The organism is Rhizobium sp. 57MFTsu3.2 (assembly GCF_012932765.1).
Taxonomy (GTDB): Bacteria; Pseudomonadota; Alphaproteobacteria; order Rhizobiales; family Rhizobiaceae; genus Rhizobium; species Rhizobium altiplani.
Genome location: NZ_JDWI01000042.1, coordinates 1 through 41,036 on the forward strand (window position 1 = coordinate 1; position 41,036 = coordinate 41,036).

A 41,036-nucleotide genomic window follows, 5' to 3' on the forward strand; every position below is an offset into this window, starting at 1 on the left:
ACATAGCCGAGGTAGAGCAGCGGCGGGTGGATCGCCAGACCGACGTCCTGCAGCACCGGGTTGAGGTCCTTCCCCTCGGCCGGGGCCGGATCCAGCCGCATGAAGGGATTGGAGGTCAGCAGGATGAACAGGATGAAGGCGACCGATATCCAGGCCTGCACGGCGAGCACGTTTGCCCGCAGCGTATCGGGCAAATTCCGTCCGAAGACCGCGACCAGGGCGCTGAACAGCACCAGGATCAGCAGCCAGAGCATCATCGAGCCCTCGTGATTGCCCCAGACGCCTGACAACTTGAACAGCAGCGGCACNAGCGANTGGGAGTTCTCCCAGACGTTGGCGACAGAGAAGTCGGAGACGACATGGGCGTAGGTCAGAACTCCGAAGGAAAACGCCACCAGCGCGAACATCGCCAGCGACCCGACGGAGGCCAGATCCATCATCGCACGGTCGAGGCGCCTTGCACCGATCACCGGAACAACGGAAACCACGAGCGCCGTCGCCAGCGCCAGGATCAGGGCATAGTGGCCGATCTCGATGATCATTGCGNTTCTCCCGCGTGTTGCCACAGCCCCTGCTCTTTCAACTTGTCGGCAACTTCCTTCGGCATGTATTTCTCGTCGTGCTTGGCCAGCACCGTATCGGCGACGAATTCATGGCTCGCCCCTTCGAACCGGCCTTCGGTCACCACGCCCTGCCCCTCACGGAACAGATCTGGGAGAATGCCGGCGTACCTGACGCTCACGCTCTCTCCGCTGGGGTCGGTGACCGCGAATAGAACTGTTGATCCTTTCCCGCGCACGATACTGCCTTCGCCGACGAGGCCACCGAGACGTATGCGGGTTTCCGGTGCCACCGGCGTTTTCGCCAGATCGGAAGGCATGTAGAAATAGGCCACCGACTGGCTGAAGGCGAACATGACGAGCAGCACGGCGGCAATGATGAAGCTCATGCCGCCGCCGATCACCGCCAGGCGCTTTTGCTTGCGTGTCATTCCGTCATTCCCTCTCAATGCCAAGTTCGCGCGCCAGTGCGACCAGTTGCTTTCCTTGTTCGCCCGTCGCAGGGAAGACCGCGAGCCCGCGCTGCAACGCGTCGACCGCGCGTGTTCTTTCGTTCAGCACGGCATAAGAACGCACAAGCCGCATGAAGCCGTCGAAATTGTTGGGCTCAGCCCGAAGCCTGCTATCAAGGCTTTCGACCATCGCCTGTATCTTGTACTGCGGCTCTGCCGCATCAGGGTTCTGTGTGGTCGAAAGGCCGCGTTCGCCTTTTGGTCGGTCCGACCCCTTTCTCCCTGTGGCGGCAATAGGGCCTCCATTCTTGGCAATGTGCTCGTTGACGAGCGGCAGCCAGGGGGCATCTGCCGGAGAACTCCTGGCTATCGCCTCGAAAGCACTCCTCGCTTCAGCCTGACTGCCAGCCTGCTCCTGGCCGAGTGCCAGATAGAATTTTGCGCGTGGGTTGTCAGGTTCAATAGCCAGTATCTGCGAGAGGACCACATGAAGGTTCTCGGCAACCGCCCCGCCAGACTGCGTTATCAACGCCGCCGCCAGTCCCTCGAGCCTCGAAACCTGTGGTCCGAGGAGACGAAGCGCGTTCCGGTAAGCTCGCTCCGCATCGGCTGCACGGCCCATTCGGAGATAGACAGGTGCTATAACGTCCCATCCGCGGCCGTCATTCGGGCTGCGAGAAAGATGGTCTTCGGTCTTCCTTACAAGAATTGCAAAATCCTGTCCCGGATCTGCCAGCCTTGCTTGCAGGGGGCGTGAGGGCATGTCAGGTGATCCAAGGGAGACGTACAGTCCGACACTCAGCAAGGGAAGAAATGCGACGACGACAGGACGGAGCCAGTAACCGGGCCGTTTTACCGATAAACGGCGTTCTGCCGCTTCGCTCTCCTTGAAAAGGCGCCGCGCTGTCTCTGCCCGGGCCAACTCGTATTCAGTTGGCAGAATGTCGCCGGATGCAAGCTCGTTTTCGAGTTCCAGAAGCTGCTTTCGGTAGAGCTTGTCGGCTCCCCTTGCTTGTATCGGCCGAGCACGCCCCGAAGAAAATGGATGCAGCAGTATGGCTGTTGTTGCGGTCGTCATCACCGCGAAGAGGATCCAGATAGTCATTTTTCCTGACGCCGTTGCTGGTCGGAAAATAGCCAAACCCGCAAGGCGCACATTGACGAAGATCAAATACTGGAAGAGTAGCTTCGCCGCCCCGTAAACACATAACCCACGCCGCGTACGGATTGTATGAGCTCCGGGCTCTTGGGATCTGTCTCGATCTTCTTGCGAAGCCGGACGATCTGGGCGTCGATCGCCCGGTCGAAGGCCTCGAGATTCCGGTTTCGTGTCAGGTCCATGAGCTTGTCACGCGACAGCACACGACCCCGGTTTCGGACAAACACGAGCAACATGTCGAACTCGCCGGTGGTCAGGGACACGTCGGCGCCAAGGGGCGAGGTGAGCCGCCTTCGCGAGACGTCGAGCCTCCAGCCTTCGAACTCCAGGCTTTCCTCGTCGAGGGCGCCGGACTTGGAAGGCAGGCCCGAGGAGGTGCGTCTTCTCAGCACGGTCCTAAGCCTCGCAAGAAGCTCTCTGAGATGGAAGGGCTTGGCAATGTAATCGTCGGCGCCGACCTCAAGGCCAACCACCTTGTCGGTGACATCGTCCTGCCCGGTCAGCATCAGGACCGGCACGTCGGAGGTGCCACGAAGCTCACGCAGCAATTCGAGACCGTTCTCTCCGTTCGGCAGTACCAGGTCGAGGAATATGGCCGCGTAGGATTCCCTTGCCAATTCGGAGCGCATGGCTGTGCCGTTACCGACGGCCGTCACTCGGAATCCGTTGTCCTCAAAATAGCGAACTAGCATCTGTCTTATGCGCGCGTCATCGTCGACGACCAGAATACGGTCAGCGTCCATCTGTGCCTTGTGCCCTGCTGTCATCCTTCCATCCAGATAACGTAGGATGAGGGACAATGCCACCGGTTCGCAGGCAGTTGATGCCGGTTGCGCTTTCCTGTCCGCAAAAACATCTGGCTATACGCCTCATCGAAATCAGATAGCCCGAAAAGGGTCGACCTGGATGATTTGCGTAGATGGAGCCCTCTCGCAACAGCGCCCCGGGAACCGCAACCAAAAGTCCCTTGGATATCGAATGGGCGGGGAGCGTCTGGGTAGAATTTGGTCCAAGCAGTTTCGAGTATAATTTCGTCCGTTACTCCCTCAATGAACAGGACTGGTCCGGTCGTATTCTTTAATACATGGGTGATGTCGAGCTGAGCTTTTCCTCTGTGAACGTTATCAGCCCGGCAGATAGTGACCTTATCAGTTCGCCTCTGTCTTTTCCCCGTTGAACTCGAGCATGCGGATGTTGCTCGCCACCTTCGTCTCGACCGTAGGCGCGTTATGGCATGTGATAAGGATGTGCTTGGTGCGAGTGCCATCATCAGAGATGGCGTGCGTCTGTCCGAGAAAATCGGATTGCCACTCAGGATGAAGGAAGGCGTCTGGCTCATCCATGAGCGTGATGCAATTGCGGCTCCTGAAGAGCTCGGAGATTGCAAACGGATAGACGGACTGAAATTGGCCATCACTGAAAGCCCGCGATGATACTCATGTGTTCGCCGCCAGTCAGAGTAGGATCGAAATGTCCTCAATCATTCCCAACGCCCACAGGGCATTGAAAAGGCAGAAAACCTCATCCTGAGTGTCCGCGGAGAATGTGTTCCTGAACTTCGCTATATCGATCTCGATGCGATAAGTATCGCTGTCCCGTCTGTGATGGGAGCTAGGTGGAGGCCCGTTCTTCGAAGCCAGCTTCTCGGCAGGCCGTATCACCTGCCCGCTTTGCGGCCGCCCATTCCGGCACTCAAGCAAGTATGGCCGCCACTGGAACTGCTCTCATAGTAGAACGGCTCCTCGACGATGAAGCGCGATGTCCGAGCCTGGATATCGCCGGCCGAGAAAGCGCGGCTCCTGCTGAAGCGACGCGTGACGAGAGTCACCTCCCGAGGATACGAACCGCTGATTGCCGCAGCATGCGATCCATCTACAGGAGAACGTTAACGATACTCTCATTGGTAGTTCTACGGATATGAAACCTGGAACTCCTTCGACACTATTCAAATGGTAAGGACGCGACGTGAGCAAGTGGTGACGTCGGTAAAGAATATCATCAGAATAAGCCTCTACGTCCTCGCATTCCATTTGCAACGCAGTTTGGAGTGAAAAGATGTACGTCAGAATTGTAAGTCTCGCGCTACAAGTTTTCTGGACTGTCTCATTCACGGTCCTTGCTTGTATTGCGCTGCAATACATCGGAATGAACGTCAACGTGATCGCAATATCAATCGTAGTCGCACTTGCTGTCCTGCTCTATGGCCCCGTCGCGAGATTCTTCAATCAGTAGAAAAATGAGAGGAAGAGACAATGCAGCATGCGCTTTCGACAGACATCACTGTAGATGACGACTTCCAGCCGCTTTCGGATGAGATGCTTGATGTCGTTTACGGCGGAGGCAGAATTGGCGATGCCGCCAAAGGCGCCGCTATCGGCGGCTTTTCCGGCGCGATCGGGGGAGCGGCTGGCGCTGCGTCCGTCGGGGGAAGTATCAGCCACGGGGCGATAGCTGGTGGTGTCGGAGGCGCCATTGCGGGTGGAATACGGGGTGGGCTGAGTGGCGGTGGCGGCAAAAAATAGCGCCGCTCCCAAAATAGCTGACGCTGAGCACTGGGGGGACGCGTCCCCTCCCAGTGCAAACTAGCGTTAGTGGGACTGGTTCTTTTCCTAGGCCGCCGGAAGCGCGATTGCAGAAGAACGATTCAGAGCAAAGCCCAGTGGATCGTGACCCACCCAATGTGTTCCGCGATGAGGTGTTTGTCAGCCAGCGCGACGGCCTTAAAGGCGAGGTACAATTAGCAATCCCGCTTTCTTTCACGCTGTTGGGCGCTGTGCTGTTTTCGACCATTCTAACGGCGGCAGTGTTTGTTACCATGGCGACCTATTCACGGATCGAGGTTGTTGAAGGGTGGGTTGTGCCTCAAGCGGGCCTGATCCGGATACAGGCGCGGCATGGAGGAATTGTCGAAAGCCTCAGCGTCGACGATGGGACCGATGTCGATGCCGGTTCAAAGGTTGCGATGATGAAGGTGACGTCATCTTTTCAGTCAAACGATGTTGGCCGAATGCTTTGGCGCAGCGCGGGCGTTGAAATCGACTCTAACCGAGAGCAAGAGAGACTTTCACTTGAAAAGCTCAGAACAGAACAGTCCCGTCTATTGGGACAGATTGGGGTTCTGGAGTCAGCACTGCAGGTGGCAGAACAACACGAGCAGTCGATAATGCGGCGGGTTGCCCTTCTCGAAACCCGAGCAGCTAGAACCGCTCAACTTGTCCTGAAGGGCGCGATAACAGCGACAGATGGAGAAAAGGCGCAGCTCGAACTCCTGATCGCTCAGCAGGATCTCTCCGAAGCCCAAGGAACCACTTTGGATCTCGAAAGTCGGATAACGGACGTCAGAGCGAATTTGGACGGCCTGCCATTCGAGATAAAGGCGTCAGAGGCGAAAGCGCGCGCGATCGACGCCGAATTGGAGCAAAAGCAACTTAAGACGGCGTTGTTGAATTCTTACGAAGTCACCGCGCCTGTTAGCGGCCAAGTTGTCGCCGTCCCGGTGATGGTTGGGCAGGACGTGGCAGCCGGAGCGACGCTTGCTGTCATCGTCCCCGCAGGTAGCGCGCTGGAAGTTGAATTATATTTTCCATCCCGCGCCGCGGGTTTTGTGGTGGCCGGGCAGGAAGTTCGCGTACGATACCAGGCGTTTCCCTATCAAAAATTTGGGACAGCCAAGGCAACGGTCCGATCCGTATCGCGAACGATACTCGCACCCGGCGAAATTTCTACACCCGGCGTCACGCCGAAGGAGCCGGCCTTTCGAGTAAGAGCCACCTTGGCCGGCACCCAAATCCGGGCTTATGGGCGTCAGATTCAGATCCGTCCAGGAATGCTTCTGTCCGCGGACCTCGTCATTGAGCGACGCACTCTTTTCGAGTGGCTGCTCGATCCCATATATGCCGTGAGACGGCTGCAATGAACCGTCTATTGCCTCGACTTCCCGACCGCTTGCCGATCGTTCAGACCGCAGAACAAGCTGAGTGTGGTTTGGCATGTGTCGCGATGATCTGCCGGTATTACGGTCACGGCATGGATCTAAACGGCTTTCGTCAGCGGTTCGAGGTTTCTCAGAACGGGATGACCCTAAGGACCTTGATGCACATCACCAGCCAGATGCATCTCGCCCCAAGGGCGTTCCGGACAGAAATCCACACCCTGTCCAAGGTCAAATTGCCCGCGATCCTCCATTGGGACCTCAATCACTTTGTTGTCCTGAAACGGATCGGCCGAAGAAGAGCGGTCGTCCACGATCCCGCTTTCGGGATACGGACATTGTCGAGAGACGCCCTCTCTGACCATTTCACTGGCGTTGTGCTTGAGCTCACCCCAAGCGCCGATTTCTCCAGGATAGCCGCACTTTCCCCTCTCAAGCCATCGCATCTCTGGTCCAAGATAACGGGCGTTTGGCCTGTCGCCCTACAGGTGTTGGCGCTTTCTGCCACTCTCCAGGTGGCAGCGTTCGCTATCCCTTTTCAGATCCAATTGGTCATCGACCAAGCAGTAGAGCAAGGTGACCTCGATTTCCTCGCCGTTGTGGCAGTGGGTTTCGCCCTTCTGGTCGTCGTTTACGCTCTGACCGAGGCCCTACGCAATTGGAGCCTGCACGTATTAGCAGCCACTGTTCTCTATCAGATCGTCGGTAACATATTTCGGCACCTCCTCCGCTTACCTGCCTCGTTCTTCGAGAAGCGTCATATCGGAGATATCTTGTCCCGAATGGGCTCGACCAAGTCTATACAGGAAGCCTTGACACACGGAATGGTCGGCGTGGCGATCGATGGCACGATGGCGATTGTTGCCGCCATACTATTGCTTGCCTATTCAACGCAACTCGCTGTTGTAGTGTTGTTTTCACTGTTGATTTATCTGTTTGTCACAGCTTTTTTCTATCCCCTTATGAAAGAGAGATCTAACGAGCAACTCATTAGTTCCGCGGTAGAACAGTCCTATCTGATGGAGACTGTGCGCGGCGCCACTACCATCAAGGTCCTTGGCGGTGAGATAGATCGCGAGGCCAACTGGCGGAACCGTTACGCCGAAGCGATCAATACCGCATTGCGATTTGACCGCCTCGAGGTCGTCCTCAAAGCAATTCAATCAGCCATTATCGGCCTGCAGAGCGTCGCTGTTGTCTATATCGGCGCTCGGCTAATACTCACCGGTAGTGGCTTCTCGATCGGCATGCTAATGGCCTTTCTCTCATTCCGGCAAACCTTCAGCGACAGGATTGCCTCGCTCGTCGGTGAGATCGTTCAGTTCAGGCTTCTGAAAGTGCATCTGGACCGCTTGGCTGACATCGTAACAACCCCTACGGAAGTGGCAGACGAGCTGGGAGTTTCCTACGACAAGACGATTGGCACACTTGAAATGGTGAACGTGTCCTTTCGTTATGCCTCGGCTGAACCACTTATTCTGGACAGCGTAAACTTCAAAATCGAGCCCGGAGAATTCGTGGCGATCACGGGTCCGTCAGGGGGCGGCAAAACCACCCTGTTCAAAGTTCTCCTGGGCTTGCACTATCCCGTCTCCGGCAAAGTGCTCGTCAATGGAAGTCCAGTATCTCCGCAACATTGGCAATTATACCGGCGCCAGATTGGCGCAGTCATGCAAGACGATCGCCTTTTGTCCGGCTCTATTGCCGACAACATCGCGTTCTTTCAAGCTGATCTTAGTATGGATCGTGTTATCGAAGCAGCTAGGGCGGCGAGAGTTCATGACGATATAATTCGCATGCCTATGCAATATCGATCACTTATAGGGGATATGGGGTCCTCGCTCTCGGGAGGACAACGTCAACGCGTGCTGTTGGCGCGGGCTTTGTACCGGCAGCCGCAGCTTCTTCTGTTGGACGAAGGTACGGCAAATCTGGATGAACGAGCAGAAGAAGCCATAGCGGATATTTTGTCGGAGATGACCATCACCCGCATTGTGATTGCGCATAGGCCAGCACTGATGAATCGCGCTACAACGCTGATCGAAGTCAATAATGGCCAGATAACGGTAGTGCCCAGGGACATCAAAAAATCCTGCAAAAGATTTGACTGAGCGATAGAATTTGGAGTTGCCATGAATATTGACTACTCCTGCCTTGCAAACGGCCTTCAAGTTGTCTCGATCGCGTTCAGGGATTTTGAAAGCGCCGTGGTCGCAATTATGATCCGGGCTGGTTCCAGGGTGGATGGAGCCGCTCACGGAACCGCCCATTTTCTCGAACACATGGCATTCAAGGGCACGCGGCACCACGCGTCCGATGAGATTACACAGCGGATTGAAAGCCTCGGGGCGACAATCAACGCGGTTACGGGCAAGGACTACACGCTCTACTATGTTGAGGGGCTGAAGGAAATGCTTCCTGAAGCGGTCGCGATCCTGACAGAGGTAGTGATATCCCCTCGACTCGACCCCGAGGATATGGATGTCGAGAGACAGATCATTCTACAAGAAATTCTGCAAGCCCAGGATGATGCCGCGGTCAGCGCGCTGGCGGGGTTGGCACAAAGGGCCTATCCCGATCAGAGCCTCGGAAAATCAGTTCTGGGCACCCCAGAGACAGTGGCACGGCTAAGCCGAGCAGATCTGATGGACTTCGTCATCGAGAACTATCAGCCTGAAAACATGATATTGATAGCGGCTGGCGGCATATCCCACCATGATTTGGTTGTGCTGGCCAACCGGTTTCTGGATCCTATGCAGGTCTCCAGCCGAACGCGCAAAGCACCCAAAGCGGCCTACTCAGGCGGACTTTTTTTGCAGACCCGATCGGAGCTAAGTCAGTCTATCGTAGCCTGCGCGTTCCCAACGGCATGGGCAGGTGACCGTCATCGCTACGCGGTTCAAGTCCTTGCGGAGGCATTGGGAACGGGAATGTCGTCCCCCTTGTTCAGATCAATCCGGCGGGACCATGGTCTGGCGTATGAGGTCGGAGCGTGGTCAGAACACGGTTCCGACTACGGTTTATTCGGCATGTATGCGGCGACATCGGCAACTCATGTTGAAGATGCCCTCCGGCTGATGGGCATTGAACTTTCGAAGATGGCAGCGGCGGACAATGACGAGGCCGTACATCGTGGAAGAAACAAATGCCTCGTCAACCTCGTCCGCGCCCGGGAAACACCGTTTGACGCGGCCCGCATGGTAGGCACGGCTATGCTGTCATTTGGCACGATCGTATCCCCGGAAGATGAGATCAATCGAATCCGAAGCGTCACGACGCGAGATGTGAGGGAGGCCGCATCGACACTGATTGATATGGCGAAACCCACAATCGCTGTTGTCGGTCAACCAGAACCCATTGATTACGAAGAGGTGATGCTGACCGCAATCAGGTCGGTGCTCGGGAGCACGTCCTCCGATCGGTAAATTGTTTATGGGGTGACAGTTGGCGACCACAGGTCGGTCGGATTGATGTCGCGTGCCTTGCGGGTCAGCAGGGGCCGGAGTTTGCGACTGACTGGAAAGGAAGGTTTGAACAAGAGCGTTCAAGTCCACAATATCAGACCTTAGTCCGAAACAGATCGGACTCGGGTCTGATGGCTTCAGGACCTTTGTCCACTATCCAAGCCCGCCCTGTCCCGCATAACTTGTGCCGTCCAAACCCACCGGACACCGGGATGCTCCGGCACGCCCCCTCGCGTGTAAACCCCTCGGAGCTTCCGGAACCGGCGCAATTTTCTACGCCGCCCGCGAGATTGTTAATTGGATATGCAGCATGACCATTCGCAGATTAAGCGCATTCGCAGCACTCGCTGTAAGTCCATGGCCGTTGAGTCTTCAAGCAAACATCGGTCGAGAGCAAGTGAACACGCCTTTTGATGAAACCTCACTCGGAAGGGAGTTCGATCTTTTCGCAACTGAATTGACCAAGCTGCCAAAGTCACCGGAGATCACCGCATTGGAGCTTCGCTTTGCTCTCCTGCGAGAAGCGGTGGCAATCCGCCTCGCGGGACCGAGCCGATACCGTTGAGTTACCGTCGTCGCTATTCGACGCCTAGGATCGAAACCGGATCGCGTTCTGTGTACGGATGAATATCGCCCTAAAAAAGCCCCGCTCGTAAGTGGCGGGCCAATTGGGCGGCCTTTGGAAAGGTGGACAACGAACTAAGGCGGCTGGGCTGCGGTGGTGGAGGCGATCTCCTGCCAGGCACTCAAGCGCTGCATGGCGATGCCGCGCCATAAAGCGCATCAGGTTGCGCTTGAGTTGCGGGCTCCTCTCGGCAAGCGCCCGAATTCCCGGCAAGTCGATCATCGCGATCTCCGTGAAGTCTGCCGCCCGGGCGCCTTGAGCGTAACAACGTCCCTCGGCAACCTGGTGTTCGCCAAAGATGTCTCCGGGTTCGCAAAGGGAGATGTCGGTCTCACGGCGCGAGCTTTCCGAGCGCGTCACGCGCATCAAGCCGCTTGGTACCATAAGGACATGGGTTGCGATCTCTCCTTCCGCGACGATCTGCTCACCCGGGGCAAAACTGCGCAGTTCGACCAGGGCCAGAAGACCGTCGGCTTCCCCCTTGTCGAAACAGCTCCGACCCCAAGTGCGTCGGATTCGTGACAGGCATCTGTTCCCTCCTTCACGGTTTCGAGCTATCGGCCTCGTCGTCGGCGAGCACTCGCCATGCTGCACCTTGTAAATCGTCATACTGGCCGCTCTTCAGCGACCAGAGGAAAGCCGCGAGCCCTATGCCCCCCATGAAGAGGGCAATTGGTATGAGGTAAATGAGCATGTTCATGCCGTCTTTATCTCCTTGGCGAGCGCAACTGGCTCCCTTGAAAGCCGCGGTAACGGACGGGTTCCGAAGGCAGTGAGACGGAGAGCGTTTGTCACGACGATGATGGAAGAGGTGGACATGGCAACCGCGGCAATCAGGGGCGTGGCGAGACCAGCTATGGCAATTGGAACCGCCAACACGTTATAGCCGATCGCCAGGGCGAAATTCTGCCTGATCAATGCCGCCGATTGTCGTGCGATCTGGATAGCCTCGGTAACTGCATCGAGGCGTTCGGTAAAGAACACGAGATCAGCGGCTTGGCGCCCGATATCAGAGGCCGAGGCCGGCGCCATGGAAACATGCGCAGCGGCAAGCGCCGGCGCGTCGTTGATACCATCCCCGACCATAAAGACCCGTCGTCCACTTTCGTTCAGGGTCTCGCATTCGTCGACTTTTTGCTTTGGCGACAAGGCGCCGACCGCACGACGAACGCCAAGCTTGGCCGCCGTAGCATCGACGACAGACTGACGATCACCCGAGAAGATGAATGTTTCAAAACGTCCTGCATCAAGTCTGGCGATCGTCTCTTCCGCGCCCGGCCGCACCACGTCTTCGAAGAAGAAGCGAGCTTTCACGACCCCGTCGCTCGTAAGGACAACCTCCGAAAGGGGACTATCGGGCGAGGCCGAGTTTGAGGTTTGCGCACAGGCGAAGGCAGCACTACCCAGACGGTAGTGCGCGTCTCCGTGACGTGCTTCGAGACCGCCGCCCGGGATCTCGCTCACGCGGTCGAACGGCATGGGAGCTATCGGGGTGCCGCGGGCAAGGGCTTGAGAGAGCGGGTGCCTGGAGTGGAGTGCCATCCCCGCCGCGAGCGCGACGTCGGCGTCGCCGTCCGCCACGGTTTTCACAAGGCGCGGGGTTCCGAGCGTCAGTGTTCCCGTCTTGTCGAATGCGACCGTGTCAATCTCGGCCAGACGTTCCAGCGCCGAGCCATCCTTCACCATTATTCCCTTCCGGAACAATTCTCCTGCGGCAACAACCTGTACGACAGGAACAGCAAGGCCGAGTGCGCAGGGGCACGTGATGATAAGAACGGCCACCGCCACAAGCATGGCCTGCTTCCAGTCTCCGCCCAGGAACCCCCAGGCGAGAAATGAGACGAGGGCAAGCAGATGCACTACAGGCGAGTACAAGGCCGCAGCACGATCAGCGATGCGTCGGTAACGCGCGCGTCCTCCTTCGGCAGCTTCCATCAGGTTGATGATCTCAGCAAGCAACGAATCCCTGGCGAGCTTCGTTGCCCGAACCACCAGCGAGCCGGTCAGGTTCATCGCTCCCGAACTTACGGCTGCGCCTTCTGAAACCGCTACCGGGTTGCTTTCGCCGGTGACGATCGAAAGATCCAGGTCGCTCTCCCCCATGGAGACGAGACCATCGACCGGAATACGGTCGCCGGCAGCAACGGCGACTTCGTCGCCAACTGAAATGTCTTCGATCGCGACGTAGCGACGCGAGCCGTCGGGGGACACCACGAGAGCGCCACGCGGAGAGATTCTCGCGAGGCCGTTGATCGCGGCCCTCGCCTTCTCTCGCATGATGTGATCAAGCGTCCTGCCGATAAGAAGGAAAAAGAGTAGCGAGACTGTCGCGTCGAACCAGGCGTGCTCGCCGTGGTGCATCGTCTCCCATAGAGAGACGGCATAAGACAGCGTCACCGCGAGCGAGATCGGAACGTCCATGTTCGTGCGGCCGTGCCGCAGTGCGTTCCATGCCGACTGGAAGAAGAAGCGACCTGCGTATACCAGCGCCGGTGCTGCGATCATCGCGGAAATCCAATGGAACATGTCGCGGGTGGCGGCATCTGCTCCTGACCAAACCGACACCGAAAGCAGCATGATGTTTGCGGCCGCGAATCCTGCGACGCCAACCGCCAGAAGAAGCTGGTTCCTGGTCTTGTCGTTTTCCGCTGCAACGGGCGCGAACAGATGAGCCCGGTAGCCCACCGAATTTACAGCGTTGATGATTTCCGCAGGGTCCGTCGGGCGCCCCTCAACCTGGTCGGCATATACGCAACTGACGCGACGGGATGTTAGATTTACTCTCGCCTTGCGAACGAAGGGCAGTTTTGCAAGTGCCCTTTCAATCGTCACGATGCAGGCTCCGCAGTGAGCATCCGGGACGCTGAGATCGAGCTGGAAGAGACCGGAACCGAGTGGGTGACTGGCAAGGGTAACTTCCTCGGAACTGAAGGATGTCGCACTCATTGCCAGCACGCCGTCGGCGTCCATTGTGCAGCAAGTCATTGGCCGAACCCCGCAGTATCAAAACGAACGGCCTCGTGCATGACGACGGCATCGCCTCGGCGCGAAATCAGTTCGACGATCCAGTCGCCAGAAGGCACGTGACGGCTTGTCGTGAAGCTGCCTTCGCCAGCCTTTTCGAGCGAGATATTGAAATCCTCGTGATCGCCCACGGGGCGCTTGAAGTTGGCGACAACTATATCCGCCGCAACCGGCGACCCGTCGCGGTTCTTGAGGTTGTAGTGGAACACTCCATGCGACATCGAGATGCTGCCGGAGATCCCGGTAGCCGCCAGCGCCTTTATTGCGGCCGCCTTCTTGTTGAATTCCTGGCTGGCCACATAGGTGTTTTCCACGACGAGACCGCTCCAGCTGGACGAGGCCAACCACGCCATGGTCACGTTCACCCCGATCACGACGGCGAAGAATGCAGACGTGACGAACAACATGTGGCGGCCAGTGAAGCCATGGGTGCGAGCAGTCATCTGTTCTCTCCTGGTGCGTTGAACGCCGCGCGGTAGGTCGCGCGATCGGAATGGCCTTCGTCCTCGATCGAGAACAGAAACTCGTTGATTGCGGCGCCGGTCTGCTTTCGGGTTACGAAGACCTTGAGCGCGGTGACCGCGTCAGGCGCAGCATCTATGGTGAAGTTGCGGGCCTCCGTTTTGCTCAGTTCCGGAATGCGCATCGTCGCACCTTCCAGACCCGAGATGGAGAGGTCGATCTTCCTCGGAGCGGGAACCATGTTGAGGATTCGAAGCGTGTAGCCGTTGCGAATGGAGCCGTCGCTCTCGAGGACATACTGCGGATTGCGATCGTGGACGACGTTGAGCTCGAGGCGTTCACGCATCGACAAGTGGATCAGCATGGCCAGGCCGATCGAGGCCCAGACGACGGCGTAGAATAGCACCCGGGGCCGAGCGATGGCCCGCCAGTTGAAGTGGCGGATCCCGGCGATGAAGGTTCCATCAACATTGCGCACCTTCGCAGGCTGGACGGGCGCCCTGCCACCATCAGTGGCGATGGCCATGTTGCTCGAATATTCACTGAGCGTCGCATAGGCGATCAGCCCGCGCGGCTTTCCAATCTTGTCCATGACGTTGTCGCAGGCATCGATACAAAGCGCGCAGGTGATACACTCCATCTGCTGCCCATCGCGGATGTCTATTCCCATCGGGCATACGGCCACACAGGCGTTGCAATCGACACAGTCGCCAACCGCCTGACCCGCCGCCTGTGCCTTCTTGGCGTGGCGCGACCGTTGTTCGCCGCGCCAGTCATTGTAGGTGACGACAAGGGAATTCTCGTCCAGCATGGCCCCTTGGATACGCGGCCACGGGCACATGTAGGTACAGACCTGCTCTCGCATGAGCCCGCCGAGAACATACGTCGTGAAGGTGAGTGTGGCGACAGTGGCATATGCGACGATGGGCGCCGTGCCGGAAAACAGTGAGACGGCGAGCGACGGAGCATCAGCAAAATAGAAAATCCAGGCGCCGCCTGTCGCAATGCCGATCAAGAGCCAGACCGTGTGTTTCAGGATGCGCTTGCGCATCTTGCCGAGCGTCCAGGGACCGGCGTCCAGCTTCATTCGCGCGTTGCGATCGCCTTCGATCGCGCGCTCGACAACAAGGAAAAGGTCTACCCAGACGGTTTGGGGACAGGCGTATCCACACCAGGCGCGGCCGATGGCAGACGTAACCAGGAACAATCCAAAACCTGCCATCACCAGCAGACCTGCGACGTAGTAGAATTCCTGTGGCCAGATCTCGATGAAGAAAAAGAAGAAACGTCGCGACGAGAGGTCAATCAGGATGGCCTGATCGGGCGCGTAAGGGCCACGGTCCCACCTGATCCAGGGAGACACATAGTAGATGCCGAGGGTAACCAGCATCACGAGCCATTTGAACCTGCGGAAGCGACCTTCCGCCCGCTTGGGAAATATCTTCTTTCGCGGAGCATAAAGCGGCTGGCGATTGCGGCGTGCATTGACCGGCTCGGCATTGACGCGTTCGACGTTGTCTGGATCTGGCGCGGTGTAGAGGTTCATTGGGCTCGTCCGAATTTCACCCGGCCGTTTTCCCATCTTGCCGTTCCCGCTTCCTTGACGCAGATCAATAATCCGGGCGCTTCCCGAAAAAGGGAGGGCCACGCCCTGAAGAGATGGCGTGGCCCGGAGGGATCGCGGAAGGAGGTCCGCGATGTGACCTCCACTAGACACAGCAAACATAGCAGAGCTCGGCCCTGCTCTGTTTGAGCCAGGTCAAACGATCCGCGATCTTGCTGCCTTTAGGGGCCACCGCCACCAGGCAAGCCTCAGCCGCGAGACAAAAAAAGAGGCCGCACCTTCAAAGGTACGGCCGGAGTTTACTGGGGCGGGATGTGCGCATTTACATCCCGCTGGACAGTCATGCTTCTAACGGCTGGTTGGCTTCTGGTCCTTGAGGCAGATCAAACTGACGATCGAATTGCCAATTTTTTGCGCGTCCTCCTGTTCGCTTGCAGGATTCGTCGTCTTGCTGGTCCGTGCGGAGACACGGGAATGGATCACCGCGCGAGGGGTACCGTAAAGGCCAAGCAATGGATTGTGGTCGTGCGTCGTCATTGTGATCTCCTCTATTGACCGCCGCCCAGCGAATGGACGAATACCGTGAGTTCCTTGACGGCAGTGTCACCCAGTCGGCCCGCCCATGCCGGCATCACGCCGTGCCTGGGTGCCATAACCTGACGGACAATGGCATCTTCGCCGCTTCCTTTGAGCCAGATCGCGTCCGCGAGATTCGGGGCTCCCATCTCAAGTTTGCCCTTGGCATCTTCCCCGTGACATGCAGCACAATTATCGAGGAAGATCTGCTTGCCAGCCTCCGCGCCGGACGCGTCGGAAGGCGTGTTCGTCAGGCTCCATACATAGGCCGCAACCTGCTTGGTCTGTACAGGATCCAGCATATCACGGAATGCCGGCATTTCGGACACGTGGGTGTCGGCGTCCGCTTCGTAGCGCACGCCATGGGCGATGGTTGCATGAATTGAATCGAGGTCTCCGCCCCAGAGCCAGTCGTCGTCGTTGAGGTTGGGAAATCCCGGTCCGCCGCTTGCGCCGGATCCATGGCAGGGAGCACAGTTGACCTTGAATGCCGAGGCGCCGCCCGCGATCGCGAATTCGCGAAGCGAAGGATCGGCATCGATCTCCTGAACCGTCTTTGCCGCGATCATGTCGTGGAACTTCGTCTGCGCGACCTTTGCCTGATCAAGATCCTGCTGAAGCTCCGCGCGGCTGGAAAATCCCAGATAGCCTTTCGTCGCCGAGGTGATCATCGGAATGGCAGGATAGGCGACAGCGTATGCGACCGCCCAAAGGATCGTGACATAGAATGTCCACACCCACCATCTCGGCATCGGATTGTTGAGTTCGCGGATGCCGTCCCATTCGTGTCCGGTCGTTTCGACGCCACTGATTTCATCAATATGTTTTTCCGACATCTCAATCGTCCTTTAGGGGAATGCTGGCAGCATCCTTCGCAGTCCGGCCGCTGCCAGGACGAAGGGTGAAGATCACGGCCCCAACGAAGAACGCTGCCATCGCCAGGAGGCCCCAACTGTCGGCGAAGTGCCGCATAGCGGTATAGGTTTCCATCAGTTCACCTCATCGATAACCGGTGGCGTCGTCGTAGGTCGAGAAGTCGACGAGCGTGCCAAGCATCTGCAGATAAGCCACAAGGGCGTCCATTTCGGTCAGCTTCGACGGATCGCCGTCGAAGTCGCCAACCTTCGCCTTCGGATATCTTTCGAGGAGTGCCGTGGTATCGCCGTTCGGGTCGGCCTGGACTTTCATGTCGGCTTCGGCGTTGGCGAGCATGTCCTGCGTGTAGGGTACGCCGACATCCTCGTTTGCCTTGAGGTCCATGCCGACGTCCTTCACCGTGACCTCCTGCTCCTTCAGGAAGGAGTAGCTCGGCATGATCGATTCCGGCACGACCGCTCGCGGATTTGCGAGGTGCTGGACGTGCCATTCGTTCGAATAGCGGCCGCCAACGCGGGCAAGGTCCGGACCGGTGCGCTTCGAGCCCCACTGGAACGGGTGGTCGTACATGGATTCCGCAGCGAGCGAATAGTGGCCATATCGTTCGACTTCGTCGCGGAATGGCCGGATCATCTGGCTGTGGCAAAGGTAGCAGCCTTCGCGGATGTAGATGTTGCGACCCGCAAGCTCGAGCGGTGTGTAGGGGCGCATCCCTTCAACCTTCTCGATTGTGTTCTGCAGGTAAAACAGTGGTGCGATCTCGACGATGCCGCCGATGCTGACCACGAGGAGCGAGCCGACGAGAAGAAGCGTCGCGTTCTTCTCGAGGATCTGATGTTTGTCCAGTATCGATGCCATGTTTCACCTCACTCGGCAGGCTGTGCCTGGGGCACGTAGGCGGTGGGAATTGCTGCTTCGTTTCGCAGGTGGCCGCGGATGGTCATGTAGATATTCCAGGCCATCACCAGACCGCCAGCCAGATAGAGAGCACCTCCGGCGACACGCAGGACATAGTAGGGGAACATTGCTGCGACGGTTTCGGCGAACGAATACACCAGGAAGCCCTGCGAATTGTACTCACGCCACATCAGACCCTGCTGGATGCCGGCGACCCAAAGGACGGCCGCGTAGACGACAATGCCAAGGGTCGCGAGCCAGAAGTGCCAGTTGACCATGCGCAGGCTGTAAAGCCGCTCGCGGCCCCAGAGCTTTGGCGTCAGATAGTAGACCGCGCCGAACGTGATCATCCCAACCCATCCAAGCGCGCCCGAATGGACGTGACCGATGGTCCATTCCGTGTAGTGGCTGAGCGAATTGACTGTCTTCACCGACATCATCGGCCCCTCGAAGGTCGACATGCCATAGAAGGCGATTGCAACGATCATCATGCGGATGATCGGATCTGTCCGGATCTTGTCCCAAGCGCCCGACAGGGTCATGAGGCCGTTGATCATGCCACCCCAGGAAGGCATCCAGAGCATGACCGAAAACACCATGCCGAGTGTCTGTGCCCAGTCGGGAAGTGCCGTGTAGTGCAGGTGATGCGGTCCAGCCCAGATGTACATGAAGATCAGGGCCCAGAAGTGGATGATCGACAAGCGATACGAATAGATCGGACGGTTTGCCTGCTTTGGAACAAAGTAATACATCATCCCGAGGAAGCCGGCGGTAAGGAAGAAGCCCACGGCGTTGTGTCCGTACCACCACTGGGTCAGTGCGTCCTGCACGCCTGAGAACGCGGAATAGCTCTTCGAGCCGAGGAACGACGCCGGAACAGCGAGGTTGTTCACGACGTGGAGCATCGCGATCGTCACGATAAAGCCGAGATAGAACCAGTTCGCCACATAGATATGTGGTTCCTTGCGCCTCAGGATCGTCCCCAGGTAAACCACGAGATACGCCACCCAGACGATCGTCAGCCAGATGTCCACATACCATTCCGGTTCTGCGTATTCGCGTGCCTGGGTGATGCCCAGGACGTATCCGGTCGCGGCCATGACGATGAAGAGCTGGTAGCCCCAGAAGACGAACCAGGGCAGGCTTCCTCCGAAGAGCCGCGCCTGACAGGTGCGCTGAACAACATAGAACGACGTCATGATGAGGGCGTTACCGCCGAACGCGAAAATGACCGCCGAGGTGTGTACAGGACGAAGCCGCCCGAAGTTCAGATACGGCGCGATGTTCAGATCCGGGAACGCCAATTGCGCGGCGACAACGACGCCGACGAGAAAACCGACCACTCCCCAGAAGACAGTGGCGATAAGCCCATACCGGATGACCTCGTCGAAATAGCCCGAGGTGTCCGGCTTGGCAATTCGTGCCGCAGGAGAGAAGTCGATCCTCCTGATCAGGAGCACGGTGCCCGCCAATAAGCAGAAGGACAGGATGCTCATATGGACAGCAAAAAGATGGTCATGCGCGAATGCGGCGGCCAGCAGTGCCAGAAATGCTGCAACCGCGACCGCCATCGTTTCCGTAGAGTAGTTCATGGTGTCGTCCCCAGTGCGCAGACGACCGCTCCGCGACCGCCTTTCTCGTACTTTCGGGAACGACTGTCATGGCGGGGACCCATGCTCCTTGATCTATGTCAACGAAGCACGACTTTGCTGCCGACCAGGCGCTGCTGTTACAGACTGTTACAAAGTCGCACCAACTCTCACAGTCCGATCATTTCCGTGTGACAGGACCAACGTCTTATGCCCTCACATCAACGAGGGGCACGAACATGCTGATGCAGGGCAACACCGCTTTCGAAAACGTAGAGGCCACAAGCAAGTTGAGCTGTGACCAGCCGCTGGCATCGGTATTTCAGATGTCGGCCACCGAGACGGTCGAGGCAGGCGAGGCGATCTGCTGGGAGGGAGATGCCGCCAAGCACCTCTTCCAGATTGTGGAAGGCGTCGTCCGGCTCCACCGCATTATCGGTGAAGGCCGCCGGGTCATTACAGCATTCCAGTTCGCTGGCGACGTGGTCGGCGCTTTCCTGCAAGGCGACCTCCTGTTCACCGCCGAGGCTGTTACAGACTGTAAGATCCGTCGGGTTTCGCGCAAAACCTTCCACGATGAGGTTTCGCGCTCGGACGCCTTGAGACCAGCCTACATCAACCTGCTCTGCAAGGAGACGGCTGCCGCCCACGACCAGATGGTGCTTCTCTCCAAGAAGAACGCCGAGGAACGCCTTTGCAGCTTCATCTTGAAGCTGGCGTTACGCAGCGAGTCGCAACTCAAGAAGGGTCTCCTGCGCCTCCCCATGAACCGGCAGGACATCGCCGACTATCTCGGTCTCACGATCGAAACCGTCTCGCGGACCATCTCGAAGCTCGCCGCCAAGAATATCGTCATCCCGGAAGGCAGGCATGACCTCAGGATCGTCAGTCAATCCCGCCTCGCCCAGCTGTCCGGCAATTCTGATGATTTTTCGGAGAAGACCTGTCATAGGGGTAGCGTTCATTGATGTCTTGAAAGAGCCGACATGCCCCATCGATTGATAGCGCCACGCACCGCATCGCCCCACGAGCTGGATGCGCTCGTGCACGTGCTGGACGGGGCCGACATCATCGTGCATCGCCTTGAAGGTACGATCACCCACTGGTCGATCGGTTGCGAAAGCATGTACGGATGGGCGCGGGAGGAAGCCGTCGGAGAAAGTGTCGACGAGCTGCTCGACACCCGGTTCCCTGAACCCGTGGAAGATATAAGGACGCATCTCAAGTCGCGCGGTTTCTGGCAAGGCGAGGTCGTTCACCGCCACAAGAGCGGCTATTACATCAACGTCGCGACCCGCTGCGTCCTGGTCAACCTTCCCGACGGCGATCCGGCGGTCATCCAGGCCAACAGCGACGTGAGCGCGCTGCGCAAGGCCGAAGAGGTCGTGCGATCGCGAGAGGCCCACCTGACTTCGATCCTGGATACCGTTCCCGATGCAATGATCGTCATCGACCAGAAGGGTATCGTTCTTTCATTCAGCAAGGCCGCTGAGACGCTGTTCGGAATGGCCGCGGAGGATATCTGCGGTCGCAATGTCAGCAATCTCATGCCAAACCCCTACCGTGACGCACATGACGGCTACATCGACCGATATCTCCACACCGGCGAGAAGCGCATCATTGGTTACGGACGGGTCGTCACCGGCCGGCGCGCCGACGGCTCGCAGTTTCCCATGGAGCTTCATGTCGGGGAAGCGACCGCCGATGGCGAGCGCATCTTCACAGGTTTCGTGCGCGATCTGACCAGCCGCTTCAAGATCGAGGAAGATCTGCGCCAGGCGCAGAAGATGGAAGCCGTTGGCCAGTTGACCGGAGGTCTCGCACACGACTTCAACAACCTTCTGACCGTCATCAGTGGAAATCTGGAAATGATCGAGGACAAGCTGCCGCCAGGGCCGCTACGCGACATTCTGCGGGAGGCGCAGGATGCGGCGGCCGACGGCGCCAAGCTGACCGGGCAGTTGCTGGCGTTTGGCAGACGCCAGCCCCTCAGCCCCAAACAGGCAGACCTCGGCCAACTCGTCACCGGCTTCTCTGATCTCCTTCGCAGAACGTTGGGCGAAAACATCAAGCTGTCCACGGTCCTCTCCGGGTCCGACTTCAATGTGCTGGTCGACAGCTCCCAGCTTCAGAACGCCATCCTCAACATCGCCCTCAATGCGCGGGACGCAATGCCCAAGGGCGGAAGCCTGACAACAGAAATCTCGCGCACTCACCTGGATGCCGACTATGCGAAGATGTATCCGGAGGTGCGAAGCGGCAATTTCGTGCTCATTGCCATGACCGACACGGGTGACGGCATGACGGATGACGTGAAGAAACGGGCCATCGAACCGTTCTTCACCACCAAGGAGGTGGGCTCCGGAACAGGCCTTGGACTGAGCATGGTCTACGGCTTTGTCAAACAGTCCGGCGGGCATCTTCAGATTTACAGCGAGGTCGGACGGGGCACCACGATCCGGATCTACCTGCCCGCAATAAGCGGCGCCAGGCCGGACGCCGGAAGCCAGGATCGGGGCACGGTCGAAAGCGCCCTGCCGCGCGGAACCGAGCGGATCCTGGTCGTCGAAGACGATTCGCGGGTGAGACGGGTGGCGTTGGCGAGGCTTGCCGACATGGGGTACCAGGTGCTCGAAGCCGAGAACGGACGCCGCGCGCTTGAACTGCTCTATGAGAACGATGACGTCGCGCTGCTGTTCACGGACATCGTGATGCCAGGCGGGATGACCGGAGACGAGCTCGCCAGAGAGGTTCGCGACCTCAGGCCCGACATCGCCATTCTTTTCACATCCGGGTACTCGGAGCCGGCACTGGCGACGAACGAAGTCATTCCCGGCGCTGAATGGCTGCGCAAACCGTACACGGCCCGCGATCTCGCCTTCAAGGTTCGAGACATGCTGGATAAGGCTCAGCAGCAGAGCCTATCGTAGCCGGTTTTCACACTATTAGCCGAATCTGTCGTCTTGCCTCGAGAGGGCTGGAAGACTGGCCTTCCTCAGGCGTCGAGCCGGCGGGTTGGCCGACGGGCTGGCGAGTGATGTGGCCTCAATGAATTGCTCCGATATCGTGATCTCGAACGAAGTGAACGCGGCCAAGGCGGTCGTCGAGCACGAGACCCGCCCTTCCAGTCTCTTCGTCTTATCACCGGTCGACTGCGCGGTTCATCATCGGTGCGAATATGCAACCGATGTTGCCCAAATTTGACGAGCGTCAAAGAAGACAGCAACCGCATGCCCTAGAACCGTTCCCGAGGCCAACGTGTCGGCCCCGTAGAATAGGAGATAAGCAATGCGTTTGAAATTCGGCCTGATCGCTGCGACGGTAGCCCTTGTCGCCTCGGCAGCACCGCTCATGGCAGCAGAGCATCAGGTGCAAATGCTCAACAAGGGCACCGACGGCGCAATGGTGTTCGAACCGGGCTTCATCAAGATCGCTCCCGGCGACACCGTCACCTTCGTGCCCACCGACAAGAGCCACAATGTCGAGACGTTCAAGGGTCTCATTCCTGATGGCGCGGCTGAGTTCAAATCCAAGGCGAACGAACAGTTTCAGACCAAGTTCGACGTTCCGGGCGCTTACGTTATCAAGTGCACGCCGCATGCCGGCATGGGCATGGTGGCACTGATCCAGGTCGGCGACAAGCCGGCAAACCTGGATGCGATCAAGGCCGCGAAGGTACCGAACATGGTACGCAAGCGTCTCGATGCCGACCTCGCGCAAGTTACCCAATAACCCCCAAACTGCAGGGGCTGGCGCACTGCGCCAGTCCGCGCAGGGAGACCACTTTCATGATCAGACAGGTAGCAGCAACCCTCCTACTGAGCGTCTTCGCGGTGGGAGCCGCACACGCACATGCAACGCTTGAACAGGGTCAAGGTATCTCTGGCAAAGCCTACAAGGCAGTGGTCCGGATTGGCCACGGTTGCGAGGGAAAGCCCACCCTCAAGGTTCGCGTAAAAGTCCCCGAGGGGTTGCTGTCAGCCAAGCCGATGCCGAAGGCGGGCTGGACCGTCGAGAAGATAAAGGGAAGCTACGAAAAGAGCTATGATCTGTACGGCAAGCCGGTGAAGGAAGGTCTCACCGAGATCATCTGGAGCGGTGGAAATCTCGCCGACGACGAATATGACGAGTTCGTGTTCCGCGGGACGGTGGCCAAGGAACTGCCGCTCGGCACACGGGTCTACGTCCCGATCGTGCAGGAATGTGCCGACGGAGCGTCCGAACGCTGGATCGAGATTCCCGCGGCGGGCAAGTCGTCCGACGACTACGAGAAGCCGGCTCCCTATTTCGACGTTGTGGAACAGCCGCGCTCCTGATCCAAGGTGATCGCCCATGTGGCTTAGAAATCGAAACTGGGCGACACGTCTATCATTCAAAAATGCGGCTTGCGCACTGCTTGTGGCAGGCATGGGCTTACTTGTGCCTTCCGGCGCATATGCCCATGCCGTCTTGTTGAACGCCTCACCTGCCAATAACGCTGTCGTGGAAGCAGCGCCAGCCAATGTCCAGCTTCGGTTCAGCGAACCGGTCAGCGTTGTCCGGGCAAGCATCAAGATCGGCGCAGGAAACTCGATCGACCTTCCCGCAACATCAGGCTCCGAAGTCGACCTGGCGATCCCGCGATCGATCTCGAGCGGCACCGCCATTGTCAGTTATCGCGTGGTTTCCGAGGATGGACATCCGGTCGGGGGCTCGATCGTATTTCACGTCGGCGCACCGTCTGCCATTTCCGCACCGGCTGTTGCCGACACCTCCGTGCTGATACAGGGTGCGATATGGTCGATACACATCGTCTCGATCCTATACCTCGCCGTCGTGATCGGCGGAACGCTCTTCAATCGGTGGCTTTATCCGGCGATGTCGCTCACAAGGCGACCTGATCTTGTCATCGTTTTGGGCGTCCTTCTCTTCTCGTCGGGTGTCTATCTGCAGGGGTTGGACGAAATGGGCCTCGGCCTGGCCTTCGCCGGCCTGGAGCCGCTGCTTGTCGCCTCCAGGAGCGGCGCTGCGATCGCAGCAGGCATGGCGTTAGTCGCGGTTCTTCTTGTTTCGATACCCGTCTGTCGAGCCAGCCCCGCCTACCTTCCGCTTGCTGTTCTTGCGATGTCTGCGGCCTCAGCGTCCTTCGCCTTCACAGGTCACTGCAACGTCGTAGCGACACCCTGGCTCGCCCGGGCATGCATTGTTCTTCATGGCGCGACGCTCCTCTTCTGGATCGGTAGCCTGCCTCCCCTTTGGCGGTTAAGTCGAACGGGGCCCACGGATCCGCTTGCGGGTTTCTCGCGTGTCATTCCACTGCCGTTCTTCGTGCTGTTGATGGCAGGCGCGGCGCTCGCGTGGCTTGAGCTGCCCGGTGTCCAGACCATTCCGCTGTCGCTTTACGGCCGGCTGCTCGTGCTGAAGGTGGCCCTGGTTGGAATTCTCTGCGTTCTCGCAATATACAATCGATTCTGGCTGACGAGGCCGGCTGCTGCAGGAGACCGGACGGCTCGCCGAAAGCTCCGCCGATCAATCGCCGCTGAAGTTGCGCTTGCTGTTGCAATCGTAGCCACGGCGTCACTCTGGCGCTTCGCCGGGCCGGATCAACTGCAATATGCCGCAAGGCCGCAGGCTTTCTCCATTCATCTTCATTCCGGTGAAGTCATGGCTCAGCTGAAACTTGTGCCCGACCTGGCCGCCGGCACGGCGAAGGCGGAGGTTGACTTCCTGACTCCGGACTTCGATCCGATCGATCCGCAGGGCGCAACGCTGCGTGCGTGGAATCCAGACGCCGGCGTGGAGCCGATCAAGTACGATCTCAGGAAATCGTCCAAAGGTGGATGGGAGGCAAGCGGCCTGCCAACATTCGGTCCGACCGGTTGGAAGGTCGACATCGAAGTGCTGATCGACGACTTCACCATGACGCATCTCGAAGGCGAGCTGCAGCTGTAACAGGCCGTCACTGCGAACGGATCGAAATGAATGAACATCCGGAAGGTGTCCATCCCAATGCGACATGCCCGGACGACGTTAGACTAGTTTCTTTCGCAAGTTAGTGTCTCCGGTCTGATTTGTGTCCAAGCTGAAATCCAAGGAATCCCAATTTTGCAGGAGCCAGAAGGCCCGCAACGATCCAATCCTGTGGCTTGTCACATCCTGCCGCCGTGTTACGCGGTTGTTACGTCAGCTTTTACCGTAACGTACTTCCAATATTCGTCCGCCGCCGTAGCCTTTGACCCGCGAAATGTTGGGACATGCAAAACGCACGGAGAACGAAATGACCTCCTCAGACGGCAACGGCATCAGCAGAGCGGATTTTCTTCGAGGTATGGCGTCTGCCGGCCTCGCCGTCACGCTGGTCGGGAAATCCGCCCAGGCGAGTGCGCAGGATGCACCCCCCATTCCTAAAAGCGGAAGCGCCGCCAAGCCAGCAACCAAGGCGACCCTCGACTACAACGCACTCTATCGCAACGGCCTTCCGTTCGATGACGTACAGGACTTCAAGGACGCGCATCGCGGCCTGCTGGCGGCTTTGCCGGATCCCGCCATTATCAAGAACGCCGAGGGGACGCCGGTCTGGGACCTCAGCGTCTATGATTTCCTTGGCACGTCCGAAACCGACGACGCTCCGGATACCGTCAATCCCAGCCTGTGGCGCATGGCCAAGCTGAACATGATCCATGGCCTCTTCGAGGTGGTCGACGGCATCTATCAGGCCCGCGGTTATGACCTGTCGGTCATGAGCATCATCCGAACCGACACGGGCTATATCGTCATCGATCCGCTGGTCAGCTCCGAAACCGCCCGCGCAGTATGGAAAGAACTCGTCATCCCCAAGCTTGGCGACAAGCCTATCGTCGCGGTGATCTACACCCACAGTCACGTCGATCATTACGGTGGTGTGCGCGGTCTCGTAAACCAGGCCGACATTGACGCGGGCAAGGTCAAGATCGTCGCACCAGAGGACTTCACGAAGGCCGCGGTCGGCGAGAACATCATCGCCGGCAACGCCATGAGCCGCCGCGCCAGCTACATGTACGGCAACCTTTTGCCGCGCGGCCCCCAGGGCCAAGTCGACGGTGGTCTTGGCAAGACGACGTCGACCGGCGAGATCGGGCTGGCGCTGCCGACCGACTGGGCAACCGAGACGGGACAGAAGATCACCATCGACGGTGTCGAGCTACAGGTGCTGATGGCACCGGAATCCGAAGCGCCTTCCGAGTTCATGTTCTACATCCCGAAATACAAGGCTTTCTGCGCTGCCGAAGACGCCTGCCACACGCTGCACAATCTCTACACGCTGCGTGGCGCGAAAGTTCGCGACGGTCTGTTGTGGTCGAAATACCTGCAGCAGTCGATCGACATGTTCGGCGACGAGACCGAGGTCCTCTTCACCTCCCACCATTGGCCGACATGGGGCAACGACAAGGTCATCGCCCACCTGAAGAGCCAGCGCGACATGTTCCGGTTCATCCATGACCAGGTCATGCGGATGGCCAACAGCGGCATGACGCCAAAGGAGATCGGCGAAGTCATCCGCCTTCCTCAGGAACTGGCGACGACATGGGCCTGCAGAAGCTATTACGGCACGGTCTATCACGACGCGGTTGCCCAATATAACCTTCGGCTTGGCTTCTTCGACGGCGTTCCAGCAACCCTTCACCAGCTTCCGCCGACCGAAGCCGGCAAGCGCTATGTCGACTTCATGGGCGGCGCCGACAACGTGCTGCGACAGGCAAAGGAGTCCTTCGAGCAGGGCGATTACCGCTGGGTCGCCGAAGTCGTGAACCACGTGGTCTTTGCCGATGCCAACAACGTTGCAGCCAAGCAGCTCCTGGCGGATACCTACGAGCAGTTGGGCTATCAGTCGGAATCCGGCCCATGGCGCAACTTCTACCTGACGGGCGCAAGCGAGCTTCGCCAGGGTGTGACCGAACTGCCGGTTCCGAACACGGCGAGCCCGGATACCATCAAGGCGATGCCGATCGACATGTTCTTCGACTTCCTCGGAGTGAGGCTGAACGGTGACCGGGCGGCGGGCAAGTCGATCGAGATCAACATGGAGCTGACCGACACGAACGAAAAGTATGTCGTCGGCGTCGAGAACTCCGCCATCCACTACTCCAAGGACAAGAGCGCGCCGAGCGCGGATGTGTCGATCACGACGACCCGCGAGGCATTGAACGACGTGATGCTCGGCACCTCGACCATGGAGAAGCAGGTGGTCGAGGGCAAGGCGAAGCTTACAGGCGATCCGAAGAAGCTGTCGGAGTTTGTCGGCCTGCTCGACAACTTCGAGTTCTGGTTCCCCATCGTCACGGCTTGAGCCAGAAGGAGGCCCTGTTCGATGTGCACCATTTGCTCATTGACGATCGAGTTTGCCGTCGAGCATCCGCAGTCACTGGCAGTTGCAGTAGCAACACGGCAAGCGATCGATGCGGGCCTCCTGCCCGAACGTGATCCTGGAGTGGAAATCGACATGGCACGATCGCGTCATGACGCGATCGTGCAGCTCACCACCATGCAGCAGCGTCTGGAGCAAGTTCTGTCGACGTCACGGCTGCTGGCGCTGCCCGATTTCTATGTCCTGATGATCGAGAGCAGGACATGGGGCTATTTCAGCCCGACGCGTGACGGCTTCGACGTCAAGGCCAACCCCTCCGCGCCAAGGCTCGAGCCTGACGAAGACGGCATCCGCGATTGCGTCGTCGTCATGTCACAGGCGGCGGCCGCAGCGATCAGCAGCGGGCGCATGCCGTTCGACACCGCGATGACCGAAGGAGTTGCAATAATAGACGCGCCGCGTCCGTCGGCGTCCGTCATTCGTTCGGCCTTCACAACATCCTATCCTTTCAGCAAATTCAGCGATTTTGTCTGCACGGAAGTCGCGTGAAGCAATCGAGTGGCGGAAATCCAACAGTCCGAAGTTCCACGTAGTCCGTCTCCAAATTGCACCGAAGATGGCAGGTGGAATTTGGGTTTGTCCAATGTGCGGCACATCGCGTATTCCGGCGTCCTATGCAACGTTACCTTTTACCGTAACGTACTTCCGCCTCCGGATTAATGCGTGTCCTCTCTACAGGTCGCCGGATTACCAACCCGTAGAGGTTTCCAATGTCTGCCATGCGTATCGTCGCTCTTTCGTCTTTGCTGGCTGCAACCATGCTCGCCGCCGCAACGAATGCGATTGCCCGGTCTGCCGACAATGACGAGCTTCTTACGCTTCCGACAAGCAAGGAGAACATTGAGGCCGGTCTGGAGGCCGATGCCTATCAGACGGGACTGTCCGCCTACATCTGGGGCTATCCTCTCGTTCGTATGGAGCGCGTTGCCCGGCAATACAGCGACGTGCCGGACCCGAAGCCGGCGACCAGCTACCGTGCGCCCGTCAATCAGATCGGATGGGCAACGCTGCTTGCGACACCCGATGCGAAGGACATGCCGACCGCAAACAATGACACGCTCTATCTGAGTGCGGTTGTCGATCTCTCCAAGGAGCCGTTCATCCTGCACGTGCCCGACACGAACGACCGCTACTACGTGGTCGATGTCTTCGACATGTGGCAGAACCTCGCGCACTATATTGGCCGCAGGACGACCGGAACGAAAGCTGGCGACTATGCAATCGTGCCGCCGGGATGGAAAGGCAAACTTCCAAAGGGCGTGACGCGCCTGGACGTCAGCACCGACAAGGTCTGGCTCTGGGGCCGCCTGCGCGTGAACCAGGGTGAGGCCATGGAGCCTTTGGTCAAGCTGCAGCAGCAGTTTACGCTTCGCCCGCTGAGTGAATGGAAAAACGCCAAATACGTCGCCACCGCGGCCAAGCTTCCGGACATGCCGGACACCGGTTCGGATCCTCTGGGCTTCTACAAGCAACTGGCTTTCGCGCTGAAGTCCAATGCAGTGCCGCCGCAGGACAAGGCGTTGTTCGGGCAATTTGCCCGCTTCGGACTGACCAAGGACGGTTTTGATGACTCAAAACTGACGCAGCCACAACGCGACGCTCTGGTTCGCGCGCTGAAGGACGGACCAAAGGTGGCGGTCTCGGCGCTGTCGAGTTCCGGTACGGAACGCAATGGCTGGAGTTGGGTACGCGGTCTCGACGATTTCGGTTACACGTACCCGCTGCGCGCGCTGGTGGCCGGACCCTATCTCGGTGGTCAGGGCGAAAAGGAAGCGATGTATCCTCTGCGCTCCACGGATTCCAGGGGCGACCAGCTTGAAGGCAGCAAGAAATACGTCATTCACTTCAACAAGGCGCCGCCGGTGAGCGCCTTCTGGTCGCTCACGGTCTACAACGCCGCCGACAAGATGCTCGTCGATAATCCGATCCAGCGCTACAAGCTCGGCACCGATACCAAGGGCCTGAAGGTCAATGCCGACGGCAGTTTCGATGTACCGCTGCAGTCGACGAAGCCCGATGGTGAGTTCGCCGCCAACTGGCTGCCGGCACCATCCGGCCCCTTCTACATGATCCTTCGTCTCTACCAGCCCAAGGATGAAGTGCTTTCGGGCAAGTATGACCTTCCTCAAGTTGAACCGGTTCAGTGAGAGGAGATGTCCGATGCAAGGCAATATTCCTGGCGTGCAATGGTTCCTCAACCGGCGTGATCTTTTGAAACAGGGTGTGGCAACCGTTTCGGTCGCCACACTGGCCACGGCGATGACTGCCCTGACGGTACCGACGGCTGCCTTGGCTCAGGATGGGCAGGATCCGCTTGGCGGGCAGCCCGCGAAGGGAGCGACACCATCGATCAAGGACTTCGACTACCAGATCAAGTACCAGCGCGCCTTCGAGGCGGTGCTCTGGAACATGCCAGCGATTGCGATCTATTCGCTGCGCCGCGCGGCCTTCACCGGTCTCGGCATGAAGGACAATGACATCATTTCGTATTCGGCGGTTGCGACGCCAAAACTCGAAGCCATCACGGCCAACAGCACGACACCATACATCGCCGCCTACACAGACTTGCGGAAAGGACCCGTCGTTCTGGAATTGCCTGCCTCCGGACCGGACGGCAGCCTTTACGGACAGGTCGTCGACGCATGGCAGTTCACGATCGCCGATGTCGGCCCATCCGGGCTCGATCAGGGCAAGGGCGGAAAACTCCTGTTCACGCCACCAGGCTATTCGGAAGCCGTTCCGGATGGATATATCCATGTGGCGTCACCGAACTATCGCATTGCCTTTGCCTTCCGCTCCGTGCCTGCGCCTGGCAAAACGGCAGCAGACGCACACACTTATGCCCAACGCTTGCGGATGTATTATCTCGGTGAGGCCGGCAATCCGGCTCAGCAGAAATTCGTCGATCCGATCGCTCAGCGCTATCCGACATTGCCGTTCTACGACGGACGCCACTTCGAGGACATGCACGCCATCATGAGCGTGGAGCCTGTCAGAGAGCACGACAAGGTAATGATGGGGATGCTGAAATCCCTTGGCATCGAGAAGGGCAAACCATTCTCTCCGGACGAGTCCGCGAAGCGAGCCATGAACCAGGCGGTGATCGATGTCTGGTACTATCTTCAGGACTGGTACGACCATACGCCTGACGCGATGCGCTTTTGGCCCGATCGGCACTACGTTTCCCTGCTGCAGGCGGACGAGAACAAGACCTTCTCGTTCACCTACGACGACTACATCGACCTCATCCCGCGTGCCGCGGAGTTTTTCTGGTGCACCTATATGCCGAGGGTTTTGAGCGATGCACCGGCCACCCAGTATATGATGGCCATGGCCGACAAGGACGGGCGGCTGCTGGAGGCGGGAAAACTCTACAAACTCGACATTCCCGCCGAAATGCCTGTGAAGCAATTCTGGGCAATCACCGTCTATGACCGTGCCACCATGTCCTTCATCTACAGTGATCTCGATCGCACGACCCTATCGTCATATGAGCTCGACAAGATGAAGAAGAACGCTGACGGCGGCGTCAGTATCTATGTCGGCCCCAAGGCGCCGGACGGTTTGGAAGCCAACTGGATACCCACATCAGGGAAGCGACCGCTGCCGGCAGTGCGCTTCTACGGCCCGACGGACGCCTTCAACAACAAGACGTTCAAGCTTGAGGATTTCGAGCTCGTATCCTGATCCATATCAGCCGAAGGGAACGAGACCGCTTTTACAGGAATGCCGCTCGTTCCATCCATTCCATGTCGAGGTTCAGGACGCCGCAAGCAAGACTGGCCGCCCGAGCACGTTATTCAAAGTGAGGCAGACACAATGGCACGCTCGAAATTCGAAAAGCAGGGATTGGTTTCTCTCGCAAGCGTTATCGCTGCGCTGATAACGCTCGCTCATCCCACACCCGCAGCCGCACAAAGCGTCCAGTCGGGTCCTCCTGCTGTTTCTGTGCTGCCCTATCCCGATCCCCAGTTCAAGGGAACGATCGGACGAACGACCACGGATTCAAAATCGGACTTTCCGCAACCGGTTTCGGCGCCGAAGGGTGCTCCGAATGTTCTGCTCATCATGACCGACGACGTCGGCTTCGGCGCGTCGAGCACCTTCGGCGGTCCTATCGCCACCCCCACGCTCGAAGCACTGGCCGCGAGCGGCGTCAAGTATAACGAATTCAACACCACGGCACTCTGCTCCCCAACGCGGGCCGCATTGCTGACGGGCCGCGATCAGCACAATGTGCACACTGGCATCATCATGGAGCGTAGCCTCGGCTACCCTGGTTATGACTCGCTGATGCCGAAGAGTGCGGGTACGGTCGCAGAAATTCTGCGTGGAAACGGCTACAGCACGGCCTGGTTCGGCAAGAACCATAACGTGCCTGCCTGGCAGAGCAGCGCCGTCGGACCATTCGATCTCTGGCCGACGGGACTGGGCTTTGACTATTTCTACGGCTTTATCGGCGGGGATGTGAACCAGTGGGATCCGACCCTTTTCGAAAACACCACGCCGATCGAGCCGAAGGAGAAGCTGACCGGCGCGGCAAAGGTCAATTACCACCTGGATTCAGATCTCGCCGATCAGGCCGTCCATTGGCTGCAGCAACAGAACTCGCTGGCGCCGGACAAACCATTCTTCGCCTACTACGTTCCCGGGGCAACGCACGCGCCTCACCATGTGCCGAAGGAATGGATCGACAAATACAAGGGACGATTCGACCAGGGCTGGGACAAGCTTCGTGAAGAGACGTTCGAGCGTCAGAAGAAACTCGGGGTCATTCCGCAAGGTGCGATGCTGACGCCACGACCCGCCAATCTGCCGGCGTGGGATTCGCTTGATGCCAGGCAAAAGGAACTCTTCTCGCGCATGGCCGAGATCTATGCCGCCTATCTTGCCTATGATGACTATAATATCGGCCGCGTGATCGACGAAGTGAAGAAGGAAGGAAAGCTCGACAACACGCTCGTCATCTTCATCGAAGGTGACAACGGCGGCAGCGCCGAAGGCAGCCTTCAGGGCACGGCCAACGAGATCGGTGTCATCGGCAATGGCGCGAAGGAAAGCTTCGACTATCTCTATTCGATCAAGGACGAACTCGGCGGGCCGCTGCACTATAATCATATGCCTGTCGCCTGGTCGTGGGCGTTCGGTACGCCGTTCCAATGGACGAAGCGCTACGCATCGCATTTCGGGGGAACCCGAAACGGGATGGTGATGAGCTGGCCAGCCCGCATCAAGGACGCCGGCGGTCTGAGACAACAGTTCCATTATGTGACCGACATCATGCCGACGATCCTGCAGGCGACGGGTGTCCAGGCACCGGATTCGATCAATGGAGTAAAGCAGCTGCCAATCGACGGCATCTCGATGGCCTACACCTGGGACGATGCCAAGGCCGCCTCGCAACGCAGGACGCAGTTGTTCGAGATGTTCGGCAATCGGGGCATCTATCATGACGGCTGGATGGCTTCCACGACGCCGCTCGTCTTTGCCTGGGAGCCGGAACCGAAAGGGGTGACGGAGGCAAGCTTCAACTGGGAACTCTACCATATCGACGAGGACTTCAGCCAGGCCAAGGACCTCGCCTCGGCCATGCCGGACAAGCTGGACGAGATGAAGGAGCTTTGGTGGGCGGAAGCAGGACGGAATAATGCCTTGCCGCTGAATTTCAGTCCGCAGGCGACGGTCGAAGCCATGTTCCAGAGGCCGAGCCTGACAAGAGGCAGGAGCCATTTCGTCTATCATCAAGGGACTTTGCGCATTCCGGAGGGAACCGCACCAACTGTCAAAAACACGTCCTTTGCTATTACCTCGAAGCTTTCGGTGCCTGCCAACGGAGGCGAAGGCGTGATTGTCACCCAAGGCGGCCGCTTTGCCGGCTGGGGCTTGTTGATGGTCGATGGAAAGCCGGTCTGGGTCTACAAGAACAGCCAGCAGCCGAGCGACGGGATCCGGATCTCCGGTGCAGACAAACTCGCACCAGGGGACCATACCATCGTGCTCGATTTCGCCTACGATGGGAAAAAGGGTGAAGTCGGCAAAGGAGGAACCTATGTCCTCACGGTCGATGGCAAGCAAGTCGCCCAGGCCAAGATCGACCACACCATTCCCTTCATCTACTCCGTCGACGAAACCCTCGACATTGGTCAGGATAGCGGCACCCCAATCCTCGATGAGTATTCCGACCGCATGCCCTTCGCGTATGACGGCAAGATTGACGAAGTCGTTCTCGATCTCAAGGGCGACACGGCCTCGAGCGCGGTTTCGCCGGGAGATCCAGATCCTTAACGATCGCCGATCGAAGTGACTTGTCCGCTGCCCACATGAAATCAAGAACAGTCTATCCGAGATTGCCAGAGGCTTGGCATTGATAGCTTACGAGCGATGTACCCAAATGGAAGCTTTGCGCCAAAGCGGCTAGAATGCTGATGGTCATCAGAGTCGGCCGCAGCATTTGTGCCGGTTCAGGTTGCAAATGCCATTTCGAAACGAGGGTTGGTTGCCACCATGAGAGCTCTGAAGCACTCTGTAATCCTCCTTATGCTGCTGGCGGGATCGACGATCGTCGCCAATGCGCAGGATTCCAGCACGGACCTCGCCAAGAAGCTCAGCAATCCGATTGCGTCGCTGATCAGCGTGCCCTTCCAGTTGAACTACGACAGTGGCTACGGTCCTGTCGACGGGCACAAGGCGGTTCTCAACATCCAGCCGGTCATTCCATTTGATCTGAACGACGACTGGAACGTCATCTCGCGCACCATCGTTCCCGTCACCTGGCAGGACGATATCGCTCAAGACAGTGGAACCCAGTTCGGCCTCGGAGATACGCTGCAGAGCTTCTTCTTTTCACCCAAGCAGCCCTCGCCCGGAGGACTCATCTGGGGCGTCGGTCCCGCTATCCTTATCCCGACCGCCACAGAGCCGTTGCTCGGTGGCGAGAAGCTCGGGCTCGGGCCGACAGGTGTCGTCTTGAAACAGGACGGCCCGTGGACCTACGGAACGCTGGCAAACCACATCTGGTCCGTAGCAGGCGATGGTAGCCGAGCTGATATCAGCTCGACTTTCCTGCAGCCGTTCATTTCTTACACGACACAGGACGCCTGGACCTTCGCACTGAACACGGAGAGCACCTACGATTGGGAAAGCAACCAGTGGAGCGTTCCGATCAACGTCTCGGTATCGAAGCTCGTCACATTCGACAAACAGCCCGTCAGCTTTCAGCTCGGCGCGCGTTACTGGGCAGAATCGCCCGAAGGCGGTCCACAGGGATGGGGCGTTCGCGCCGCAATGACATTCCTGTTTCCCAAGTGACCCCTCAACGCTCTGCAGCGTGCGGCGCTGCAGATTGCTGTCCACGTCGTCCTTCAGTTGGGTCCAACGCAGATTTGTTACGCTGCTTTTTACGGTAACGTACTTACGCTGCAACGGTTTTTCTGTTGGCTTGTCTCCTCGATCGGGTTGCCCAGCTGATCGCGCGTCGGTTGCGGCTCATCCTTGAAGGAGACTTATCGATGGCAGCGTATGGCGAGACAGGTGTCAATACCTTCGTCGTCAACCGCAACGGCATCGTCTATCAGGCCGATCTCGGAGCGGGCACAGACAAGATCGCGTGCGCCATGAAGCAGTTCAATCCTGGCGACCGCTGGTCGGTCACCGAGGACTGAAGCATGGCGAAGACGAAGCCTGCACCGCCAACTGTCGATAAATTCGATCGACCACCGGATCGGTTGGAATTCCTTGCGTCGCACGGCGGACCATTCTTCGAGCTACAGCGGCGGCTCAATCTCGTTCACGAGAGAAACCTTCATACCGGTCGTCGAATCCTTCTGTTCGTCACCATCGCCTGGGCCGTTCCGCTCCTTCTGACCCTCCCTACACTGGCTTCGGAGACGCCGACACTGAAGGCCTATCTTACCGACCCCGGTCCATGGGCGCGTTTCTTCGTTGGCATTGCCGCGTTCTTGGCCGCCGAGCAGGCGGTCGAAGCGGGCTTGCGGCGCAAGCTTGGACAATTCCTCCGCGCACCTTTGATCACACCGAGCTCCCAGGGCGCTGCACTGGTTGCATTGAACACGGCGCTCGGTCGACGCGATTCAGTGCTTGCGGAGCTAGGGTGCCTGGCGCTCGCAGTCGTCTCCGCAGTTCTTGCCTTTGCCACGTTCAAGCAGCTCCCGTCGACAAGTTGGGCGGCGACGATGACGGGAGATGCTCATCGCCTGACAATGGCGGGCTGGTGGTGCGTGTTCATCAGCATACCGCTCTTCATCTTTCTCCTGGCCCGCGGCATCTGGCGACACCTGGTCTGGGCTGAAATGTTGCGTAGCATCGCGCGCCTCGACTTAAGACTGGTGTCGACCCATCCGGACGGCAAAGGCGGACTTGCCTTTCTCGGGGAATATCCGAACGCCTACGTTCTCTTCGTCTTCGGATCAGCTGCGGCATGGCGGCTGCGGTCGCCAAACACCAGATGCAGGCCGATCTGTCAGCCACAACACTCACGACCATCATGGCCGCCTGGCTTTTGGTCGTCCTCGCCTTCTTCGCCTATCCGCTCTCCGCCTTCTCGAAACCGCTCACGCAGTTGAAGGACAAGACACTTTTGACCCTCTCGGCGCGAGCGACGACCCAGCAGCGGGCCGCAGAGCGCAAGTCGATCGGAGCGAACGTCGTTGCACCAGATGCCAACGAAGCGGAACAGGCAATCGAGCCCGTCGATCTTACGAAGCAATACGAGCAGACGCGCAAGCTGTCCTCGATGCTCGTCAACCGCAACACATTGCTGCCGGTCGCCGCTGCAGCGCTCCTGCCGTTTGCAATAGCCGGCGCGACCAAGCTGCCCTACAAGGAGGTCTTCTCGGTACTCAAGAAGCTTCTGCTCATATGAGCGTCACAGGTCCCTCCCAAGGGCGCGGGAAGCTGGGCTGGCTTCCCGCAGGTCCTGCCAATAAAATCGTCCTGAGGTGGTATTAAGCACAGTGGACGAACCAAGCGCATCAACCACCGAAGCCTTCGGACGCGGCGTACCTGCGCGTGAAATTATCATATTTTTCAAGGCTCTTTACACTGTTGCCGGAGAACCACATGAGCTCCAAATTGCGACGCTTCAGCCATGCCTAATCAATTGACAGCTTGAAAAACGCAACCGAAACTTGAGTCTCGGCTGACTACTTGGGGGTAATCGATGATCGATCCGGGGTACGCACGCAAGGTTCGCGGTCCATTTCGGAGCGAGTGCCTGACGAACGGAGACTGCAGAACCGCACCGGTCAGAGCATTGATTTTCCCCAGGGCGACTTCAAAGTCGCTGCGGTATCTTCTGCTCCAATCTTCGGTGGCGTCGATCGCCCTCCTGGCGATTGGCGGGACGCGCGCGGAAGCGGCCTGTGTCGAAACTGCGCCGGGATCAGGGGTCTTCGACTGTTCGGGAACCGGTCCGGGACCAACCTTCACAGGGCAGTCCGTCACCATCAATGCCGACCCGACCGCCAGCTTCACGAGCGACGTTGTGGTCACGGGCCCGGGCACAAGCACGCTCAACAACAACGGAACGCTGACCAACGGGTTGGTCGCTACGGACAACGACCGCTTCACACTCAACAACCAGGGCCTGATAGACGGCAACATCCTTCTGCAGGGCACTGGCACGAATATCATTCTCAACCTTGGTGCAGGCACGGTCCAAAACGGTGTGACGAGCACCGGCACATCGAACGACACGGTCATCAACAACGGCTATTTTGCGGGATCGATCAGCCTTGGGGCGGGCAACGACATCCTCGGCCTCGTTGCCGGCACCGTCCAGACGACGGTCGACATGGGCGATGGCAACGACACCTTCACCTGGCTGATTGGCAACGTCGCAGCCACGGTGCAGATGGGCAATGGCGACGATGTCGCGAACTTCGGCTTCCTCTCACAGGCGAATCTGACCGCGGGCAAAATCATCGACGGTGGGCTCGGCAACGACACGCTGAATTGGGAGCGCACGACCAACGACGATGGCAGCCAGAGTGGCGACGCACCGTCCAGCCTCATCAACTGGGAAGCCATCAACATCATCAACCAGTCCAAGCTGACGTTCATCTATACGACAAGCGTGCTGACGCTTGGCGATACGGTGACAGGAACCGGCACGATCTCGGTCGACGCCACCAGCCGCATCGAGGCCGGAAACTCGTATGGCTATGCGATCGTGCCGTCCGACTCATCGCTGCTCGTGACAGTCAACAATGCCGGCATCATCGACATGACGAACGACGTTCCGGGTGCAGGCACCTCGTTGCATGACACTTTCAGGATCCTTGGCAACTACGTCGGCCAGAGCGGACAGCTCTTCCTTCACACCTATCTCGACACGGACAACTCACCGTCGGACAAGCTGGTCATCGATACCGGGCAGGCAAGCGGCTCGACGAGTATCCTCGTTACCAACGTCGACGGCCAGGGCGCGCTGACAAACGGCAACGGTATCCAGGTCGTCGACGCCATCAATGGAGGCACGACGACGACGAGTGCCTTTACACTCGGAGGCCCGGTCGCCGCCGGCCCGTTCGAGTACTTCCTCTATCGCGGCGGCGTTTCCCAGGCTGTTGACACCGACAACGACTGGTTCCTGCGCAACACGATCTCGCCGCCGCCACCACCACCTCCACCACCACCACCTCCACCACCTCCACCTCCACCTCCACCTCCTCCGCCGCCTCCACCGCCGCCTCCACCGCCGCCGCCGCCACCGCCACCTTTGCCGCCGCCTCCGCCGCCACCACCTTCGCCGCCACCACCTTCGCCGCCTCCACCGCCGATTCCAAACATTCGGCCGGAGGTACCGGGGCAAGTGATCGCACCGCTGGTTGCACAGCGCATGGGGCTCATGACGATGGGGACCTTCCATCAGCGACGCGGCGACCAGTCATTCCTGACAGGCGTCGGTGCCCTGGTCTATTCTGGGCCAGGTGCACAGGGAGATGCGTCGGAGGGTGACGGCGACGGGCCACCGCCCGGCGTCTGGGGCCGTATCTTCGGCGCCAACAGCGATCTTGGCACCAACGCGACACTCAGCATTGCGGGTTATGACGTCGGGCCGCAGTTCGACGGGAACTACTGGGGCATTCAGGTCGGAAGCGATCTCTACGAGATCGAACACGACAATGGCCACACGGAACGCTTCGGCCTTTTCTACACCCATGCAAACACGGACGGAGACATTAGCGGCAACATCTTCGGTCAGGTCAATCTGTCGGCCGGCACGTTGGACCTCTCCGAAGACAGCGTGGCCGCCTATTGGACGCACCTTTCGCCAGAAGGCTGGTATATCGACGTCATCGCCAAGTACGGTTGGCTCAACGGAACGAGCCGGTCGAACCGCGGCATCGCATCCGACGTCGACGGGACCAGTTTCGCGATGTCAGCGGAAACGGGTCTGCCCTTCGTGATCGCCGAGGGTTGGACGATCGAACCGCAGGCACAGATCATCTGGCAACGCATCGACTTCGACGATACCAGTGACCGGTTCTCGAAGATAACCAACGAGGCTTTCGATTCCTTCACGGGACGCATCGGTGCTCGCGTGCAGTACAGTTCGGGGCCGGCCTATGGCCATTTCGGTCTGAACCTCTGGCACGGCTTCTCAGCCGACCAGACAGTGACGTTCAATACGTTTCCATTGGTCACCCAGACGGAAGGAACATGGCTGGAGGTCAATCTTGGTGGTGCATATGAGATCAGCGAGAACGTGTCGGCCTTCGGCGACCTCAGTTACTCCTTCGATGTCGACGGTGCGAAGAACAACATGTTCGGCGGGCAAGTCGGATTGAGGTTCAAGTGGTAGGAGAGTTGCCGGACGGCAGACATCGTGACAAAGATCGCCGTGTACACTCAAGCGGCGACGTCATCCAATGAAATCACTGACCGCCTACGTCATCGACGGCCACGATGTCCGCATTCGCCCCGCACCTGTCGAACGCGACTGGATGGACAGCACCGACGAGCGTTTCGCCTATCGGTGCCTGCCCCTCAACATCGCTAACGCGCATGGCTGGGAACTCCTTTGCACGACGCCGTTTTCGGCCGTTTGGGATGGACGCAAGGGAAAGGATGCCATTCGCATCAAATCCCGCTCGGGGACAACTGCTCCCGCCATCAGCCATTTCGGTGATGGCGTCCTGACGTTCCACGTGCCTTGCCTCTTCCGGACGGAGTCTGGGGTCGATCTTTTCGTCACTGGCCCAATCAACCGGCCCAAGGATGCCATCGCGCCGCTATCAGGCGTCATCGAGACAGACTGGTCTCCCTATACCTTCACGATGAACTGGAAGTTCACCCGGCCGTTCCAGAAGGTGTATTTCGAAGCGGACGAACCCTACTGCCACCTGTTTCCACTCGAGCGAGGAAGTCTCGAGGAGATTGCCCCGGACATCCGCAATCTGTCGGAAAATCCGGATCTGGCGAGGGAATATGACCAGTGGACGAAAAGCCGCAACACCTTCAATACAGCCTTAACCGAACCCGATTCGAAGGCGTCTCAGGACAAATGGCAGAAGACTTACTTCCGGGGATCGACTCCTAGTGGCGCACCGGGGCCGAGCGATCACAAGAGCAGGTTAAGGTTGAAGGCTTTCTCGAAAACCAGCTGATGTTGGAATCGAAGTTGCCGTGATTAGAAAAGACGCGATGGCGAGCACCTGATGACAGAACCAACGTCATCATGGGCCCTATTCGTCCTTTTCGTCCTCGACGCCTTTCTTGAAGGCGCGAATACCCTGCGCCACGTCTCCCATCAGTTCCGGGATCTTTCCACGGCCAAATAGAAGCAGCACGATTGCAAGTACTATGAGCCAATGCCACGCGCTGAACGAACCCATTATTGAACTCCTGCCGCCGCACTGTTGATCGGGAGGCTTCCGCGCGGCTTCGAAAGCTGAATTACTCTATCGACCTGCCCGCAGGGCATCATTGGCCTTGAGCAAAGAGAGGCGCTTTGGAACGATGCTGCCAGAGCCCTCAGTGTTCCTTGTTTGCGTAGACGGAGCGCTTGGTCAGGTAGATCAGTCCGGAGAAGATGACCAGGAAGACCATGACCATGAAGCCGGTGCGCTTGCGCTCCTCGAGATGCGGCTCGGCGGCCCACATCAGGAAGGAGGAGACGTCCTTGGCGTACTGGTCGACCGTCGCCGGCGAGCCGTCGTCATAGGTCACCTGGCCGTCGGAGAGCGGCTTTGGCATGGCGAGCGCGGCAGCACCGGCGAAGTACGGGTTGTAGTGCGTGCCCTCGGCCACCTGGACGCCGGCCGGCGGCTGCTGGTCGTAACCGGTCAGCAGCGAGTAGATGTAGTCCGGACCGCCTTCCTGATAGCCGCCGACGAACGGGATCATGTCGATCAGGAACTGCGGGAAGCCGCGCTCGATGCCGCGCGCCTTGGCGATCAGCGAGAAGTCCGGCGGCGCCGCACCATTGTTGGCGGCAGCCGCCGCCTCGTGG

The 41,036-nt window shown here is 58.7% G+C and carries 34 protein-coding genes and 2 pseudogenes; 20 read left to right on the forward strand and 16 right to left on the reverse strand.

The features are described from left to right. The 5 genes and pseudogenes from ccsA to AF71_RS28590 all read right to left on the reverse strand — a co-directional run. Positions 1 to 542: cytochrome c biogenesis protein CcsA (gene ccsA / locus AF71_RS28570; protein ID WP_169684043.1), on the reverse strand; the 542-nt coding region annotated here is incomplete at its 3' end. Then, complete coding sequence (ccmE, locus tag AF71_RS28575) at positions 539 to 991, reverse strand: cytochrome c maturation protein CcmE (RefSeq protein ID WP_169684045.1); 453 nt, start codon at positions 989 to 991, stop codon at positions 539 to 541. The genes ccsA and ccmE, both read right to left, overlap by 4 nt. Before the next feature lie 4 nt (positions 992 to 995). After that, the gene (ccmI, locus tag AF71_RS28580) at positions 996 to 2,117 is read right to left on the reverse strand and encodes a c-type cytochrome biogenesis protein CcmI (protein WP_169684047.1); all 1,122 of its coding nucleotides are present in this window, start codon (positions 2,115 to 2,117) and stop codon (positions 996 to 998) included. A 62-nt stretch (positions 2,118 to 2,179) separates the two neighbouring features. Beyond that, positions 2,180 to 2,938 (reverse strand): response regulator, encoded by a 759-nt coding sequence (locus AF71_RS28585; RefSeq protein WP_169684048.1) that lies wholly within the window; start codon positions 2,936 to 2,938, stop codon positions 2,180 to 2,182. Positions 2,939 to 3,319: 381 nt separating this feature from the next. After that, a pseudogene (locus AF71_RS28590) lies at positions 3,320 to 3,589 on the reverse strand (AAA family ATPase); the annotation flags it as partial. A gap of 834 nt (positions 3,590 to 4,423) precedes the next feature. On the opposite strand from AF71_RS28590, the gene AF71_RS28595 reads away from it, so the two are divergent. The 5 genes from AF71_RS28595 (at position 4,424) to AF71_RS31965 (ending at position 10,713) form a co-directional block, all read left to right on the forward strand. Beyond that, the gene (locus AF71_RS28595) at positions 4,424 to 4,693 is read left to right on the forward strand and encodes a hypothetical protein (protein ID WP_169684050.1); all 270 of its coding nucleotides are present in this window, start codon (positions 4,424 to 4,426) and stop codon (positions 4,691 to 4,693) included. 107 nt (positions 4,694 to 4,800) lie between these two features. Continuing rightward, positions 4,801 to 6,087 carry an HlyD family efflux transporter periplasmic adaptor subunit gene (locus tag AF71_RS28600; RefSeq protein ID WP_169684052.1) on the forward strand — a complete coding sequence of 429 codons (1,287 nt, stop codon included), beginning with the start codon at positions 4,801 to 4,803 and terminating at the stop codon, positions 6,085 to 6,087. Beyond that, entirely contained in the window at positions 6,084 to 8,213 is a 2,130-nt protein-coding gene (locus AF71_RS28605; RefSeq protein ID WP_169684054.1) for a peptidase domain-containing ABC transporter, read from the forward strand. Before AF71_RS28600 ends, AF71_RS28605 begins: the two co-directional genes overlap by 4 nt. A 21-nt stretch (positions 8,214 to 8,234) precedes the next feature. Further along, positions 8,235 to 9,527, forward strand: a complete 1,293-nt coding sequence (locus AF71_RS28610) for a pitrilysin family protein (protein ID WP_169684056.1) — start codon at positions 8,235 to 8,237, stop codon at positions 9,525 to 9,527. A gap of 760 nt (positions 9,528 to 10,287) precedes the next feature. Continuing rightward, positions 10,288 to 10,713, forward strand: coding sequence for a hypothetical protein (locus AF71_RS31965; RefSeq protein ID WP_246733856.1), 426 nt, complete (start codon positions 10,288 to 10,290; stop codon positions 10,711 to 10,713). Between the two features lie 19 nt (positions 10,714 to 10,732). On the opposite strand, the gene ccoS is transcribed toward AF71_RS31965, so the two are convergent. The 9 genes from ccoS to ccoN all read right to left on the reverse strand — a co-directional run bounded on the left by ccoS (position 10,733) and on the right by ccoN (position 19,182). After that, the gene (gene ccoS, locus AF71_RS28620; protein ID WP_018860169.1) at positions 10,733 to 10,891 is read right to left on the reverse strand and encodes a cbb3-type cytochrome oxidase assembly protein CcoS; all 159 of its coding nucleotides are present in this window, start codon (positions 10,889 to 10,891) and stop codon (positions 10,733 to 10,735) included. Continuing rightward, positions 10,888 to 13,176, reverse strand: coding sequence for a cation-translocating P-type ATPase (locus AF71_RS28625; RefSeq protein ID WP_169684059.1), 2,289 nt, complete (start codon positions 13,174 to 13,176; stop codon positions 10,888 to 10,890). The genes ccoS and AF71_RS28625 overlap by 4 nt, the downstream gene beginning before the upstream one ends. Continuing rightward, positions 13,173 to 13,658 (reverse strand): FixH family protein, encoded by a 486-nt coding sequence (locus AF71_RS28630; protein ID WP_169684061.1) that lies wholly within the window; start codon positions 13,656 to 13,658, stop codon positions 13,173 to 13,175. Before AF71_RS28630 ends, AF71_RS28625 begins: the two co-directional genes overlap by 4 nt. Continuing rightward, the gene (gene ccoG, locus AF71_RS28635) at positions 13,655 to 15,223 is read right to left on the reverse strand and encodes a cytochrome c oxidase accessory protein CcoG (RefSeq protein ID WP_169684063.1); all 1,569 of its coding nucleotides are present in this window, start codon (positions 15,221 to 15,223) and stop codon (positions 13,655 to 13,657) included. The genes AF71_RS28630 and ccoG overlap by 4 nt, the downstream gene beginning before the upstream one ends. Before the next feature lie 366 nt (positions 15,224 to 15,589). Further along, positions 15,590 to 15,778 (reverse strand): hypothetical protein, encoded by a 189-nt coding sequence (locus AF71_RS28640; RefSeq protein ID WP_018860173.1) that lies wholly within the window; start codon positions 15,776 to 15,778, stop codon positions 15,590 to 15,592. An 11-nt stretch (positions 15,779 to 15,789) separates the two neighbouring features. Beyond that, entirely contained in the window at positions 15,790 to 16,653 is an 864-nt protein-coding gene (ccoP, locus tag AF71_RS28645; protein ID WP_169684064.1) for a cytochrome-c oxidase, cbb3-type subunit III, read from the reverse strand. 1 nt (position 16,654) lies between these two features. Beyond that, positions 16,655 to 16,807, reverse strand: a complete 153-nt coding sequence (locus tag AF71_RS28650; RefSeq protein WP_018860175.1) for a cbb3-type cytochrome c oxidase subunit 3 — start codon at positions 16,805 to 16,807, stop codon at positions 16,655 to 16,657. Between the two features lie 9 nt (positions 16,808 to 16,816). Continuing rightward, a complete protein-coding gene (gene ccoO / locus AF71_RS28655; RefSeq protein WP_018860176.1) occupies positions 16,817 to 17,551 on the reverse strand; it encodes a cytochrome-c oxidase, cbb3-type subunit II in 735 nt (244 codons plus the stop codon). A gap of 8 nt (positions 17,552 to 17,559) precedes the next feature. Then, the gene (gene ccoN / locus AF71_RS28660; protein ID WP_025662553.1) at positions 17,560 to 19,182 is read right to left on the reverse strand and encodes a cytochrome-c oxidase, cbb3-type subunit I; all 1,623 of its coding nucleotides are present in this window, start codon (positions 19,180 to 19,182) and stop codon (positions 17,560 to 17,562) included. A 236-nt stretch (positions 19,183 to 19,418) separates the two neighbouring features. Between ccoN and AF71_RS28665 the strand changes: the two genes are divergently transcribed. From AF71_RS28665 to AF71_RS28735, 15 genes and pseudogenes are all read left to right on the forward strand, one after another. Next, on the forward strand, positions 19,419 to 20,147 hold the full coding sequence (locus tag AF71_RS28665; RefSeq protein WP_169684065.1) for a helix-turn-helix domain-containing protein: 729 nt from the start codon (positions 19,419 to 19,421) through the stop codon (positions 20,145 to 20,147). 18 nt (positions 20,148 to 20,165) lie between these two features. Then, a complete protein-coding gene (locus tag AF71_RS28670; RefSeq protein ID WP_169684067.1) occupies positions 20,166 to 22,109 on the forward strand; it encodes a PAS domain S-box protein in 1,944 nt (647 codons plus the stop codon). Positions 22,110 to 22,467: 358 nt separating this feature from the next. Then, positions 22,468 to 22,911, forward strand: coding sequence for a pseudoazurin (locus AF71_RS28675; protein ID WP_169684068.1), 444 nt, complete (start codon positions 22,468 to 22,470; stop codon positions 22,909 to 22,911). A 56-nt stretch (positions 22,912 to 22,967) separates the two neighbouring features. Next, positions 22,968 to 23,495, forward strand: coding sequence for a DUF1775 domain-containing protein (locus AF71_RS28680; protein WP_169684070.1), 528 nt, complete (start codon positions 22,968 to 22,970; stop codon positions 23,493 to 23,495). 91 nt (positions 23,496 to 23,586) lie between these two features. Further along, entirely contained in the window at positions 23,587 to 25,110 is a 1,524-nt protein-coding gene (locus tag AF71_RS28685) for a CopD family protein (RefSeq protein WP_169684072.1), read from the forward strand. A gap of 325 nt (positions 25,111 to 25,435) precedes the next feature. Beyond that, positions 25,436 to 27,484, forward strand: a complete 2,049-nt coding sequence (locus tag AF71_RS28690) for an alkyl sulfatase dimerization domain-containing protein (RefSeq protein ID WP_246733860.1) — start codon at positions 25,436 to 25,438, stop codon at positions 27,482 to 27,484. A 21-nt stretch (positions 27,485 to 27,505) separates the two neighbouring features. Beyond that, entirely contained in the window at positions 27,506 to 28,051 is a 546-nt protein-coding gene (locus tag AF71_RS28695) for a hypothetical protein (RefSeq protein WP_169684073.1), read from the forward strand. Positions 28,052 to 28,272: 221 nt separating this feature from the next. Continuing rightward, positions 28,273 to 29,709, forward strand: a complete 1,437-nt coding sequence (locus tag AF71_RS28700) for a DUF1254 domain-containing protein (RefSeq protein WP_169684075.1) — start codon at positions 28,273 to 28,275, stop codon at positions 29,707 to 29,709. Positions 29,710 to 29,722: 13 nt separating this feature from the next. Next, entirely contained in the window at positions 29,723 to 31,249 is a 1,527-nt protein-coding gene (locus tag AF71_RS28705; protein WP_210258419.1) for a DUF1214 domain-containing protein, read from the forward strand. Positions 31,250 to 31,381: 132 nt separating this feature from the next. Next, a complete protein-coding gene (locus AF71_RS28710; RefSeq protein WP_169684077.1) occupies positions 31,382 to 33,847 on the forward strand; it encodes an arylsulfatase in 2,466 nt (821 codons plus the stop codon). A gap of 219 nt (positions 33,848 to 34,066) precedes the next feature. Next, complete coding sequence (locus tag AF71_RS28715; RefSeq protein WP_169684078.1) at positions 34,067 to 34,870, forward strand: transporter; 804 nt, start codon at positions 34,067 to 34,069, stop codon at positions 34,868 to 34,870. Positions 34,871 to 35,079: 209 nt separating this feature from the next. Then, positions 35,080 to 35,223: pseudogene (locus AF71_RS28720) on the forward strand (DUF2950 family protein); the annotation flags it as partial. A gap of 776 nt (positions 35,224 to 35,999) precedes the next feature. After that, positions 36,000 to 36,443 (forward strand): hypothetical protein, encoded by a 444-nt coding sequence (locus AF71_RS28725; protein ID WP_169684081.1) that lies wholly within the window; start codon positions 36,000 to 36,002, stop codon positions 36,441 to 36,443. Positions 36,444 to 36,890: 447 nt separating this feature from the next. Then, positions 36,891 to 39,386 (forward strand): autotransporter outer membrane beta-barrel domain-containing protein, encoded by a 2,496-nt coding sequence (locus tag AF71_RS31970; RefSeq protein WP_169684083.1) that lies wholly within the window; start codon positions 36,891 to 36,893, stop codon positions 39,384 to 39,386. 67 nt (positions 39,387 to 39,453) lie between these two features. Next, positions 39,454 to 40,191: a DUF6065 family protein gene (locus AF71_RS28735; RefSeq protein WP_169684085.1), complete on the forward strand. Its 738-nt coding sequence runs from the start codon at positions 39,454 to 39,456 to the stop codon at positions 40,189 to 40,191. Between the two features lie 78 nt (positions 40,192 to 40,269). On the opposite strand, the gene AF71_RS28740 is transcribed toward AF71_RS28735, so the two are convergent. Both AF71_RS28740 and AF71_RS28745 read right to left on the reverse strand, forming a co-directional pair. Continuing rightward, positions 40,270 to 40,419 carry a twin-arginine translocase TatA/TatE family subunit gene (locus tag AF71_RS28740; protein WP_018860191.1) on the reverse strand — a complete coding sequence of 50 codons (150 nt, stop codon included), beginning with the start codon at positions 40,417 to 40,419 and terminating at the stop codon, positions 40,270 to 40,272. 139 nt (positions 40,420 to 40,558) lie between these two features. Further along, on the reverse strand, positions 40,559 to 41,036 hold a 478-nt coding region (locus AF71_RS28745; RefSeq protein WP_246733831.1), incomplete at its 5' end, for a cytochrome c1.

Bases quoted from the DNA above. Each gene is read 5' to 3' on its own strand.
- AF71_RS28625 (WP_169684059.1), bottom strand. From the start codon at position 13,176: ATGACTTGCTGCACAATGGACGCCGACGGCGTGCTGGCAATGAGTGCG.
- ccmI (WP_169684047.1), bottom strand. From the start codon at position 2,117: ATGACTATCTGGATCCTCTTCGCGGTGATGACGACCGCAACAACAGCC.
- ccoG (WP_169684063.1), bottom strand. From the start codon at position 15,223: ATGAACCTCTACACCGCGCCAGATCCAGACAACGTCGAACGCGTCAAT.
- AF71_RS28675 (WP_169684068.1), top strand. From the start codon at position 22,468: ATGCGTTTGAAATTCGGCCTGATCGCTGCGACGGTAGCCCTTGTCGCC.
- ccoO (WP_018860176.1), bottom strand. From the start codon at position 17,551: ATGGCATCGATACTGGACAAACATCAGATCCTCGAGAAGAACGCGACG.
- ccoS (WP_018860169.1), bottom strand. From the start codon at position 10,891: ATGAACATGCTCATTTACCTCATACCAATTGCCCTCTTCATGGGGGGC.
- AF71_RS28700 (WP_169684075.1), top strand. From the start codon at position 28,273: ATGTCTGCCATGCGTATCGTCGCTCTTTCGTCTTTGCTGGCTGCAACC.
- AF71_RS28705 (WP_210258419.1), top strand. From the start codon at position 29,723: ATGCAAGGCAATATTCCTGGCGTGCAATGGTTCCTCAACCGGCGTGAT.
- AF71_RS28630 (WP_169684061.1), bottom strand. From the start codon at position 13,658: ATGACTGCTCGCACCCATGGCTTCACTGGCCGCCACATGTTGTTCGTC.
- AF71_RS28680 (WP_169684070.1), top strand. From the start codon at position 22,968: ATGATCAGACAGGTAGCAGCAACCCTCCTACTGAGCGTCTTCGCGGTG.
- AF71_RS28695 (WP_169684073.1), top strand. From the start codon at position 27,506: ATGTGCACCATTTGCTCATTGACGATCGAGTTTGCCGTCGAGCATCCG.
- ccoN (WP_025662553.1), bottom strand. From the start codon at position 19,182: ATGAACTACTCTACGGAAACGATGGCGGTCGCGGTTGCAGCATTTCTG.
- ccoP (WP_169684064.1), bottom strand. From the start codon at position 16,653: ATGTCGGAAAAACATATTGATGAAATCAGTGGCGTCGAAACGACCGGA.
- AF71_RS28715 (WP_169684078.1), top strand. From the start codon at position 34,067: ATGAGAGCTCTGAAGCACTCTGTAATCCTCCTTATGCTGCTGGCGGGA.
- AF71_RS28735 (WP_169684085.1), top strand. From the start codon at position 39,454: ATGAAATCACTGACCGCCTACGTCATCGACGGCCACGATGTCCGCATT.
- AF71_RS28605 (WP_169684054.1), top strand. From the start codon at position 6,084: ATGAACCGTCTATTGCCTCGACTTCCCGACCGCTTGCCGATCGTTCAG.
- AF71_RS28650 (WP_018860175.1), bottom strand. From the start codon at position 16,807: ATGGAAACCTATACCGCTATGCGGCACTTCGCCGACAGTTGGGGCCTC.
- AF71_RS28610 (WP_169684056.1), top strand. From the start codon at position 8,235: ATGAATATTGACTACTCCTGCCTTGCAAACGGCCTTCAAGTTGTCTCG.
- AF71_RS28665 (WP_169684065.1), top strand. From the start codon at position 19,419: ATGCTGATGCAGGGCAACACCGCTTTCGAAAACGTAGAGGCCACAAGC.
- AF71_RS28740 (WP_018860191.1), bottom strand. From the start codon at position 40,419: ATGGGTTCGTTCAGCGCGTGGCATTGGCTCATAGTACTTGCAATCGTG.
- AF71_RS28710 (WP_169684077.1), top strand. From the start codon at position 31,382: ATGGCACGCTCGAAATTCGAAAAGCAGGGATTGGTTTCTCTCGCAAGC.
- AF71_RS28685 (WP_169684072.1), top strand. From the start codon at position 23,587: ATGGGCTTACTTGTGCCTTCCGGCGCATATGCCCATGCCGTCTTGTTG.
- AF71_RS28725 (WP_169684081.1), top strand. From the start codon at position 36,000: ATGGCGGCTGCGGTCGCCAAACACCAGATGCAGGCCGATCTGTCAGCC.
- AF71_RS28690 (WP_246733860.1), top strand. From the start codon at position 25,436: ATGACCTCCTCAGACGGCAACGGCATCAGCAGAGCGGATTTTCTTCGA.
- AF71_RS28595 (WP_169684050.1), top strand. From the start codon at position 4,424: ATGCAGCATGCGCTTTCGACAGACATCACTGTAGATGACGACTTCCAG.
- AF71_RS28585 (WP_169684048.1), bottom strand. From the start codon at position 2,938: ATGACAGCAGGGCACAAGGCACAGATGGACGCTGACCGTATTCTGGTC.
- AF71_RS28670 (WP_169684067.1), top strand. From the start codon at position 20,166: ATGCCCCATCGATTGATAGCGCCACGCACCGCATCGCCCCACGAGCTG.
- AF71_RS28640 (WP_018860173.1), bottom strand. From the start codon at position 15,778: ATGACGACGCACGACCACAATCCATTGCTTGGCCTTTACGGTACCCCT.